Genomic DNA, 56,367 nt, shown 5'->3' with positions numbered 1-56,367 from the left:
ACGCGGCATTACCGGTATAAAATTCTGCGATTCCGGTTGAAGCCGATGCCACCATCAGCCAACCCAGGCACATCAGCGCCAGCCAGGGATAAAACATGCTCTGCCGGCTCTGCCAGAGGAAACGTTCTGAATTCATGACGCCACCCCACTGCTGATTTCTGTACTCACCAGCTGCGCAAAATATTCTCCGCGGGCGACATAGTTTTTAAACTGATCAAAACTGGCGCAAGCCGGAGACAATAAAATGACATCACCTGCAGCTGCTACAGAACAGGCACGGGTAAAAGCTTCGGCTAAAGTAACCTGCTGTGATACCGGACAAACGTTAGCAACGGCAGCCGCAATTATTCCCGCATCGGCACCGAAAGTAAGAACTTCTGCCGCAAATTGTTCACAGGCAGAAGCCAGTGGGCTGAAATCCTGTCCTTTACCCTCACCACCGGCCAGCAGCCAGATTTTTCCGTTAATTTCCGGCCCCAGACCATAAAGCGCCGCCAGAGTAGAACCGACGTTGGTACCTTTAGAATCGTTGTAAAAATCAACACCGGCTTTATTGCCCAGCCACTGACAACGATGATCCAGACCGGCGAATTCACGCAGCGCCGGTAATACGGCAGTAATATCTACCGACAGCAGTTTGATCAGTGCCAGCGCCGCCATTACGTTTGCCAGATTATGCTGACCTTTAATTTTCAGCTCGCTGGCAGCGATAATTTTTTCAGTACCGAACATGATCCAGCTTTCGCCGTCGATTCGCTCAAGGCCAAACTGACCAATATCTGCTTTATTCAGACCAAAACTCAGGCGTGGCATTTTATCGGAGACCAGCGGCTGACTGAGCGCATCGTCACGATTCACCACAACGCCACGACACTGCTGAAAAATGCGGTGCTTGGCCTGATGATAATCCGCCATGCCCTGATAACGGTCCATATGGTCTTCGCTCATATTGAGCACCACCGCAGCCGAGGCGGCCAGGTTTTCGGTGGTTTCCAGCTGAAAGCTCGACAGCTCCAAGACATAGATATCGGTTTCAGCATCGTTACGCAGCAGATCCAGCGCAGGAATACCAATATTACCGCCAACCGCAACACGCTTGCCGGCCGCTGCCAGTAATTCTCCCACCAGAGTAGTGACCGTGCTTTTACCATTGGAGCCGGTAATGGCAATTAATGGCTTGCTGCAGACATCGGCAAATAACTGAATATCACCGGCAATCCGAGCACCGGCCTGACGGGCTGCAGCAATGGCCGGATGAGAAACCGCAATGCCGGGGCTGACGATTAATTCGTCGTACTGGCTGAGGACAGCGGCCTGCAATTCACCGCTATAAATAGCCGACTGTGGAAACTCGCTGCGTACCGCATCCAGTCCCGGTGGCACATCGCGGCTGTCGCACAAATCAAACGCCCAGCCGCGGCTCTGGCAATAACGGGCAGCAGAGAGCCCGGTCATGCCAAGACCGACGATCAGTCGTTTGTAATCTGTGGAAATCAACTGCGACATAAATTCAGATTCCTCAGCGAATCTTCAGTGTGGCTAAACCGATCAGCACCAGAATAATGGTGATGATCCAGAAACGGACAATAACGCGCGGCTCCGGCCAGCCTTTTAATTCATAGTGATGATGCAACGGTGCCATGCGGAAAATACGCTTGCCGGTCATTTTGAATGAGGCAACCTGCAGGATCACCGATACGGTTTCCGCCACAAAAATACCGCCCATAATAAACAACACGATTTCCTGACGAACGATCACCGCAACCACACCCAGTGCTGCGCCCAGTGCCAGAGAGCCCACGTCGCCCATAAAAACCTGAGCCGGATAGGTGTTGAACCACAGAAAGCCAATACCGGCGCCGACGATTGCGGCACAGAAAATCACCAGTTCACCGGCACCGGCGATATAAGGAATATGCAGATAACTAGCAAAATTAACGTTACCGGCAAGGTACGCACAGATACCCAGAGCGCCACCGACCATCACGGTTGGCATAATCGCCAGACCATCCAGACCATCGGTCAGGTTGACGGCATTACTGGAGCCAACAATTACAAAGTAGGTCAACAGAATAAACAGCAGGCCTAACTGCGGCATAACATCTTTCAGGAAAGGAACCACCAATTGGGTTTCCTGCGGACTTTGCGCACTGTAGAAAAGATAAGCGGCGGCAATTAAGGCGAACACCGACTGCCAGAAATATTTCCAGCGCCCCGGTAAACCACGGGAGTTTTTCTCAACCACTTTACGGTAATCATCCACCCAGCCGATCGCACCAAAGACCAGAGTTACCAGCAGTACAACCCAGACAAACCGGTTTTCAAGATTACCCCACAGCAAAGTACTGACGGCAATCGACAGCAGAATCAGCACGCCGCCCATGGTCGGAGTACCGGCTTTGCTTAAATGGGATTTAGGACCTAATTCACGGATCGCCTGACCAATCTGGTATTCACGCAATTTGCGGATAACCACAGGCCCAAGGAGTAATGACACCATCAGGGCAGTAATCACCGCCAGAATAGCGCGCAGCGTTAAATAGTTAACGACCCCGAATCCGGAGTGGTACTGCGCTAACCAGTCTCCCAGCCATAGCAACATGATCAGTTTTCCTCTGTATTTTTCTGCAGCGCCTGAACCACCTGATCCATACCAGCGCTACGTGACCCTTTAACAAGAATGACATCCTGTTTAGTGGTCTGTTGTTGTAAATACCGCACCAATTCTTCTTTGGTTGCGAACCAGTGCGCTCCGGCGCCAAATGCTTCAACCGTTTTCCGGCTGCGCTCGCCCGTCGCCAATAAATGCTGAATTCCCTGCGTTTTGGCGTACAGACCAATATCCGCATGGGCAGCCAATTCGCCTTCACCAAGTTCGGCCATATCGCCCAATACCAGCCAGCTCTGTGCCGCGTGTTTTAACACGTCGATAGCTGCTTTGACTGACGCAGGGTTGGCGTTATAAGCGTCATTTAAAATCCGCTGACCGGCTTGCCCATCCAGCCAGTGCAAACGACCGGAAACCGTGGTTGCCTGTTGCAGACCCTGAATAATTTCCGCAGCACTCAGCCCAAGCGCATAAGCCGCGGCACTCACAGCCAGCGCATTACGCACATTGTGTTCACCCAGCAATGGCAGGCGAACTGCATATTCTTCACCGTCCAGATGCAGCACAAAATGACTGCCCTGAAGATCACAGCGCAAAGCACTGGCACGTACGTCCGCTGAGGCAGAAAATCCAAAACTGAGCAATTTAACCGCCGCTGCGCGCTCTGCCCATTCGGCATAAAACGCATCATCGGCATTTAATATGGCGCAGCCGCCTGGCTGAATAAAATCGAGCAACTCACCTTTGGTCTGCACAATTCCCTGCAGACTGCCAAAACCTTCAAGATGAGCTTCTGCGGCATTGGTAATAATGCCAACCTGAGGTTTAACCCACTGTGCGGTGTAAGCAATTTCACCGGCACCACTGGCACCCAGTTCAATGACGGCCGCCTCATGCTCAGGTTGTAATGCCAGCAGCGTCAGCGGCGCACCGATATGGTTATTCAGATTGCCCTGTGTCATCCAGGTGCGGTAGCGCTGTGCCAGTACACTACTCATTAATTGTTTCACACTGGTTTTACCGGCACTGCCGGTCACAGCAACCACCGGCCCGTGAAACTGACTGCGGTTCCAGCCGGCAATCTGCCCCAGCGCGATCAGGCAATCCGTTACCCGGATTAACGGCAGGCACTGTGTCAGGGCAGTATCCACATCCTGATCAATAAGCGCAGCAACCGCGCCCTGCTCTGCGGCCTGAGCAATAAAATGATGACCATTAAAACGTTCACCGCTTAATGGTACGTACAGATCACCGGCTTTAATGTTACGGCTGTCGGTGCTCACACCATGAATCATGTCATCATCAAGCGCAGCTGCCGTATTATTCTGCAGCTGTCCATGCACAATTTTAACTAACTGTGACAGCGACAAATTACTCAGCATGATGATCTCCGCTCAGTAACCGTCCGGCCTTGCGATAACCCGACTGAGTTAATACTGAGGCATCGCTGTAGGGTAATTTCACGCCCTGAACTTCCTGATAATTTTCATGGCCTTTGCCGGCAATCAGTACAATACCGGCAGCAGTTGTCATATCCAGCGCCTGTGTAATGGCACGGCTGCGATCATGTTCACAATAAAAATCGCCGGTATTCTCTGCGCTGAGTGCATCGGCAAAAATCTGCTGCGGATCTTCGCTGCGCGGATTGTCGTCTGTCAGCCAGACTACATCCGCATGCGCGGCAGCTACCTGAGCCATCAGCGCGCGCTTGCTGCGGTCACGATCACCACCACAGCCAAATACCGCAGTAATTTTTTTATTCCAGGGCTTAAGTGCCTGCAATACATTCAGCAAAGCATCCGGCGTATGGGCAAAATCGATAACCGCCAGCGGCGCATCATCTTTTACATACAACTCCATACGTCCGGCCACCGGCTCCAGTTTTTGTGCAGCCGCGAGCAGCTGCTTAAAATCAAATCCTTGCAAGGCCAGTGCAGCAATCGCAGCCGTTGCATTGGCCAGATTAAATTCACCGATTAATGGCAGGACCAATAAACCATTGCCCCAGGGAGTATCGAGCCAGGCCTGCATTCCACGGGCCTGCATCTGCACAGCGGAATACCGCACTGCAGCCTGCTCGCTTTGGCCATAGGTAATGACATTGGTATTTACTGCTGAATCAGCGGCCAGTCGGCAGCCATAATCGTCATCAATATTAATTAATGCCGCTTCAATATCATGACCAACGAATAACTGACGCTTTGCCGCAAAGTAATCGGCCATACTGCCATGATAATCCAGGTGATCCTGGGTGAGGTTGGTCAGCACGGCTACCCGAAAGTTCAATCCGGCCACACGCTGCTGCGCCAGACCATGGGATGAGACTTCCAGTGCGGCAAAATCAACACCGTTTTCCTGCATATTGTTCAGGTGACGTAAGATTACGGATAAATCGGCGGTTGTATTACGACTGGTCTGAAGGTCTGGCCATACACCATTACCTAAAGTCCCCAATACGCCGCAAGGTACTGAACAAAAACCAGCCAGCTGTGCCATATATTGCGTCACAGAACTTTTGCCGTTAGTACCGGTTACCGCTGTCAGTTTCATATCCGCAACGGATGCATAACGGCGATGAAGCCAGGTGGTTAACGAGGCTGGAATTTCATTATTAAAGAAGACAGGGACGGCAGGAAAATGTGGGCTCTGTTCACAACGGAAGCCCAACTCACCTTCTGCCAGCACCGCAACCGCACCCTGCTCAATAGCGGCAGCAATATGTTCTTCGCCATGACTCTTCAAACCGCGACGGGCAATAAATACATCGCCAGGCTGTACATCGCGGCTATCGACAGCAACCTGTGCGAATTCACGATCCCACTCCGGCGGAATAAATAATTCAGGAGTAACCATCTGACTTAATTTCATGCCGGACCTCCTGCCATCTGTAACGCCGGTACACTGCCGTCATCCGGAGCAACCTGACGCAGACGCAACGCCTGTTGCATAATGCGTGAGAATACCGGCGCTGCTACTTCACCACCGTAATATTCTTTGCCCTGAGGTGAGTCGATCACAACAACCAGCACCAGATCCGGGGAGGAAATCGGCGCTATTCCGGAAAATACCGCGGTGTATTCTGAATCTTCATAACCTTGCTGACCCACTTTATGCGCAGTACCGGTTTTACCGCCAACGCGGTAACCGGCAACCCGGGCACGACTGCCGGTTCCCTGTTTTGAGGTAACAGTTTCCAGCATATCCAGAACCTGACGGGCAACTTTCGCTGGCATTACCCGCTGACATTCCGTCTGTGGTTGATTATTCATTAATAAACGCACCGGATTACGGCAACCACCCTGAGTAAAACTGGTGTAAGCATGCGCCAGCTGCAAAGGCGAAACCGATAAACCATAGCCGTAAGAAACCGTCGCCAGACGCAGAGCATCCATTTGCTCCGGATAAGGCAGGCTGCCTACCGCTTCTCCGGGAAAACCCAGCACTGTTGCCTGGCCAATACCGGCTTTGCTGAAAAAACTCCAGATATTCTCTGCCCCCAGCTGGTGAGCCAGATAGGTAACTCCAACGTTGCTGGATTTGGTAATAACACCGGTAATATCCAGCACACCGTAATTGCGGTGATCGCGAATGGTTTTATTTTTTACCCGCACATAACCCGGCGCTGTATTAATTTCGGAACCTGGGAAATAACGTCCGGAGCTTAAAGCCGCAGCCACCGTAAAAGGTTTAATCGTAGAACCCGGCTCAATAAGATCGGCGATAGCCCGGTTACGCATGTTTTCCGCACGCAGGCTGGCGCGGTTATTCGGGTTATAAGACGGCTGATTAACCAGAGCCAGTACATCCCCGCTGCGCGCATCCACCAACACTGCACTGCCGGACTTAGCATTATGCTGGGAAACGGCTGCTTTTAATTCGCGGTACGCCAGATACTGCAGGCGCAGATCCAGCGTTAACGCCAAGTCACCGCCTGGCTTTGGCACCGCATTGACTTTTAATTGTTTAATCACATTGCCATACAGGTCTTTAACCACCTGGCGCGAACCTTCGCTGCCTTGCAGAAATTCATCAAAAGCCAGCTCCAGACCTTCCTGCCCATTACCGTCCACATCAACGATACCCACCGTATGTGCGGTCACTTCTGCTGCCGGATAGAAACGGCGGAAATCATCATCACCATAAATACCGGCGATACGGCGTTTTAATACCTGCTGTGCCAGCTCCGGCTGAACCTGACGCTTAATGTATAAAAAAGAGCGACCCTGAGAGGCCGCCCGTTCAACTTTGCGCACCAGTTCTCTGGTGCTCAGACCAAGATCCGTGGCGACAGCCGGTAATTGCTGAACATTAACCTGCTGCGGATTCAGCCACAGCGTTACCACCGGTGTACTGACTGCAAGTGGTTTGCCATAACGGTCGGTTATCATGCCGCGCATTGCCGGCTGAACTTCTTCACGCACCGTACGCTTTTCACCCTGCTCAAACAGGAAAGGCTGATCCACGGTATGCAGCATAACCAGACGCACCAGAACCGCAGCCAGCAGACAGCCAAACACCACCAGCACCAGCGTAAAACGCCAGCGGGTGATGCCGCTTAATGTTGTCTCTTGGTTCGGTTGCGCATTCATTGTGAAAGCACCTGCACCTTGCCTGGTTCTGTCATGTTTAATTGTTTACGCGCCTGCTGGTCGATCCGGCCATGCGCAGTTAATGTGCTTTTTTCCAGCAGCAAACGGGTATGTTCCTGCAGCAGCTGCGCCCGTAATGCATCTTCCTGTTGCCACACCTGCAGCAGTACGCGGTGCCAGTGCACAACCCCGACCTGAGCCAGAGCAGACATAAGCACCACAGCCCACAACACGGCAACTCCTGCTTTCACGCCAACCGCTCAGCAATGCGTAATACCGCACTGCGGGCGCGGGCATTAATCCGTATTTCATCGTTACCGGGCATAATCGCCTTACCCATTTTTTTCATGGTGCGGCCGAGCATGTCATCCGGCACCGGAATACCCGGAGGTAAATCACGGCCCTTTTCCTGTGCGCGGATAAAGCGCTTCACCATACGGTCTTCCAGCGAATGGAAACTGATGACTGCCAGGCGGCCATGTGGCAGCAGCAGATCAACGCTGTCGGCCAAAACCTTTTCCAGATCACCTAGCTCATTATTCACTGCAATACGGATTGCCTGAAAAGCACGGGTCGCCGGATGCTTATGTTTTTCCCAGGCCGGATTGGCTTCTTTAATTAACTCAGCCAGCTCGCGGGTACGGGTAATAGGCGCTTCAGCACGGGCCTTGATAATCGCGCGCGCCATACGTTTGGCGAAGCGCTCTTCTCCGTATTCTTTTAATACGCGGGCGATTTCTTCTTCGGAAGTCTGGGCACACCACTCAGCAGCGCTCAGACCAGCATCCGGATTCATACGCATATCCAGCGGGCCATCTTTCATAAAGCTGAAGCCGCGTTCGGCATCATCCAGCTGTGGCGAGGACACCCCCAGATCCAGCAGAATGCCGTTGATCTGGCCGATCCCCAGAGCATTAAGCTCGGCTTTCATATCAGCAAAACTGGCCTGCACAATCTGAAAGCGACTGTCTTCCTGCTCCAGCTCTTTACCGGTCTGAATGGCCAGCGGGTCTTTATCAAAACCAATCAGGCGACCTTCAGGTGCCAACTTACTCAGCAGCAGACGACTGTGACCGCCACGGCCAAAAGTTCCGTCCACATAAATACCCGCCGGATCATTCAGGCAGCCGTCGACCGTCTCCTGCAGCAGTACGGTGGTGTGAGCAAACTCACTCAGATTCATAACGACAGACTCTGTAGTTCTTCGGGTAATTGTTCGGGCTGACTGACCATATCCAGATACTCATCGCGGCGGTCTTCCCACAGCGACTTACTCCACAACTCCAGCTTCTTTCCCTGCCCCATCAGCACGCTTTCCTTTTCCAGCGAGGCATATTCGCGCAGCGGTTGCGGCAAAAGGATACGACCGGCGCTGTCCAGCTCCAGATCAGTCGCATGACCAATCAATAAGCGCTGAATGCGGCGGGCAACCGGGTTAAAGCTGGGCAGAGCCTCGATTTTGGCCTGAATCAGTTCCCATTCGTTTACGGGGTAAATCAGGAGGCAGCGTTCTTCAGTATCAATGGTGGCCACCAAACGGGCGCCACAGAGCTCCGCCAGCGTTTCCCGATATTTAGTCGGGATCGCCAGACGCCCTTTGGCATCCAGATTGATCGTGTGCAGCCCCCGGAACATACGTCCTTCCTGTTGGTTTGGGTGTGAATCCTCTGTCGGTGTAAGTAGTTACCAACCTCGTCAAAGTCCCACTATTACCCACTATTTTCCACTTTACGACACTATAGGAAGGCAAATAGCCTTTTGCAAGCCACTTCGGGGTGTGGATATCTGCATTTTTGCTTTATCTCACAAGGACTTAGAAAGCCTTAACGGCAAGGTGGGAAAATGTGGAGAGCAAATCTTAAACAGGACTGTGAGCCTGCATCACGAAGTTAAAGTAACTTCTGAGGTTAGTACTCACTTACATGAGGGTTTATATAATTTAGCTATAAGAAGTGACCACTAACTAATCATTAAAGACAGGCTCTGTGCAGCCGGGCCAATGATGGCGAAATCTGCGACGGGAAACCAGTGCAGAATTCTGCAGCCGTTGTGCAAAAAAATCTTCAGCCGGAATAATCAAGGCGGTAACATCGGCTCCCTTTACATCATCCTGCAAGCACTGCCACAAGGACCCCTTGCATGCCAAGAGCCAACGAACTGAAGAAAGGCGGCGTCGTCGAATTCAAGAATCAGACCTGCCTGATCAAAAACATCGAAGTGCAGAACCCGCATTCGCGCGGTGGTGCCACCCTGTACAAAATCCGCTTCCAGACCGTTCCCGGCCGGCAGAAGCTGGAAGAAAGTTTTAAAGGTGACGATCAGCTACAGGCCATTGAACTGCTGCGTCGCCAGATCGTGTTCTCTTACCGTGAAGAAGACACCTACTACTTTATGGACGAAGAAAGCTTCGACCAGTATCCGATTGATGCCGAAACCCTGGACACCGATGCGCTCTATATCAGCGAATCCCTGAAAGGCACAATGGGTCTGCTGGTCGATGGTCAGCTGATTGCCATTGAGCTGCCATCATCGGTAGAAATGACCGTAATCGAAACCAGCCCAGGCATTAAAGGCGGCAGCGCCAGTGCCCGTACCAAACCGGCCCGTTTTGCCACCGGTCTGGTTATTCAGGTGCCGGAATATCTGGAACAGGGTGAAACCGTCAAGATCAACACCGCTGAGAACCGTTTTATCTCCCGCGCCTGATTGATCTGGCAAATCTGAAGCTGGCGCAATGTATAGTTGCGTCAGCCTGTCTTGGCGAAGTCCGGCGGCTGTGACAGACTTCGCGTCGTCCTATCACCAGCCGTCATCCGACTTCAATCCAGACCATGAATATTCAGCAATTACAGGCCGCTTCGCAGGCCGTTCGTGATAACAAAGCCTTCGAACTCTTTGTTGTAGCCATCATTATTTTTTCTGCCCTTCTGATCGGTGCCAAAACCTACAGCATTCCCGACCCTTTGATGGTGGTGCTGAACTGGCTGGATACCGGCATTACGGTTATTTTCCTGATCGAAATCGTTATCCGCTTTCTCGCGGCACCGGATAAGAAACGCTTCTTCCATAATGGCTGGAACCTGTTTGATACCCTGGTCGTCGTTGTCAGTCTGATTCCGGTCGATCACAGCGATATGGCTCTTATTGGTCGTCTGGTGCGTATTTTCCGCGTGCTGCGGATGGTATCTATCATCCCGGAATTGCGTATGCTGCTGAACTCGCTGCTGCGCGCGTTGCCACAGCTGGGCTATGTCCTGCTGCTGATGTTTATTATTTATTATATTTACGCTGCTATCGGCACCACCTTTTTTGAACCCATCAATGATGTGCTGTGGGGGGATATTTCCATCTCCATGCTGACCCTGTTCCGGGTGATGACCTTTGAAGACTGGACCGATGTTATGTACGAAACCATGGCGGTCTACCCGCTGTCGTGGATTTTTTATCTGAGCTTTATTTTCCTCACCACCTTTGCCTTTCTTAATATGGTCATCGGTATTGTGGTAAACGTACTTGAAGATGAACATGCACAGGAAAAAGCCGAGCAGGATGCCGCCGACGGCAAAGCTACCCTTGACGATCTGGCGGCAGAAATCCGCGAACTGAAAGCCCTGCTGCAACAGCAGCAACCACCAAAGTCCTGACGGAGTTTTTATGAAACGCTATCTGCTGCAACCGCTGATCAAAGGCTCCATGGTGGTACTGCCGTTACTGATTACCATCTGGCTGTTATGGTCTGCGCTGATGTGGCTTAACGGTCTGGGCCTGAGCCTGCTCGCCAGCCTGCATATTCCCAGCATTTTTCCTGGTATGGGCCTGCTGCTGATGCTGCTGGCTTTGCTGTCAGTCGGATTATTATTTCAGTTCAACCCGGTCAGCTGGCTGTATCAGTATGTGGAAGATGCCCTGCTGCGTTTTCCGCTGGTAAAAACACTGTACGGCGCGGTTAAAGACTTTGCCGCCATGTTCGATCAGGAAAAACAGCACAATCAACAGGTCGTGCTGGTCGATATGCCCGGCGATGCACAATTGCTGGGCTTTATTACCGCCAGCAAAATTCCGCCGGCGGTGCAGAATGCCGGCGATAAGGAAGAACTGGTCGCGGTATACCTGCCCATGAGCTACATGGTTGGCGGCTATACCCTGTTTGTTCCACGCGCCCGCCTGACGATGCTCGACTGGTCGTTTGAAGATGCCATGCGCTTTGCATTAACTGCCGGAGTATCGCAAAGCCAGGCGCGCAAAATCAAAGAGCCGTTATGGCCTCTTAATGGTGACGATAAAAACAAAGATGCCTCTGAATAATCAATCGGCGGCAATGTCACACACCTGGCGCGTCAGCGCCAGGAAGGCTCCCAGCGCCAGCAATAAAAAGGCACAGGCAACCAGTATCGCCACCGGATAATACAGGTTACCGGCCAGATCGAGCTGGCTGTATTTAATAATCATAATCAGTGCTTCCAGCACCAGTGCGATACACACGGTGCCGACAAAACGGGTGATGGTGCGGCGGATATTCTGGAAAATATTTTCCCCGGCTTCTTCCGCCGCGTATTCTTTACCAACCCCCAACCCCAGCTCATACATTGCCAGCGCGATAACAAGCGTATTAATCGCCTTAATCACCAGCGTGACCATATCGCCATCACTATTGAATAATCCGTTAAAAAACGTCGAAAACGATAATCCCACCAACAATAAAGCCAGCAGATGAAATACACCGGAAAATAATAAAGCGACGCCGGTTTTGTATTGATGAAGCAAAGGCTGGGCAGTGTTTCCCGATGGAGTCAGTAACGAATTCAGCATAAGTCGGTCCCGTGACAGCGTTAAAAATACATCTGTCTGAGACTGCCTCATCCCTGCACGGTTCCTTCTTTTTTACAGCCGAAGCACAGCTGAAGTACAACTACAGTACAGCTACAGGGCCGCAAGCGCTGCCAGCATTCCAGAAGTTAAATGCGCAAGGTCGTTATCATCCATCACAAAAGGCGGCATCACATACAGCAGATTACCAAATGGCCGCACCCAGATACCGCGTTCCACACAGGCTGGCTGCAGTTGCGCCATGTTCACCGGCTGCTGCATTTCAATCACGCCAATAGCACCCAACACACGAACATCAGCAACTCCCGGTAACTGACGTGCCGGCATTAATCCCGACAGCAGTCCCTGCTCCAGACGCGCGACCTGCGCCGCCCAGTCGTTTTCCAACAGCAAATCGATACTTTCACAGGCCACCCGACAAGCCAGAGGGTTACCCATAAAAGTCGGGCCGTGCATAAAACAGCCAGCCTCACCAGCGCTGATGGTTTCCGCAACCTGTGAGGTAGTAAGCGTTGCAGCCAGTGTCATATAACCACCGGTCAGGGCTTTGCCAAGGCAGAGAATATCCGGTGTGATTCCGGCCCATTCACAGGCAAACAAACGTCCGGTGCGACCAAAACCAGTGGCAATTTCATCGGCAATCAGCAGCACGTCGTATTCATCACACAGGCGCCGCGCCTCGCGCAGGTACTGCGGGTGATAGAAGCGCATGCCTCCGGCCCCCTGCACCACCGGCTCAACAATCAGGGCGGCGATGTCGGCATGATGCTTTTGTAACACCTGCTCCAGTGCGCTGCAGTCGGCGGCATCCCAGTCGTCATAAAAACCCGTCCGCGGCGACGGAACAAAATATTGCTGCGGCAGAATACCGGCAAACAACTGGTGCATCCCACGGGTTGGATCACATACCGACATCGCCCCCAAAGTATCGCCGTGATAGCCGCGTTGCAGGGCCAGAATCTTATGTTTACCGCTAAGCCCGCGGGCCTGCTGATACTGCAGCGCCATTTTCAGCGCCACCTCCACCGCCACCGAGCCAGAATCCGCCAGAAACACCTTATCCAGCCCCGCTGGCGTCAGCGCCACCAGACGCCGTGCCAGCTCAATGGCCGGACTGTGCGTCAGACCGCCAAACATCACATGACTCATCTGCTCAGCCTGCTCCAGCAGAGCAGCATTCAGACGCGGATGGTTATAGCCGTGTACCGCACACCACCAGGAAGCCATGCCATCGATCAGCTCGCGGCCATCGGCCAGCTGCAGCCTGACGCCACGGGCCGCAACCACCGGCCACACCTGCGCCGGATCAGCCATTGAGCTGTAAGGATGCCAGAGGTGTTCACGGTCAAAAGCCAGATCGGGCTTCTGTCGCAGCATGGAAGAAGCTGGGTGAGAAACAGAGGAAAAATGCATAGCAACTCCTGACAGTGGAAGAGACCCAGGCCGAAGCAGGCCCGGCTCCGGACCGTTCCGCAGTAAACTTGTAAACCACTTTTAAATTGACTGGTTAACAATCAGCATTATGATCAGCCGCAACTCCCCTGTCGAGTCGGCAACAGAAACAGGCGAGCCGGCACAGCGACAGGCTTTAACCCATTCAGAAAAGGCACCCTCAGGCAGCATGAGCTGGAACCAGCGTATTCAACAGGCACTGCATGAACGCCAGCAACAGCAGCTGTGGCGCCAGCGCGCTCTGCTGGGCGGTGTGCAGCAGACACACACCCTGCGCAACGGCCAGCCGGTGCTGAACTTCTGCGCCAATGATTATCTTGGTCTGGCCGCCTGTGGTGCTGATGATCTGGCCCATGCCGCACAGCGCTGGGCGATGGGAAGTGGTGCTTCACATCTGGTGTGTGGCCACAGCAGCGCCCACCATGAGCTGGAGCAGGCACTGGCCGCGCACTGTGGCTATGAGCGGGCGCTGTTATTCTCAACCGGTTTTATGGCGAACCTCGGCACGATTGCCGCCCTCGCCGGACGTGGTGACGAAGTGCTGCAGGACAAGCTCAACCACGCTTCACTGCTGGATGGCGCCTTGCTCAGCCGCGCCAGACTCAGCCGTTACCGCCATGCCGATTACCACCATCTGCAACAGCTGCTGGACGTGCCGGCCAACGGCGAACGTCTGATCGTCAGCGACAGTATCTTCAGCATGGACGGCGATCTGGCCGACGTCCGCCGCCTGAGCGAACTGAGCAGCAAACACAACGCCCTGTTAATGATCGACGACGCCCACGGCTTTGGCGTACTGGGCAGCACAATCAGCACCCCCAACATCGAACCCGCTGCAGGCCAGGGAGTACGGGCCTATTTTGGCCTCAGTCCGCAACAGCTGCCGCTGTACGTCGGCACTCTGGGCAAAGCGCTGGGCGGTTTTGGTGCTTTTGTTGCCGGCAGTGCTGACCTTATCGATTACCTGGTCCAGTTTGCCCGGCCTTACATCTACACCACCGCGCTGCCACCAGCGCTGGCCGAAGCAATGCTGGCCAACCTGAAGCGTCTGCAGCAGGGCGACCGCCAGCAACAGTTGCAGGCCAATATCCGCTATTTCCGCCGTCAGGCCGCCAGTCTGGGTTTATCGCTTATGCCGTCAGAATCCGCCATTCAGCCGCTGCTGATCGGTGACAGCGGTAGCGCCCTGCGGCTATCTGAACAATTGCTGCAACGCGGGTTGTGGGTCAGTGCCATCCGTCCGCCCACAGTACCTGCCGGCAGCGCCCGCTTGCGCATAACCCTGAGTGCTGCACACCGTCAGAGCGATATCGACTTACTGTTAAACGCCCTCGCTGAATTGCTGCCGGTTCAGGAGGCCAGTGCATGAGCCAGCCTATCTCCCCATGGCGCCTGCTACGGACAGAAAGCCCCGGCCCCGACTGGTTCTGGCTGCCGGGCTGGAGTTTTACCCCGGAAGTCTTTGCCCCGCTCTATAACCAGCTGCCGGGTCAGCACTATGGCTTTGATTATTCCGCAACAGGGGTTGCAGACAACAGTGACTTCAACAGCTGCGCCCGGGCTCTGGTCAATCAGGCTCCCGCCAGTCCGCAACGTCCGGCGATCTGGGTTGGCTGGTCGCTGGGTGGTGCCCTGGCCTGCGCAGCGCTGTCTGTTTCTGCAGCGGCATCGGCAACGCAAAAAACGGGCAATATTACCCTGATCACACTGGCCACCAGTGCCACGTTCTGCCGTTTACAGGCGGAGGACGAGTTTGGTCTGGATGCCGACCTGCTGCAGCAGTTCAGCCAGAATATGCAGCAACAGCCGGAGAAAACCCGGCACCGCTTTCTCGCACTCTGCACTCAGGGCGCCGCTGACGCACGGCCACTCAGTCGCCTGCTTGCCAGCCACCAGCTGAGTGATCCGGCTACCCTGCTGCCGGGCCTCGACTGGCTGCGCAGCTATCGTCTTAACCCTGCAACCGGCAACCGCCTGCAGGTCAGGCAGGAACAACACTGGCTCGGCAGCCACGATGCGCTCAATGCCGGCGGACTCAACCCGGTGTATTACAGCCCCGGCCACAGTCATGCCTTTTTTCTCGAACCCGAGGGACAGGCCGCCCTGTTAACCCGGCTGCAGGTCTTATGCTGCCAGCTCAAACCGGCCAGCGGAGCACAGGGATGAACGCTGAATGTCTTTCTCTGCAAACGCCCGGCGACAGCACGATAACGCTGCAGCGTGATAAACGTCTGGTGGCACAGCAGTTCAGCCGTGCCGCCCACTCGTACGATCAGGCCGCAGGCATTCAGCTGCAGGTGCGCAATCAATTGCTCAGCCGTCTGCAACGCGTAAACGGGCCGCTGTTTGGTCACTGGCTGGATATTGGCTGTGGTACCGGCCAGACCCTGCCACGTCTGCACCAGCTGGGCGCACAACAGGTTTGCGGTATTGATCTGGCCAGCGGCATGATCAGCAGTGCCCGGCGCTTTGCCAGCCCGGCCATCGCCCTGTTACAGGCCGATGCCGACCAGATTCCTCTGGCCGATGCCAGTTGCGATGGGATGTTTTCCAGCCTGATGCTGCAATGGAGCGAGCAGCCGTACAGCACCCTGCGGGAATGGGTGCGGGTGCTGAAACCCGGCGGCACACTGGCTCTGGCAACGCTGCTGCCCGGTACTCAGCAGGAGCTGTTACAGGCCTGGCGCAGCATCGACGACAAGCCTCATGTAAACAATTTCATCAGCGCCGCTGACCTGCAGCAGGCACTGTTGCAGGCCGGATTGCGCAGCGTTAGCCGGCAGCAAAGTCTGTTGCAGGAACATTACGACTCACTCACCAGCCTGCTGCGCAACCTCAAAGCCATTGGCGCCACCAATGTGAATCCCGGCCGGAAAAGCGGCCTGGGCGGCCGCCGGGCATTGCTGCAGCTGGATAACGCTTATCCGCGTGACCGCAATGGCCTGCTGCCGCTGAGCTATCAGGTGCAGTGGCTGTTGCTGCGTAAAGAGTAAAATGGGAACAGAGCCAAATGACACAGCGCCTCTTTATTACCGGCACCGATACTGACGCCGGCAAAACCCTGATCAGCGCCGCCTATCTGCTGAAAGCACAACAGCAGGGTTTAACCTGCCTGGGTCTGAAACCCGTCGCCGCCGGTTGTGAACGTAAGCCGTCCTCTTATCTGAGGCGCAACAGCGATGCCCTGCTGCACCAGCAGTACAGCCAGCCGGCACAGGATTACAGCGTCCACAATCCCATCGCTCTACAGGCGGCGATTGCACCCCATATTGCCGCGCAACAGGAGCAGCGCACACTTACCGTGGACAGTCTGATGCAGGCCTGCCAGCCCGCCCTGCGTCAGCAGCCGGATCTGCTGTTATGCGAAGGCGCCGGTGGCTGGTTGGTACCATTAAATAACGCAGAAACCCTCGCCGATTTTGCCTGTGCACTGGGCGCCCCGGTGATTCTGGTGGTGGGAATGAAACTGGGCTGTATTAACCACGCACTGCTCAGTGCCCGCGCCATACAGCAATCCGGCTTAGCGCTGGCAGGCTGGGTGGCCAACCAGCTGCCACCGGGAATGACCGCGGCACAGGAAAATCTGCAATTCCTGCAACACTGGTTCAATCAGCAGAATGTTCCCTGCCTGGGGGTTATTCCGCCTATCAACGCTCTGAATTGCACAGATAAGCAACAATTACAGGCCGTTTCTGACTGTCTGCATTGGCCTCCGGGCCTGCAGTTGTGAATAACAGGCACAGCAAAAAACGGCAGGCTTCGTGATAGTGTGCAAAAATACATTCATCGTGTGTTATTTCATTCGTCATTGGTCAGGCCAGAAACACCATGGAAGATTCTATCAATCCATCTTCAGCAACCGCGCCGGATACGGCCCTTACGACAGAGCAGATTCAGCGCTTTATTCCCTTTGATGAGCTGTCTGCCCATGCTGTCAGCGAGCTGTTGCCGCATTTCCGTGCCTATTCGCTGGCCGATAAAAAGATTCTGTTCAAACGTGGTGAAGAAGACGACGAATGTCACTTTCTGCTTGAAGGAACGGTCGACCTGGCCGATGACCAGTTCCGTATTACCCAGATTAAAGGCGACGATGACGAAAACTTTCTCGCCCTGGATGCCAGCCATCCGATTCACCGCCATGCGGCCATTACCCAGTCGCCCTGCCAGTTGTTTGCTATCAAGCGTCAGTATCTGGAGCTGATCACCACATGGTCGGAATTACGTCAGGCCTATGATCAGGAAGAAGACTCTGAACACGACTGGCTGGAAAGCCTGCTCACTTCCGATCTGTTTAACCGTGTACCACCGGCCAATATCCAGAAGCTGCTGGCCCGCTTTAACGAACGCGAAGTGTCACTCGGTGAAGAAATCATCCGTGAGGGTGAAGAAGGCCATGAGTGCTATGTGATCAAAAGCGGCAAGGCCATTGTCAGCCGTAAAGTAAATAACAAACAGGAAACCCTCGCCGCTCTTGGCAGCGGAGATCTGTTTGGTGAAGACGCACTGGTCAGTAATCTGCCGCGTAATGCCAGCATTACCATGAGCAGTAACGGTGTGTTGATGGTATTAACCAAAGAAGACTTCGACACCCTGCTGAAAACTCCGGTGGTTGAATACGTCAGCGAAAGCCAGCTCAGCGCCCTGATCGATGAAGGCGATACAGGTACCGTCGTGCTCGATGTACGCCTGCCACAGGAGGTCGCGGCCAGCCCGATTCACCGTGCGACAACCATACCACTGGCACAGCTGCGTACCCGTCTGAATGAATTATCCAAAGCCTTTGTGTATGTGGTTACCGGCGAAGGCCGGGCAGAAGCCGCGGCCTATATCCTCACCGAAGCCGGTTATCAGGCGCGGGTGCTGAAGCGCAGTGAATAGCGCAGCGCCTGCCAGACCGGTTCAGGGTCTGGTTACTGGTGCAATCATCTCTTCATAAGCTTTCATATAACGCGGCAGCGTATTGCGGTCGAGCCATACCGCCATACGCTGACGGTTGGTTTCGGTATTTTTCTGCTCAGCGACCCAGCGGTTTACCGCCGCCACCACGGTTTCTCCCCAGGGCGTTTTCGGGCAGGCCATGGCCCCCTTGGCAAACTGCGGCAGCTCTTTGATCGACAGTGCCACCAGCTCATGCTCTTCCGGTGACTGAATCGTGTCGACCATATAACGGTTAATCCAGGGGTATTCGATAATGTAATCAATACGCCCCGACTGCAGCATACGGTACAGACTCAGCGGCCCATGCAGGCTGGAGAGTACCGTAGCACGCTGATACACATCGCCGGCACTCAGCAGATTATCGAGAAACACATAATAGGAACGGTCAGCCACCAGCCCCAGGCGCATATTGGTACGCGCCAGCATATCTGCTGCTGCAATGGTCATCTGCGGCGCAAACAGCGCCTGATAATCATCCAGCCGCACCATAAAGGCCAATGATGGAAACAACGCCGGAGAATCACTGAACAGGGTGTACTTTGCCCGCTCCGGAGTATACAGCGCCGCCGGATGGCAGATATTTTCCCCTGCACGGATCAGCTGCCAGGCCCGGGCCGGGGTCATCTCTTCCCGTACATGGCGATACTGCGGCATCGCCGCGATGACCAGATCCAGATAAGTATCGGCGATGCCCTTGCCTGCCATTGGCCCCTCGCTGATATGCAGTGGCGGATATGGCATCACAATCCAGCGCAACAGCGGACGATCATCTGCTACAGGCGTTTCCTGCGCCAGGCAGGACAGAGCCATCACAAACATCCCCATAGCCAACAGCCAACGCATATCAGCCCCCATCCTCCGATAATAAGAACTTAAGCGTAGACCAGCCATATCGTCTGAGGACAGGAAGGTACTTCAGGGTATTGGTCATAGATGGCCCGAAGGGTGCCCGCCACGGATGGCGGGCATCAAAGCGCAGCAGGAGCAAAGCTTAACGCGCTTCAGCGCGGCCCGAAGGGTGCTCGCCACGGATGGCGGGCATAGCATCAACGCCGGGAGCGTTGATCAACATTGCGTAGCAATAGCCCGCAGGGTGGCGGCCATGGATGGCGGGCATAGCATCAACGCCGGGAGCGTTGATCAACATTGCGTAGCAATGGCCCGCAGGGTGGCGACCATGGATGGCCGCCATAAAAAAACCCGCACAAGGCGGGTTTTTTCAGAAGGGCAAAACTTACAGTTTGCCGGCTTCTTCTGCCAGGTACTTGGCAACACCTTCAGGAGATGCGTCCATACCTTTGTCGCCTTTGTTCCAGCCAGCCGGGCAAACTTCGCCGTGCGCTTCGTGGAATTGCAGAGCTTCAACCAAACGCACCAGCTCATCGATGTTACGGCCCAGTGGCAGGTCGTTGATGTTGGCAGCACGTACCACACCTTCTTTATCGATCAGGAAAGCACCACGCAGCGCAACGCCACCGGCAGTTTCTACGTCGTATGCTTTACAGATACCGTGGTCAACGTCAGCCGCCATGGTGTACTTAACTTCGCCGATACCACCTTTGGCAACCGGCGTGTTACGCCATGCGTTGTGGGTGAAGTGAGAGTCGATAGACACAGAAATCACTTCCACGCCCAGTTCTTCGAACTTGGCCATACGGTGATCCAGAGCGATCAGCTCAGATGGGCACACGAAGGTGAAATCCAGTGGATAGAAGAACACCAGAGCGTATTTGCCTTTGGTTGCTTCTGCGAAGTTGTATGAATCAACGATGGTACCGTTGCCCAGTACAGCCGGAACGGTAAAGTCAGGTGCTTTTTTACCTACCAGTACGCTCATGTTTCTTACTCCCTGTGAGTTCTGAAATTTATCGGTATTATCCGGACAACACCTGCGGCGCAGCCGGAGCATAAAGAGCTGGTATCATACAACGCGCTCCCGGCTAAGCATACCGCCGCCGCCAGAGAATCAGGGCGATGATTAATTTTGCCAATCATAGCCATAGCAATTGTCTATAACACGGGTAAGTGATTGTGGCAGAAGGGTTTTTCAGCAAACTCCCGGCACCGAAGCGGAGACACTACCAGCGCTTGCTGCTGGCTGTGGCTATCTCGTTGTTGCTGCATGCCCTGCTGCTGTCGGCGCCCTTCTCTGTACGGCTGACACCGGCCCAGACCCAACCCGTAATTAATGCCGAACTGCGCCAGCCAGAGGTTAGCGCCCGGACCTTACTGGATGAAGCGCCAGCTAAAGTGCCGAAAGCTCAGGTTCAGGCAGTCCCGACTCAGGAAGTGGCTCAAAGCCAAAGCGAAACTGTTAAACCAAACGCAGCTGTTAAACACAACGCAGTTCCGGAGCAGATTCAGAAGCAGCCTCAGGCAAAAACAGAAGCCGCCAAACAACAGCCCCAAAAGCCAATACCTGAGTCGAAATCCGCACCACGACCAAGGCAGCAGTCGAGCGCACAGACAGCGCAGCAGCCCACTCAAAAACAAGCCGGACTGGTCACTGAGAAAGAAGATTTATCAGCCGATCCGCTGGAGCGCAGTTACCAACAGAAACTGCTCGCGCATCTGCGGGAACGGGTAATCGCCCCGGCACAATTTACCGGCAGTGTAAGGCTGGAACTGACCTTAAGTTACCGTCAGGTGGCCACCAACGTGCGGGTTATCCGCTCCAGCGGTGACCCGCTGATGGATGACTGGGCGGTAAAAGCCGCACTGAGTGCCAACCCGTACCCCAGAGTGCCGGATGAATTACCAGCGTCGTATACCTTCCGCCCGACCATCCGCACCCTGCAATAACGCAGCGGTATGCCCTGAACACAGCCCATAAAAAATGGCCGCATAGGCGGCCATTTTTCTGCGGATAATGCAGATAAAAAGAAACGACAACTTATTTACTGTGTTCCAGAATATCTTCCACAATTTCCTGCTCTTCATGCAGGTCTTCAGCGTCGGCTTTTTCATGCGGCAACAGCAGGTTCAGCACAATAGCCACCACACCACACAGGCTGACACCCTGCAGGTGGAACTCGGAAGAACCAATTGCCATACCACCAATACCGAATACCAGCGTGGTCGCCACAATCACCAGATTGCGCTGTGCACTCATATCGACTTTGGCTTTGATCAGAATGTTCATGCCCACGCCAGCAATAGAGCCGAACAGCAGGATCATAATACCGCCCATCACCGGCGTCGGAATGGTCTGCAGCAGCACACCAAACTTGGCAACAAAGGCCAGCACGATGGCAAACACCGCCGCCCAGGTCATCACTACCGGGTTAAAGGCTTTGGTCAGCATCACCGCACCGGTCACTTCGGAGTAAGTGGTGTTTGGCGGGCCGCCAAACAGAGACGCCGCAGAGGTCGCCAAACCATCACCCAGCAGAGTGCGGTGCAGACCTGGCTTCTGTACGTAGTTCTTACCGGTCACGCTGCCAATCGCCAGAACATCACCAACGTGTTCAATCGCCGGCGCAATGGCCACCGGAATCATGAACAGGATAGCCGCCAGCTGAAATTCCGGCGTCACAAACTGCGGTAACTTAACCCATGGGCTCGCATCCACAGCTGTCAGATCGACCATGCCGGTAAACGCCGCAATGGTATAACCCACCGCCACACCCGCCAGAATCGGCACCAGACGGAAAATACCTTTCGCCAGAGTAGCCACCAGCAAAGTAGTAATCAGGGCAGGCATCGAGACCCACATGGCATCGGCATAAGGGAAGAGTTCAGCAGACGCATCACCGGCTTTCCCCATCGCCATATTCACCGCAATAGGAGCTAAGCCCAGACCAATCACCATAATGATCGGACCGGTAACCACCGGTGGCAGTAAACGGTGCAGGAAACCCGGGCCACGCAACGCCACCAGAGCCGACAGCGCAACATAAACCATACCGGCGCAGAACAGCGCGCCCATGGTGGCCGCCATGCCCCAGGTTTTTACGCTGAACAGAATCGGCGCAATAAAAGCAAAAGATGAGGCCAGGAAAACCGGCACTGAACGTTTGGTGGTGAACTGAAAAATCAGCGTACCGATACCGGCGGTAAACAGCGCCACACTCGGATCGAGGCCGGTAATCAACGGCACCAGCACCAGTGCGCCGAAGGCCACAAACAGCATTTGCATGCCCGCCAGCACCATACGCCAGCCGCGATACAGATCTTCTGTATTGTCCCGCATAGAAACTCCCCTGATTTTTAATTATTTCGTGCCGAAGATCTTGTCACCGGCATCGCCCAGACCAGGAATAATGTATCCCTGCTCGTTCAGATGGCTGTCCACCGATGCGGTATAAATATCCACATCCGGGTGCGCATCCTGAACCTTTTTAATGCCTTCCGGTGCCGCTACCAGCACCAATGCACGGATGCTGGTACAACCGGCCTGCTTTAACAGGTCGATGGTTGCCACCATCGAACCGCCGGTCGCCAGCATCGGGTCAACAATCAGCGCCATACGCTGGTCGATATCACCGGCCAGTTTGTCGAAGTAGCTCACCGGTTCCAGAGTTTCTTCATCGCGGTACAGGCCGACAACGCTGATCTTGGCGCTTGGTACCAGCTCCAGCACGCCGTCCAGCATGCCCAGACCGGCACGCAGAATCGGTACTACGGTAATTTTTTTGCCGCGAATCCGCTCCGCTTCAACCGGACCACACCAGCCATCGAGGGTGTAGCTTTCCAGTTCCATATCTTTGGTTGCTTCGTAGGTCAGCAGGTTGCCGACTTCAGCCGCCAGTTGGCGGAAGGTGCGGGTGCTCATTGATTTGGATCGCATCAAACCAATTTTATGCTGCACCAGGGGGTGGCGGATCTCATGTACGCTCATGCATGCCTCATTCTGTCTTTCGGGTACAATAACGGGCGCAATTTTCGCACAGCACCTGATCCTGCGCGACGCAAAATTTAACCGAATGGTCAGATTGGCCTGATAGACTGAATCCGAGGTAAGTATGCCCCGCGCCTGTGCCCGCCATATTCTGGTAAAAACCAAAGAAGAAGCCGACAAACTGAAGCAGTTGCTCGATAAAGGAGCCGACTTCAGTAAACTGGCCAAACAACACTCCATTTGCCCGAGCAAGAAAAACGGCGGCAGCCTGGGGGAGTTCAACAAAGGCGATATGGTCAAAGCCTTTGACGATGTAGTGTTCAAAGGCCCGCTGTTAAAAGTACAGGGGCCGGTAAAAACCCGTTTTGGCTACCATCTGATCGAGACTATTTACCGTAACTGAGGCAGTGGCAATGCCCGCCTCTGCCTATGCCCTGTCTGTAACTATCTTTTTCTGCCTATGATGACATTTGCCATCCGTCAGCGCAGACTAAGCGCTTTATTTTCAGCTTCCGGAAGCCGCTATGCGTATCGCCATTCTTTCCCGTAATGCCAATCTTTATTCGACCCGTCGTCTGAAAGAAGCGGGGGAGCAACGCGGGCATGAGGTCGATATTATCGACACCCTGCACTGCTATATGGATATCACCAGTAACAAGCCGACGGTGCGTTACAAAGGTGACGCCCTGCCGCAGTACGATGCGGTGATTCCGCGTATCGGCGCCTCCGTTACCTTCTACGGTACGGCGGTGGTGCGCCAGTTTGAAATGATGGGCACCTACTCCATTAACGAATCGGTGGCCATCAGCCGCTCGCGCGATAAACTGCGCTCGCTGCAATTGCTGTCACGTAAAGGTATTGGCCTGCCGCGTACCGGTTTTGCCCATCGTCCGGATAACGTTGAAGACCTGATCAAAAACGTCGGTGGTGCGCCGCTGGTGATCAAACTGCTGGAAGGCACCCAGGGCATTGGCGTGGTACTGGCCGATACCAAAAAAGCCGCGGAAAGCATCATCGAAGCCTTTATGGGTCTGAACGCCAACATTCTGGTGCAGGAATTTATTAAAGAAGCCGGCGGTGCCGATATCCGCTGTTTAGTGGTCGGCGGCAAAGTTGTTGCGGCGATGAAACGTCAGGCGGCCGAAGGTGAATTCCGCTCCAACCTGCACCGTGGCGGCAGTGCCGAAATCGTACGTTTATCAGCGGCTGAACGCAAAACCGCCATCGACGCCGCCAAAGCCATGGGCCTGAATATGTGCGGTGTGGATATTCTGCGCTCCAACAATGGCCCGGTGGTGATGGAAGTAAACTCCTCTCCCGGCCTCGAAGGCATTGAAACCGCCACCGGTAAAGACGTTGCCGGCATGGTGTTCCAGTTTCTGGAAAAATCAGCCCGCACCAGCACCAAAACCCGCGGTCAGGGTTAATGCGCGGACTGAATTAATACATAACGATCAGGGAAAGCATGCCAAAGCGTAGTATTGAAATTGCCGGGATCAGCATCGCTCCCGGCGAAAGCCAGAAAATCGAATTACCGGTCGGGCGTTTATACACCGACAATTCCGTCTCCATGCCGGTCTTTGTTAAACGTGGTAAACGCCCCGGCCCCACTTTATTTATCAGTGCCGCCATTCACGGCGATGAACTGAATGGCATCGAGATCATTCAGCGTCTGATTAATTCTCGCAAACTCAACAGCCTGCGCGGTACGTTAATTGCGGTGCCGATCGTCAATGTTTATGGCGTGATCAACCACAGCCGTTATCTGCCCGACCGTCGCGATTTAAACCGCTCTTTTCCCGGTAGCAAAAAAGGCTCGCTGGCGGCGCGTATGGCGAACATGTTTCTCGAAGAAATCGTCAGTAAATGCGATTACGGCATCGACTTTCATACCGGCGCTATCCACCGCTCTAACCTGCCGCAGATCCGCGCCAACCTCGACGATGAAGAAACCGCCGCCATGGCCAGTGCCTTTGGTGTTCCGGTACTGCTGAACTCCAACCTGCGCGATGGCTCGCTGCGTGAAGCCGCCGCCGACCATGGCGTGCGTATTCTGCTGTACGAAGCCGGCGAAGCATTGCGTTACGACGAACTGTGCATCCGTGCCGGAGAACGCGGCACCATTAACGTTATGCGTCACCTCGGTATGCTGCCGCGCAGCAGGGCGAAAAAATCCCATGTGCTGGAGCCGGTCACGGCACGCACCAGCGCCTGGGAACGCGCTACCGACAGCGGCTTTGTGCAGCACCATAAAGAACTCGGTGACCGCGTACAGAAGCAGGAATTACTCGCCACCATCCGCGACCCGTACGGCACTGTGCTGGACGAAGTCCGCTCGCGTTATGAAGGCATTATTATCGGCAAAACCAATATCCCGCTGGTGCAGGAGGGTGAAGCCATGTACCACGTGGCCTACTTCCATCAGCCCGATGATGTGGTCGAAGGTATCGAACAGCTGCAGGATCTGCTGCCGGACGAAGCCCTGAGCTGATGCGCGCTCAGACAAATCAAAAGCCGCACGGGCGCAACAATGCGTTGCGCCCGCTGCCTTTGACTCTTCCCGCCAAACTCCCTATATTGCCGCCGCGGTCTCAGCCTGCTGAGAGCGCATCGTTCTCGGGGCGGGGTGAAATTCCCCACCGGCGGTAACAGCGTTTATTACGCTGAAGCCCGCGAGCGCTTGCCGGCGGTTTAACTGCCAGTAAGGTCAGCAGATCCGGTGTAACTCCGGAGCCGACGGTATAGTCCGGATAAGAGAGAGCGTGTCAGACAGCACAGAGGCCCGCCTCTGTCAGTGCTTTTGTCTGCCCGTTCGCCCTGATTCTAATCAGCATTTAAAGAAGAATCAGAGCCAATGAACACTTTTAATCCTCAGCAACAACGCATCGCCTTTATTCACGCGTCCTGGCACACCGACATCGTGCTCAAGTGTCTGGATGGTTTTAAAGACGAACTCGCCAGCCGTGGTTACGACATCAGCAATATTGATGTGATTGCCGCTCCCGGCGCCTACGAAATTCCCCTGCAGGCCAAACTGCTGGCCAAGAGCGGGCGCTACAGCGCCATTGCCGCCAGCGCTCTGGTGGTCGACGGTGGTATTTACCGCCACGACTTCGTTGCCGCCGCCGTGTGTAACGGCCTGATGCAGGTGCAACTGGAAACCGAAGTACCGGTGCTTACCGCCGTACTCACTCCGCACAACTTCCACGAGCACGACGAGCATAAAAACTACTATGCCCGCCATTTTGTGATTAAAGGGCAGGAACTGGCTAACGCCGCCGATCAGGCCATGCGTTTAACCGCCAGCGCCAAAGCTCTGGCCCAGGGCAATTAAACAGGCCCTAAGCAGCCTTACGCGGCAGTTCTGTATCTGCAGCTGCCGCTTTCAACACCTGCCCTCTGCTCGGCAACGGATTTTTTCTGGCGCAAAAATCTGCTAACAATAGCGTTCTCATCCATAACAAGAACAAGAGAAGCGCCATGAGCCGTCAGATTTTTGTGAATCTCTCCGTCAGCGACATCCAGCGTTCGCGCCAGTTTTTTACCGCACTGGGCTTCAGCATTAACGAGCAGTACAGCAATGAAGTGGCCATCTGCGTCGTCATTGCCGACAACATTTTCGCCATGCTGCTGAAGCCGGAATTCTATTCGCAGTTCACTTCCAAGAGTCTGTGCGATGCCCATACCAGCAGCGAAGTGTTGCTGTGCCTGAGCTGCAGCAGCCGCACCGAAGTCGATACCATCGGCCAGGCGGCCGAAGACAATGGCGGACGCATTTCCCGGCCCGGCCAGGATCAGGGACCGATGTACGGCCTGGCCTTTGAAGATCCGGATGGCCACACCTGGGAGCTGATGTATATGGAAGCACAAAACAGCTGAGGACAAACCTTATGGACATCCGCAAAGCACAGATTACCGATGAATTCGTTGTGCTGGATGGCCAGCAGCGTGCCAGCCGGGTCGCGGTTAATGAGGGCATGTACGCCGCCCTCGACCGCGATTTTAATCAGTTCCGCCAGTGCTCACTGGTTGCTCAGTATGAGTTTTCCGGTCCCTGGAACAGCTGGGAGATTCATCCGGCCGGTGATGAAACCGTGATACTGCTGAGCGGCAGTGCCACCTTCACCCTGCTGACCGGCGACGGTCAGCAGCAGGTAGCGCTGGCAACCGCCGGAGACTATGTACTGATTCCGCAAGGCATCTGGCATACCGCAACCACTTCTGAAGCCACCCGCCTGCTGTTTATCACCCCTGGCGAAAACACCCGTCACCATCAGGGCGCAGAACCACCTGCGCTCTGAACGGGTGACCTCGCCAGGTGAGAGGGGCCAGACAGGCTGATTTATCTCAGTGTCGGCCCTCAACAAATCCGCTATGATCTGCGCCTCACTGATCGGGGCCGGAGTCTCCGGACCTGCTGTCTTATCCGGCATTGTCCGTACGCCTGCCCTTTTACTAGGGCCTGTTATGCACCGTACCATGTTCGATACCCCCATTCTGAAAACCCTGCTGCGCTGGGGTTCCATTGCTTTTCTGAAGCTCGCCGGCTGGAAAAGCGTGGGCCATATCCCGCCGGATTTAAAAAAATGCGTGATGATCGCTGCGCCGCACACCAGCAACTGGGATCTGCCCTTTATGCTGATGATCGCTTTTGTCTTCCGCGTAAAAATTTACTGGATGGGTAAAGAGCAGATTTTCAAACCGCCATTCCGCGGCCTGATGATGTGGATGGGTGGCATTCCCGTTGACCGCTCCAAAGCCAACAACATGGTGCAGGCTTCGGTTGATGCTATTAACAGCAACGAGCAGCTGTTCCTGATCGTACCGCCGGAAGGTACGCGCGCCAAAGTAACCTACTGGAAAACCGGCTTTTATCATATTGCCCATAATGCCGGCGTGCCGGTGCTGATGGGATTTCTCGACTATCCGAACAAAACCGGCGGCATTGCCGGCGTGTTCCACACCACAGGCGACATCGACGCCGATATGCAGGCTATTCAGGCGGTCTACGCCCCCATGAGCGGGAAAAAAGCCGGACAGTAATTTACTGCCCAACGGCAAAGCGCAGCGCAACCGCCTGCGCTTTCTGGCATCCGTACTGCGGTTTTGACTACCGCCTGTCTTGCACCCTCTGTTTCTTTTTCTTGCGTTGCTATTTTCCCGGCTCATTTTCCCGGCTCATTTTTCTGAGCTCTTTTTCTAGGCTCTTCTGTCACATTCCGGATTGATGTCCGTCGTGTCCTGACAGGACAAAAACCAACACAGATCCTCACCCTGACCTGCTGAGCCCAGTATCCTGACAAAATTCGTCACACTTTCAGCTCAATGTGACAAAAATTGTCACATTGCGTAATGTTTTGCCGTTAATTCCCGTTAATATCTCTCTGCGGCCGTTGTCTGTGCCGACCATTTTCACACGCATACCTATAAACGCAGGAAGAACGCCATGACTGCCACACTGAATTCAGAGCTGTCGCCCGCGGCAGCGCAAAGCCAGAGCTACGCTCCGGCTTATCCACACGGTAAAATCGAACAACTCTTCTGGGATATTTTCTGGGTGCAGGGCAGCATCCGCGTTGGCCCGGGCATGAGCATGAACCGTAATATGGTGATCATCCGTAATCGCCACGAGCTGACCCTGATCAACCCGGTTCGGCTGAACGAGACGGAAGAACGCAAACTGGAAAAACTTGGCCGCGTAACCCATGTGTTCCGCCTCGGCGATTTTCATGGACTGGATGATCAGTACTACGTCGATAAATATCAGGCGCGTTTCTGGTGCCAGCCTGGCCAAAGCACCTACAAAACCCCACGCGCAAACGTGCATCTGAAAACCGGTCTGGCCATGCCTTTCCCGCACGCTGAGCTGTTTATCTTTGATAACGCTAAATACCCGGAAGCGGCTTTACTGCTGACCAAGCACAAATGCCTGCTGACCACCGATTCACTGCAATATCTGGATAACTGGAATTACACCAGCCTGTTCAGCCGTCTGGCATTGCGCGTTATGGGTTTTAAACCGGGGCTGAATATCGGCAAGCCGTGGCTGAAACGCGTAACACCGAAAGGCCAGACTCTGGAAGCAGATTTTAACCGCCTGATGAATCTGGATTTTGATCATCTGCTCGCCGCCCACGGCTCACCATTGATGAACAACGCCAAAGCCGCTATCGGCGAACAGCTGCGTCGTTTATTCAACTGACGGCGCCTCCGTGCCTGTCTTTTCAGGTCTGCTGCAATGGCAACAGACCTGAAACACACTAAACCGTGAGCCCCTCGCCAAAAGGTTTTATCATGCGGTCTGATGGCAGATCAGGTACAACCCCATGACCGGAAATTATTTCGACTCCCCCTTTGCCGGTAAACCCCTGAGCGAACAGATAACCAACCCCAATATTATTGTTGGCCGCCACAGTTATTATTCCGGTTATTACCATGGCCACAGTTTTGATGACTGCGCCCGCTACCTGGCACCCGACCGCGACGATGTTGATAAACTCATTATCGGTAATTATTGCTCTATTGGTTCCGGCGCCGTTTTTATGATGGCGGGTAATCAGGGGCACCGCAGCGACTGGATCAGCACCTTCCCCTTTTTCTACCAGCAGCACCCAGCCTTTGCTGCCAGTAAAGATGGCTTCAGCCGCGCTGGCGACACCTGCATCGGCCATGATGTATGGATCGGCTCAGAAGCCATGATTATGCCGGGCATTACCGTCGGCAACGGCGCCATTATTGCCAGCCGGGCGGTGGTTACCCGCGACGTTCCGGCCTATGCCGTTGTCGGCTCTAACCCGGCGCGGGTTATCCGCTCCCGTTTCAGTGACGAACATATTGCCCTGTTGCAGGAAATGGCCTGGTGGCACTGGCCGGATGAACAACTCAGCGCCTGTATGGAGCTGCTCTGTTCCGCAGACATTGCCGCGCTCTATCAACACTGGCAGCAACATATAAAACCCTGAATACGGACAAAAACGGGCCGCTGCAGAAATCAGCGCTTAAGCGCGTTATAATTCTGCGCCGCCCTGTCTGCTACCGCTGAGATCAGAAAGAACCATTATGAGTAAAAAGCGTCGTGATATTCCGGCCTATGGCCTGCCCATTATCGAAACCCACTTTCACCTCGATTATCTGAAAGAAGGCAGTGCCGACGATATTCTCAGTGCCGCCCGCGCCATTGGCGTGGAACGCTTTATGACCATCAGTGTTGAGCCGGACAATATGCCCAAGGCACTGGCGCTGGCCGAAGCTCACGCTGACCTGTACGCCACACTGGGTGTACACCCGCACGAAGCCGCGCTGTTTGATGACGCCGCCGAAGGCTATATCCGCACCCATGCCATCCACGAAAAAGTGGTCGCCGTCGGCGAAATTGGTCTCGATTATTATTACGACCACTGTGACCGTACTGTGCAACGTCAGGTATTTTCCCGCCAGCTGCAACTGGCGGTGGAATGCGGATTACCCGTTGTTATTCATACCCGCGAAGCCGACGAAGACACCATGGCCATTCTGCGTAAATACGCCCCGCAGATGAAACGCAAAGGTGTGGTGCACAGCTTTACCTCCGGCATGGAACTGGCACAGCTGGCCGTAGAACTGGGCTTTTGCCTCGGCATTAACGGCATTGTTACCTTTAATAAAGCCGACAATGTACGCGCAGTGGTTGCCGCCACACCACTGAGCAATTTATTGCTGGAAACCGACGCACCTTTCCTCACGCCGATTCCGTTCCGCGGAATGGAAAATGCTCCGAAATATCTGCCTTTTATTGCCGAAAAAATTGCCGGCGTAAAAGGCCTGAGTGTTGAAGAGGTGTTAGCTCAGACTTACCAGAATTCCCTGCGCGAGTTCTTTTAATGTTCAGCTGCCTGCCCGATTGCCAGCTCAGTGAACTCGGTGCCAGCGACTGGCTCTGGTTGCTGGCCTTCGGGGTCTTTGTTTATGCCAGCTCACGACTGTGGGCGCGCTGGACTTTTAGCTACAATAAATACCCTTTCACCAACCTGCGCTGGCATGCACCACGCTTTATTTATATTGCCTTTATTACCGCAATGCTGACCGTCGTGCCGGTATACACCTTTTTAGGTGAAGACGCAGGTTACTGGTATTCACGTATTCTGTATTTTCCGACCACCTTTATTGCCTACGTTGCCTGGCTGCTGGTTGAACTGAATGATCCCCGTCAATGACAGGACTTGCTCTGATATTCACGGCGGTAACAAGCACAAAATGCAGAATAACCGTTACCCTGGCTGCAACAGGGTATTCATAACCGCAACAGTGCAGACGCTCTGCTTCTGCTTTACCATCTTAAGAAATTGCAGCGGAGAGTGCCGTGATCAGCCTGACCAGCGCCAGCCAGTATTTTGAAGAACACTTCACTAAACTCGATATCACCGACAACCAGATCGACAATACCGAGTTTGAAGAATGTGAATTCAGCGACTGCGACTTATCGCACAGCGTATTTAAAGGCTGTAAGTTTATTAACTGCCGCTTTACCCGCTGCAATCTGAGCCTGATTAAAATTCCGCAAAGCCGTTTTGCCGAAACAACCTTCCGCGAGTGCAAAATGGTTGGTATCGACTGGACCCGTGCCCAATGGTCCAACTACCAGTTTCACCCTGAACTGAAGTTTTACCAGTGCATACTGAACGACTCCTCCTTCCTCGGACTGAACCTGCATGAAGTGGTTATGGAAGAGTGCAAAGCACACGATGTTGACCTGCGCGAAACCCAGCTGAACAACGCCCACCTCACCTACTGCGACTTTACCCACAGCCTGTTTGGCCGCACCAATTTAAGCGGTGCAGACCTGAGTGAATCGGTTAATTTTAATATCGATGTGCTGGATAATAATCTGAGCAATGCGACCTTCAGTCGCTATGAGGCGTTAAATCTGCTGGAGAGTCTGGGTATTAATCTGGTGGATTAATGTTTTGGCGGCTTGTGTGAAGGTGTGCGGTCATCAGCGACTCAGACATTGCCGCTGCGCGGAGTGATTTCTGTAATCTATTCTATGCCAATGCTCGGCTCCGTTGAGTAGCACTTGAACCAACCTAAGCGCCAGACAGAGCACTCCCTGTCGTCTGTTGCCACTTGTACCCATCTCTATCAATTATTGAACCAAAGCCTGAACTTCAGTACTCTCGAACCACAGCAGGGATGCCGCTATATCGTTAATACAACGCAGTCAGAACGACCGAGAACAACCGCCCCCCGCTAACAATCCCGAATGATAAAGCCACGCCATTCCTGTCTGCGTATATAAGGATGGGCGGCAGCGTGTCTGGTGTAAGCAAGCATGAAAGAAATCAGAGGACTATGATATGTTATTCATTTTAATCGGATCTTTTCTTCATATTGCCGGATTACTCTCAATTAATTTTGAGGGCCTTACTCAGTCACTAAAAGAGCAGGATCAGGCGCAGTGGACGAAACTGGGATCTCCGGAGGGATCGTCATTTATTGATCTTGGAAAAACACTGGGAATGTTCAGCTGGGTACTGAATCAGGGCTATGAAAGTTCTGAAAGCCCGGAAGTAAAAGAGCGTGGAAGGTCTGACTTCAAAAAAGCCATCATTGCCAGGCGCTTATTATTGTCCGGATCCGCTCTTCTGATCATTGGATTTTTCGCTGCTCTCACTGGTGTATAAAAGTTACCAACCATGGTCCTCCAGGACCTCTTATCATCAGAGATTAAAGACCAGAGAGCGTATTTAAACGCTCTGCAGCGAACAGCATACGAAAAGGCAATAAACCTTGACCATATCCGGAAAGCAGAAAGCAACAGCAGGAATATTAGCCGTAGCGATAACTGTGCTCCTCACTTATCCCTTACTCGCAGCCTGGCTCAGACTTGAGATAAATAACCGCTGGATAAGCCGGACATATGAAAACACTGCACAGCCAATTATTGATTTCATGCCAGACAATGGAATCTATAAGTATTACTTCACCAGATATTTAGTGTGGTTATGTCAGCAATATCCTGAAAATTGCACCCTTTCTGCGGAGCCTGCCTCTGAGTAACTGAGAATCTGCGTCTCAATCAGGAACTAACTGCCCGACTACAGCAACCTCTGCCGTAAAAGACCTGAATTCAGATCACCTAATGCGCGACCTTCTGAGCCCCGGTTCATAGCAATAAAGACAGAGCTACCCCTTCACGACTTATCTCACTTAAAATAAAAGGTATAACAATGAAGATCCATTTTTTATCCAGCGACTGGCTTGGTCTTGCTGCCGGGACTGTTGCAGGCCTGATTCAGGGAATCATGATATTCAGCAGCAACATTATCCTTCACACAGAGCATATGCCAGTTCTTCCTGGGGTATTCTTCGGTCTGTTCGCTCCGGCGATACTGGCTCTTTTCAGTAAGATTATTCCGCTGCCAGCACCTGCGACCAACCAAAAAATCGGCAGGTATATCAATATGATTTTTTTCATGATTACATTCGGAATCTTTACCGGAATTTCCGGGTTCGGCTATTACCTGTTCGTAAACGGAGACAGCAGCGCCATTCCTATTCTGTCATTTTTTGGCTCCGCCGGTATCGGATTTATTTTTGCCTATCTGATCAATCCGGAGTTAGCATTCAGACCTGCAAGCAATTCGCAAACAGACAGCAATAGCACTGATCGCTAAGCAGGAATAGGTAATAAGGTTCTTACTTTATTATCAGCATAAAAAAACGGGCCTCAGATGAGGCCCGTTTTTGTTTTAGGCGGCGTTAACAGCAGCCGCTATTGGCGCAGGTTTTATCCCTGTGCCGGGCGGCGTGGACGACGCGGTGCGCTGCCTGCCGGGCGGCTGTTACCGCCATTGTTATTACCGCTGCTGCCGGATGAACGGCGCTGTTCACCCTGCTTTTGCTCACCCTGTTTCTGAGCTGAGCCAGAACGACCTGAACCGGAACGGCCAGCATTACCGCCGTTACCATTTGAACGACCGCTACCGGCCGGACGCGGAGCGCGCGGCTCGCGGTCGAAGGTATCTTTAAAGCCTTTAGGTTGCTTGGCTTTTTTCGGTTTACGCGGCGATTTAGGACGCGACACCGGCAGCGGGGTATTAGGCTCAAAACCTTCCTGCACACGGCGTTCAATACTTTTGCCGATTAAGCCTTCAATGCCTTCGAGGTCTTCCAGTTCTTCGGCACAAACCAGGGCAATGGCTTCACCACTGGCACCGGCACGTCCGGTACGGCCAATACGGTGTACGTAATCGGCGGCAACGTTAGGCAACTCGAAGTTGATTACGTGCGGTAATTGTTCGATATCCAGACCACGGGCGGCAATGTCGGTCGCCACTAATACGGCAATATCGCCGCTTTTAAATTCGGCCAGCGCACGGGTACGGGCACCCTGACTTTTATTACCGTGAATTGCAGCGGCGGTAATACCACGATCCTGCAGGTGCGTGGTTAAACGGTTAGCGCCGTGTTTGGTGCGGGTAAATACCAGTACCTGTTTCCAGCCGTGTTGTTTCAGCAGGTGGCTGAGCACTTCCGGTTTGCGTTTTTTATCGACCGGAATCAGCCACTGTTCAACGGTGTGGGCGGTGCTGTTACGCGGGCTGACGTCAATTTCTACTGGATCGTTTACCAGGCCTTTGGCAAGGGTACGGATCTCGTTAGAGAAAGTAGCCGAGAACATCAGGTTCTGGCGGTTTTTCGGCAGCAGTGCGAGGATTTTTTTGATGTCGTGAATAAAGCCCATATCGAGCATACGGTCGGCTTCGTCCAGCACCAGAAATTCCACTTCGTCAAAACGAATGGCTTTCTGCTGGTACAGGTCGAGCAAACGACCCGGACAGGCCACCAGTACGTCCACCCCACGGCGCAGGGCAATCATTTGCGGATTAATGCTGACCCCACCGAATACAACGGCGGAGCGGATATTCAGGTATTTGCTGTAATCAGCAACGTTTTCACCTACCTGAGCAGCCAGCTCACGGGTGGGTGTTAATACCAGCGCGCGGCAGCGATTGGCGCTGGCGCGTTCACCCTGCTGCAGTTTGTGCAGCATTGGCAGGGTAAAACCGGCGGTTTTACCGGTGCCGGTCTGGGCGGCGGCCATTACATCGCGGCCAGCCAGTACGGCGGGAATGGCCTGGGCCTGTACCGGAGATGGCGTGGTGTAACCCTGATCAGCAACGGCTTTCAGGATGGCATCGGCTAAGCCGAGTTCGGAAAATTGGGTCATGAGTGCGTGATCTGCTCTGAGAGCTGACATTGCAAGGAGAAATGGCGCGGTGTCAGCAGCCGCGTCCATCCGGGCAGTCGCCCGGCAAGGCAGGTCAACAGGTGTTCACCCGGCCTTTGAGAGGGGGCGGACTGTACTGGAATTAACAGGGTGAGTCCAGAAAAGCCCGGTATGGAAATGTAGCGCTGCGTAATAACGGCTGCCGGTCTTACCCGTGGTTGTCAGAGCCAAAATGGCGTAACGGCCGCAGTACTAAAAGCAGCAGAACCGGTGGTATCAGCAGCAGCCAGACGGCAGCAATAATCAGCACCGACCACCATACTTCGCGGCTGCTGCCGGCAAACAAACGCTGTGCAGATATAACAAAGGCAAAATGCTCACGCGTGCTTTGTTTATGCTCAAAAGAGGAGGCGAAAATATAGTACTCAGCGCCGTTAATCGTGGTTTTTTCCAGACGATTCTGCAACGCATTATGGCGGGTCATACTGAGAAGCTGGGGATAAGGCACTACTGCGGGTACAGCGTTGCGGCTGACGTCTTCTCCGGCCAGCCATTTATCCTGTAAAAATTGCCAGGTTTGTGGACGGATAGCGGCCAGCACCTGATCCAGTATCGCCGCTAACGGGTGCAGATCTTCCTGCAGCAGCAATTTAAGCCCCTGAGGCAATAGCTCCAATCCGGCAATCTGTTGGCTGAAACGCAGTCCGTTTATAAAATACTGCTCGGCGGTTTTACGCAGAATAAGTTCCATATCCAGCGCCGCATCTGCCCTGCCCTGTTTTACCGCTTCCAGTGCTTCCCGCGTATTGGCAATATCCAGCAAAGTGATCTGTGGGTAATTATTGCGGATAGCATTAATGACGCTCCAGCCGGCAGGAATAGCCAGTATTTTACCGTTCAGTTGCTGCAAATCATTAATTTCAGCGTCTTCCGGCCGTTGCACTACGGCGTAGGGCAACTGCAGAAATGATTGGGTCATTACGCCGGGTAATTGCTGACGACTTAATACCGGTTGCAGAATTTCCAGCTCTTTACGACGGAATAATTCCATTAATTCCGGCCAGGCATAGCCATTTACAAATTCGATATTCAGGCCGGTCATTTGCGCAATTAAGCGTAATAAATCAATGCTGTAACCACGCGGCTCGGCTGATACGGCAAAATCAATCGGCGGCCAGTCGGTTTCATTGGAAATACGCAAAAGCCCCAGGCTGTCGATATAGCGGGTCTGTGCTTCGCTGAGCGTAAAGGGGTCAGCGGGAGGCAGGCGATCTTCATTCCAGCGTTCGGCATTACTGGCAATAATTTCGCCACTCTGCTGGTAGAGATATATTTCACCATCCAGACTCAATGGCTGGCTGCGCAAGTGGGCGGCAAGGGTAGAAAAGGCAATATCTACCGCCAGTACAGCCTGCCCGCCAGCAATGCGTGTGCTGTAACTCTGTCCCGGCGCCTGCAGATGCTGAAATAAATATGGCTGGGTTTTATTCACACTGCCGCTTTGGGCGCTGGTATACCAAAGACGCTGGCTGGCGTTGTAGTCACTGGCTTCATCGCGGGCAAACGTTTGCTGCATATGCAGGTCGTAAAATTCGAAGCGGCGACGACGCTGATCTCCTTTCCCTGTAACCGTAATGACTACCCAGCGGTCGCTGGGCGCGGCTTTCAGCTGACGGCGTACAGCATCGCTGCTGTTAAGGTTTACCAGTTCGTAGACATCACCATTCTCAAACCCGATATAAATGGCGTACAGCACCGGATTATTACGCATTACTTCGGCAAATAACTGCGGAGTTGCGCGGTTAACCCATTGTCCTTCTACTAATTGTGGATATTGTGCCAGTGCCCGGGTGGTCTGCAGCGCATTGTTATCGAGGTTTCTGAGGTAGTCGCGGGTCGCACTGACGGTTTGCTGATAACGCGCCATGGCAGAATCCAGCACCATGGCACGGCTGAAATAGTAATGCAGACTCAGGGCAACCGCGGCGGTGATCAGCGTAACCAACACCATCGCGACAATCAGGCGGAACTGCAGAGCCGCTGCCGACAGCGGATAAGGGTTGTCCGTTTTATCCTGCCAGTGCATCTGCGTCTCCCTGCCCGTGCCCCGGGTGTCTGTTTATCTGTTATTCAGCATAAACCAATCGTATATTTCTGCCTTCAGATCAGCTCACTATCCAGTTCACGGGTCAGCACTGCCCTGACTTTCTCTTTTAATGCTTCGGCGGCTTCACGTCCTTCAATGCCTTCGGCCAGTTTGATTTTTTTACCGCCGGCTTCAACCTGCAGAGAAAAATACTCGGTGCTGATACCGTTCTGATTGCTGGACGACATCCCCATATCCAGAGTCAGCGGGCTGGCGGCATTAATCTCAGCACTGCGCTGATATAAGGCGATACCGAATAAACGCCGCACCACACGCACTCTGCCCGGCTCAACATCGGCTTCCAGGCCACGCCCCAACCAGAATACACCCAGCCAGGTGACCAGCAGGCCGACCAGCAAAAATACCGGCGCCATCAGCCACAGCATCAGTTCACCCTGTGCCGCCATAAAGAACAGAAAGACGCCGACACAATCAAATATCAGGCCGAATACCAAAAGCCCAAGCGCCATACCGGTATGCCGTCCGGCAGCACTCTCCAGATGCAGGCCACTGCCTGCGGCTGTCATAGCAATCTGCGCAGCGGCGCTGGTGTGCGCGTCTTCCCGCTGCTGTTGATTCCAGGCTTCCTGCTCTTCTGCCGGCATCTGAAATGATGATGTCTGCTGACCTTTTTCTACCGGAATGCTCCAGCTGCGTTCGAACTCAACCTGCAGACGATTGCTGTCGCGCATCGCCCGGCTGTTATCCACCCGCGGATTACGTGCCGCTGCAACCGGCACACTGACAATACCGTCACAATGAAGATTCCATTGAATACGCCCCCGGTAACCAGACGGTGAGCCACTGCCCGGTAAATCAGCCGGCACATCAAACAGGGCATGCACATTACAGCCACTGTTATTCGGCTCACAGTGCGCACGGCCTTTGCTCTGCCATATAACATCGTGATGGGTCTTACTCTCTTTGCCGCTACCGGTGCTGTAGATATGCACACAGGTTAACCGCACCTGTGGTGACGTAACCCACTCACCGCTGGCCAGATGAAAATATCCACCCACCTGTCCGCCGGCATTTCCGGGTAAAGGATCAGGATAAAAAAGAGTCTGACCAATCTGCAGATAGCGCTTACGCATACGCAGCGCGGCATAAATTGCACCGCTTCCAACCAGCGGGAAAATCAGCCCAAGCAAAACCTCCGGCTCACCATCCTGCAGGGCATCAACAATAATGAACAACAGTGGCGCAGATATCAGGACAAACAGACAGCCAATAAACAGCAGAATTTTATAACTGCCTCGCTGGTCACTGGGAATTCCTTCACGCGCACGATCTGCCTGATCGCTGACATTGCTGCTGCGGCCGCCCATAAACATAACGGCGCCGCCCACTGCCATAAATACCGCACCGAAAATGCCACCAAACACCATCAGCCCCATACGCAGGGTTCGGTCGAGATAGGCCTCCTGCGGGTCGGCAGGATTAACATAGGCATGCACCTGATTACGCTGCTGCTCCGATTTAAGACGCGAATAAAGCACCTGCCAGAAATCGCCGATATTGTCAGAGCCACCGGTTAAGGCCACGCTGTCGCTGTAATAGGTGCGGCCATTAAACTGGTATTGATAGTGTGCTTCTACACTCCAGGTCACGCTGTCATCACCGTGATGTGTACGCAAATCCAGGCTGGTAATAGTGGCCGGTACGCGGGCCCAGTCTTCTGTTTCGTAATAACGCAGCAGATTACTGCCCACAGTAAAAGCGGCAACGGCAAAGCCTGCTGCAAAAAAAATAAAACCAAACAGCATCATACCGACGCTTTTTCCGGATTTACTTTTCTCGGTGGATTCTCCGCCTTTACTGCGGATGTTCGATGAAGCCGGCATAGGTATTCCCTGACTCTATAATTAAATGCCCGGTATGATGAGACAGTCAGCAACAAGCTGCAACGCAGAATCTGATTTTCTTATCATCAGTGCGAGCCAGATCACAGCCTGAAAGAAAAGCCCCCGGGAATCCTTCATGCAGCGCCGCACCGGGTAAAGCGCTACCGATAACAGAGCATAACCCCGCAGTTTTACAACGCGCAGAACTGTGGCAGGCTGGACAACAGATAACACACAAGGAACTGTACTATGAATGCCGTACGCCGCTGGCTGGCTCACCCGCTGATTGTTATTGCAATGGCGGTTATTTATATCGTTTCCCAAAGTATGATTGCCCATACTCTGCAACAGGGTGGTGCCGAGGCCTTGCTGTTCCGTTTTCAGTTCTGCTATCAGGCAGATGCATTTACCGCGCTGCTGCACAGCATCAGCGATGCTCAGTTAAATGCCCTGCAGCAACACTTCGCCTATGACCATATGCACCCGCTATGGTACGGATTGCTGGCATTATCCCTGACCAGCTGGCTGTTTGATCTGAATGCATTATCCGCGCGCTGGAATCTGCTGCTGTGGCCTGCCGTGCTGATGTCGGTTCTGGATGTTATTGAAAACAGCATTCATGAACCCTGGTTTAACCTGCTCAGTACCCCCAGCGATCCCTGGGTAATGATTGCCGGTTTCAGCGCCACCTTAAAATGGACACTCGCCGCACTGTATCTGAGCGGTGCGCTGACATTGACTATCCGCTATGTCAGCCTGCGCAAAACCCGGCAGCCGCACGCCTGAACCGCACCCGCCCGCAGACTGTAAGTGGGTAACCGCAACTGATTATCTGACCATCGGAGTATTTTCATGAAACAACCTAAAACGGCCCTGACCCTTGCAGCCGTCTGCCTGGCTGGCCTGCTCAGTGCCTGCAGCAACGATGAAGTTGGCGATGTTTCACTGGGTTTATTTACCCTCAAAGACATCAAACTGAATGTTATGACCGACCCGCTGGTTCCCGGCGTTACCTGCCATGTTGCGTCAATTGAAGCTGACCTGAGTTTTTCCGATCCCAGCGACAGTGCCATTTCCTGCCGTCAGACCGGTGAAATTACCGCTGCCATGATTGCCCAGATCGATAAAAGTAAATCCGGCGATGTGGTGTTTAAAAAATCAAAAAGTATTTTCTTTAAAAATATGAAAGTACGCCGAATTTACGATGCCGAAAGTCAGACCCTGATGTACCTGTCTTATGCCACCAAAGAAACATCCGGCAGTTTTAAGCACAGTTTATCGACAGTGCCCCTGTGGGGAACTCAGGCGTACAACAATGCTCCGCAACCAGCCCAGAAATAAGGCATACACAATAAAAAAGGCCCGTCATTGACGGACCTTTTTCGTTCAAAACTCAGACGTTGGCTTATACCTTGTCCGCAGTTTTAAGCAAAAAGTCACTGGCATCATGCCGCTCATGCAATTGCTCGTGTGGCTCACCCCAGGTACGGTTAACCATACGGCCACGCTGCACAGCCGGACGCTCAGCAATGGTATTGGCCCAGCGCAGAACATGGGTGTAGGTGTGTGCTTCTATAAATTCTGCTGCGTCGTATAAGCCGCCACGCACCAGCACGCCATACCAGGGCCAGATGGCCATATCAGCGATACTGTATTCATCACCACAGATAAACTCTTTATCCGCCAGATGACGGTTTAATACGTCGAGCTGGCGCTTGATTTCCATGGTATAGCGGTCAATCGGATACTGATATTTTTCCGGCGCATAGGCATAAAAATGACCAAAGCCACCGCCTAAAATCGGCGCACTGCCCATCTGCCAGAATAACCAGTTAAAACATTCAGCACGGCCTGCGGCATCCGCCGGAATAAAGGCATTAAATTTTTCTGCCAGATACATCAGGATGGAACCCGATTCAAATAAACGCTGTGGCGGATTAACACTGTGATCCATCAGCGCCGGAATTTTAGAATTAGGGTTAACCTCAACAAAACCTGAGCCAAACTGATCGCCTTCCATAATATTAATCAGCCAAGCGTCATATTCAGCGGCGCTGATTCCGGCTGCCAGCAGCTCTTCCAGCAAAATAGTTACTTTCACACCGTTCGGCGTCGCCAGCGAATACAACTGCAACGGGTGCTTGCCGACCGGCAATTCTTTGTCGTGAGTCGGGCCGGCAACCGGACGGTTAATATTGGCGAATTTACCGCCATTCCCCGCCTGCCATTGCCAGACTTTAGGCGGGATGTAAGTTGTTTCAGTCATGAGGCTCCCCTTGCGGATGAACAGATAGCCTCAAGTGTACCCTTTCCGCAGACCAAGGCCACGGCCGCAAGCGGCCGTTTTATAACGGATTACGGCACACTGAGTTGCAGCCTTAAAGTGCAGCGTGCAATCCGCGCAGTAAGCTTTCGGTTTCATCCCAGCCGATACAGGCATCGGTAATCGACTGGCCGTACTGCAGCTCGCCTTCATCGTTCTGACGTCCGGCGTGAATGAAACTTTCCAGCATTAAACCCAAAATACCTCGATTGCCTGCAGCCCGCTGAGCCACCACGTCCTGCGCAATCGCCACCTGACGCTCATGCTGCTTGCAGGCATTATCATGGCTGCAATCCACCAGCACTTTGGCGTGGCAGTTGCCTTTTTCCAGTTCCGCCAGAGCAGACGCAATTGAGCTGGCGTCGTAATTGGTAATGCCACGGCCGCCGCGCAGTACCAGATGCGTGTCCGGGTTTCCCGGGGTGTCGAGCATGGCCATCTGGCCATCCACATCCACGCCCAGCGTATGGTGGCTGTGACGCGCAGAAATCATCGCATTCACGGCATTGGCGGCCGAACCATCGGTGCTGTTTTTAATGCCGACAGGCATTGGCAGATGGCTGACCATTTCACGGTGGGTCTGCGATTCGGCGGTGCGCGCACCGATGGCGGTCCAGCTCACCAGATCATCGAGGTAGCGCATCACCAGCGGATTCAGCGCTTCAGTGGCCAGCGGCAACCCCAGCTCTGCCAGTTGCAGCATAATGCCGCGCGAGCGTTCCAGCCCCAGCGCCATATCGCCTTTGCCGTTACGCTCCGGATCGTAGGCCAGCCCTTTCCAGCCGATGCTGGTACGGGGTTTTTCCACGTAGGCGCGCAACACAATCAGCAGGCGATCGCTCAGCTGCTCGTTCAGCGCGGCCAGACGGCGGCCGTAATCCAGTACCGCCGCTTCATCGTGAATGGAACAGGGGCCGGTGACGATCAGCAGACGGTCATCGTTGCCGTTGAGCAGATCGCGGATCTGCTGACGCTGCTGGTCAATCTGCAATGCCAGCGCTTCGTTAAGCGGCAGGTCAGCCTTGAGCTGGCGCGGTGTACGCAGCGGACGCACCGCTGGGTCATTGCTTGCCTGTTGATCGGCGGTTTGTGTTTCTGTTGTTTGCTTGCTCTGTGTTTGTACGTTCATGGTGCAGTCCTCAATGTATTTGTCAGCGTATTTCCTGCGAATCAGAAGTGCGGCCAATAGCGGCCGCCGCTAAATCGGCGGTACTGATGCAACAAACAAACAGCGGACTGAACTTTCATGACATATTCCTTAATTCTGCCAAGCCAATAACAAAAAACCCCGAAAGGCGGACTGCCAATCGGGGTTTTCCGGTGGCAGTCGGTTCTCACCGGACTGCCTTAACTGCATGATGCAAATTAAGCGCGGCCCGGCTCCTGGCTAAAATAGCCATAACCAAACCACCAATAATTAACGTTCTGAACAGCAGATACAGCGCTGCCTGCTGCAGAAGCAGCATGGGCAGAAAGCATGTTCAGGACGCGGGAATCAGTATTCATAGCGCTCAATACTACGCTGAAAGGCATACATTTCAACCCCGCAGCGCGTTTCATCCATGACAATTTTGTGAAACAAGGCCATTTATCCGGCAACCGGTTGCTGCACATCACCTTCAGGCCCGGCGTCAGCTCCGGTATCCGTTCCGACATATGCCGGGCTGGCATTTTCTGGCGCCGGTAAGACGATGATAAAGCTGTTAAACACCGCCAGCGCCAAGCGTACCCAGGGCAGCAACAGGTAGAAGACCGCCAGCAGTATCGGGTTGTCGTAGTAATCGTTGAAGTAGAAAAACAGCTGCAGACCAAAGAACAAACCCGGTAACAGCATGGCCAGCAATACCGTCTTCAGCGGACTCCAGCCCATATTGCGCAGGCGCTGAACCAGAAACCAGAACGCAACAATCACACTCACAATCAGCACCAGAGCAAACCAGACCAGCAGCTGTTCCTGACGTGACGACGAATAACCATAACCATTGCTGTAACCAAACAGCGACACAGCTCCCGCAATCAGCAGCAGCGCTGCCACCACACCCAGCACCGTACAGCGCCAGAAAAACTGAATACTGTTGAGCTGCTCTTCAGCCGCATAGCGCGGATTCATACGCAGCAACGGATGCTGTGGCTGGCTGACGCTCAGTGCCGGGCGGAACAGCACATAAATATGAAACAGCAACCAGCCTGCGCTGATCCCCATAATGGAGAACATCATCACTCCTGATGGCGAGCTGTTCATGTTGATATTCGACATATAAGGCACCATCGACAGCAAACCGTAATTCAGCAAGCCAACCGGCACCATCAGCCAGCGACCAAACATACGGCAGGCCAGAATGACACTCAGCACCAGCCACAGCGGATCAACCAGAATATTAATGGAGAAGAAAACCCACATCAGCTCAACGTAGTCGGAATAAGGACCGTTAAACGCATAACCAGAATCCGGGAAGACATAAGCGCCACCGGCATGCAATGCACCCTGTATCGCGAACAGAATAAAAAACGCCAGCATATAGCGGTCACGGTCGATGCGTCCGTCAAGAACAGCGGTTTTTTCACCGCTGAACTGGTCGCGCCAGAACAGGTCTTTTAATAGCAATAACATGATAAATAATCCTTTTATCGTTGTGCCGCCGGCAGCTCAGGAACTGCACGGACAAAATGGGGCAGAATAAGCACTCGTCTCTGTATGACCGCTGCATGGCGGCTGAATGACCGCTGCATTCCCTGCCCGGCATCAGACAGACGGTACAAAATATAAAAATCCCGGCGATTGCCGGGATTTTCAAAAGCAGTGCTGATTACACTATTTATTGCCTGCTCAGTAAAGATCAGGCTTCAGCAATAATCACCGCCCGTAATGGTGCCGGATAACCTTCAGCGGTTTTATTGCGGTCCTGCGGATCGAGAAAATCCGCCAGTGAATTGAAATGCATCCAGTCGGTGGTGCGCTGCTCATCCAGCGAGGTCTGGTTCAGATCCACCACCCTTGCGTTTTTAAAGCCGACGCGGCGACACCAGAGCAGCAGGGTTTCGGTGCTGGGAATAAACCATACATTGCGCATCATGGCGTAACGGTCTTCCGGCATTAATACTTCGCCCAGCGCACCGTCAATCACCAGGGTTTCCAGTACCAGCTCACCACCGGGACGCAGTGCATCTTTTAATTCCTGCAGATGATCCACCGGCGACTTGCGGTGATACAGCACGCCCATTGAGAACACCGTATCAAAGGCTTTTAAATTGCCCGGCACGTCTTCCATTTTCAGCGGTAATAAATCGGCGCGGGCACGGTGCCCCGTGGCCTGAAGATAGCGTTTATACGCCTGAAACTGCATCAGGAATAAACGTGACGGATCAACACCAATCACACGGTAAGCACCGGCACCCAGCATGCGCCAGATGTGGTAACCGGAACCACAGCCAACATCCAGTACCACTCGGCCATCCAGTGGCGCCAGATGCGGAGCCACCCGCTCCCACTTCCAGTCGGAGCGCCATTCGGTATCGATGTGCGTGCCAAAAAACTGAAACGGCCCTTTACGCCAGGGAATCAGCCCTTCCAGCGCCTGCTGTAATTGTTCCTGCTGAGCGGCGGTGATGGCATCGCTGCTGAGGGCAACATCATGGCGATTTAGATCGGCCTGAACCTGCTCAATAACAGGTAGCTGTTGCAGGGCATGTAACCAGCGCTGCTGATCGCCGTGTTCTTTTTCCTGCAGCACCAGTTCCAGCTGACGCGGTAAAACCTCCGCCCAGGGCGCCAGTTTGCCTTCACGCATAAAGGCCAGCACATCATCAAACCAGTGCAGAATATCGTCACGCTCTGTCATCATTTAACCGCTAAAAAGGACACAAAATTAAAACACTGATACCAGCGGATAACCTGACGGAAGCCGGCGGCTTTCAGACGCTCAATATGCGCCTGTTCCGTTTCCGGAATCAGTACGTTTTCAATCGCGCTGCGTTTCTGGGCAATTTCCAGATCGGAATAACCATTGGCGCGTTTAAAGTCGAGATGCAGTTCGTCCTGCAGCAACTGCTCTTCGGCACCGAAGCAGAGTTTCTCCGACAGAATCAGCGCCCCGCCCGGCAAGGTCGCATCGGCAATTCTGCTCAGCAAGGTCAGGCGCTGTTCGGGGGCAATAAACTGCAGCACAAAATTCAGCGCCGTGACCGATGCATTTTCCAGCGGGTATTCAAGAATATCGGCACAGGCCATCGTGACCGGTACCTGACCTTCGTCCAGCGCCACATAATGCTCGGCACGCTCAATCATCGAGGCCGAATTATCCAGACCGATAATCCGGCAGCCCGCGGCGCGTTCACCCGCCGCCTGCACACCATGACGCATCGCCAGAGTAACCGCCCCCAGCGAACAGCCCAGATCGTACAGACTGGAACCCGGCTGCGCATAACGGCCGGCAATAATGCCGGACATTGCCACGGTTTCGGCATAGCCCGGCACGGAGCGTTTGATCATGTCCGGAAAGACACGCGCGACCGCGCTGTCGAAGGTAAAACTGGCGACCTTCTGCTGCGGGGTATTAAAGATGGTATCGGGCTGTTGATCGAAGTCGGACATGGCAAACTGACCAGATTCTGTGCAGGGGGCGCATTCTAACGGATGGACACCGGAGCGGCCAGCACTGGCCGCCATTCGCGCCTGTAAGGCCGCCCGAGTCTGATAATACCCAGCGACCCCATACTATTTACTGATAAAACTATTAAATAATCAGTAAAGGCGACCGAACAGCTTTTGACTCCGGTCTGGCCGCTACTTAAGGTGCCGCCGTCCTAAAAGGACCCGACAGGGAGGCCAAAAGGCAACCACTCAGACGAACTCTGACAGCCACCCGGTTCCCTGTCGTTATTACAACACTATGGAGAATCGCATGAATGTAATGCTGAAAACCGCCGGCCTGAGCGTGCTGGCATCTGGCCTGATCGCCTGTGGCGGCGATGAAAATCAGGATGCTGCAGTTCCGCAGAATTATCACAACATTACCACCCATCTGCAGGGCACGGTATTTGATGCCGTTACCGGTGCACGAATCAGCAACGAGTCTCTGAAAGTGCTGCTGGTCCAGGGAGATAAATACCGTACAGCGAAACTGAACAAAGAATACGCTGGTGACTATTTCATTCAGGATATTCCGACCTCAACTGAAAACAATGTGACTTTCCGTATGGAAGCCACAGCAACGGGTTACCAGCCGGTCATTGCTTCCGTTGATTTCAACGCTGATACAAACAACCTGCAGGATAAAAATGCATGGCGCATGGGTAATTTTTATCTGTACCCGCTGGGCGTAAGCGCTGCGGATATGACAGTGACCGTTACCTACAATGGTGAAAAGATTGAAGGGGCAGCCGTTCAGCTGCAACCAAATACCAATGGTAATACCCTGACTGCCGACAGCATTAATGTTATTGCCCCTAACAATGGTTTCCAGGGTGCAATCACTGCCACAACCGATGTTGAAGGTAACGCTGTATTCTCCGGCGACGCTCTGGTTCTGGGTGGCCGTTATCAGGTACAGATTCTGCCAATGAGCTACAAAGGTATTGAACTGGGTCAGCCTACTGCCGTTAACGTGAATATTGGTACCAGCACTATCCACCAGCGCGTAGCGATGGTCGATATCGTACCAGGCAACAACGACGGTCTGTACGTTGCTCAGGCGTCTAACGAAGACGACAACGCCATTAACAGCAATGGTACTCTGACTCTGAAACTGAGCCGTCCGGTCAGCATCGTGAATGAATCATTTGCCAGCGCTGCACTGACCAACGCCACGACAGCGGTGTTGGATACCAACAGCCAGGGCAGTGAAGTAACGGTTACTCTGTCTGCCGACGGTCTGACTCTGACTCTGCAGCCAAACTTTATTACCAATCCGGTAAACTTCAACGGCAATAACAGCGGCACCGCTGACAATGCTATGTACATTACTTACAGCAACCTGTTTGTTCGTCTGCAAGACGGCGACACCACAGAGCTGTACAACGTGTTGAACCTGGTAGATACCAGCGGCTTAACTGTCAGCGGCCGGGTAAACGTTACCGTAGCCTTCTGATAAGAAAGAATAAAAAAGCACCGCTATGCGGTGCTTTTTTTACCTGCTTCCGGCGCCAGAAAACTCAATCCGGTTCCGACACCTCATCCAGTAATAACTGGCCATCCTGTTCCAGTGCTTCTTCGGCCAGATCGCGCGACAGTTCTTTTTTCGCCCGCACGCCCAGCTGTAAAAACTTCTCGCTCTGACTGAGCAGGTTACCACGGCCGCTTTTCATTGAGTTCCAGGCATCGTCGTAACTCTTTTGTACGGTGCCAAGCTGGCTGCCGACCTTCTCGAATTTCTCCACCACGATCACCAGTTTTTCATACACCTTAGCCGCCTGGTCAGCGAGTTTTTCGGTGCTCTTACTGCGCCGTTCCACCGCCCAGATACTGGCCACCGTGCGCAGGGTCGCCAGCAAGGTGGTTGGTGTGACCACCACAATACGGCGTTCAAAGGCTTCGTTAAATAAGGCTTCATCCTGCTGGAATGCCAGCATAAAAGCCGGCTCTACCGGCATAAACAGGAAAACAAAATCCGGTGAATGCAGCCCCTGTAATTGTTGATAGGCTTTATCGCTCAGGCTGCGGATATGATTACGGATAGCATCCACATGGCGGCGCGCGGCAGCATCGCGCTCAATATCGCTTTCGGCGTTAACATAATCGGTATAGGCATTGAGCGAGACTTTAGAGTCGACAATGATGTGTTTCTTTTCCGGTAAATTAATAATCACATCCGGACGGTAGGTCTTGCCTTCATCATTCTGATGGCTCTGCTCGCGCTGGTATTCTTCCCCTTTGCGTAAGCCGGAACGTTCAAGCACGGTTTCCAGTACCATTTCGCCCCAGTTACCCTGCATTTTTTTCTCACCGCGTAATGCGGTGGTTAATGCGTGGGCCTCGGCGGTAATCTGCTGATTGAGTTTGTGCAGATTTTCGATCTGGGTTTTCAGCTCGGTGCGGTCTTTAACATCGTTCACATAAACATCGTCGACTTTTTTACGCAAACCTTCGAGCTGATCTTTAAAAGGCGTCAGTAAAGAATCCAGACCTTTCTGGCTTTGCTCGCTGAACTGCTGCTGTTTCTGTTCGAAAATTTTATGCGACAGGTGCTCAAACTCTTTCAGCAGCTGTTCTTTATTCTGCTCCAGCAAGGCTAACTTCTCTTCAGCGCTGCGCTGCTGTTGTGTGCGTGCTTCCTGCTCGGTGGCCAGTTGCTGCTGCAACTGATTCAGCTGCTGCTGCAATTGCTGTTGCTGCAGATTTTGCTCCTGACGCTGCTGTTCCAGCTGTTGTGCCTGCTGCTGCAGATTTTCGCTGCGCTCCTGCCAGCGTGCCTGGGCGACATTCTGCTGCTGCAATTCCTGCTGTACCTGTTCCAGCTTCTGTTGCTGCGCATCCAGACTCTGGCTCAGCTGAGTATTCTGCTGCTGATATTGCTGTTCTTTCTGCAACCACTGCTGCTCGCTCTGCTGCCACTGCAGTTGTTCCTGCTCCAGCTGCTGCTGAATTTTCTGCATCTGTGCATGCTGATAAAACCAGGACGCAGCTGCAGCAGCCGATGATAACGCCAGCGCCGATAAAGCCAGCTGTATTAACGAAAACTCAAACATAAAACCTCATCAGATGCAGACATAAACATCAGTTAAAAATGCGCACGCACGCCGGCAATAATACTGTCGGCATCAATATCGCTGAATTCGGTGGTGGAATATTCGGCGAATAACACCACATCATGCTGATTGGGCAGCGGGAAGTTAAATCCGGCACTGCGCATGGTAGAGCAACCATCGTCTGACCAGGGTTCGAGTACACCACTCACCGCCGTACTCCAGCAATGACGGCCATAACGCACCCAGGGGCCAACGCCATTGGCCAGTGGCAAACGCAGGGTAACATCCCAACCGGCACTGATACCGTCGAATTGTGGGCTTTCGGCATTCTCGTTAATGTTTTTATCGCCCCACAACCATAAACCCAGACCGGTGCTGACACCCGGAATCCACTCGATGCCGCCTCTGGCATACACCAGATCGGTGAGCAGGGTGTCAGACTCACCATCGTCACTGCGTTCTTCCGGAATGCTCTGGGCACTCAGCCCAAGCGCCAGCGCGGCATACCCCTGAGGCTGCCATGCCTGTACCGGCATACCCAGCAGTAAAAGCAGAAAGCCCATACGGCTCGTTGCGGTACCGCAGCTGTACCGGCCTTTCATCGTGTTGTCATCGGAATACATCATGTTCAGTCCTGTTGTTACTTAGGCCATCGGGCCAAATGCGCTGTCGTCATTTGCCACCCTGCGCGCCAATCTGTGCTGATTATGCCTGATTGCTGCGGCATTGCGTGCCAGTGAATTGCCAAACTGGTTCCATCGTGCAGAATCGACATCACAATAAAAACAGCTCACCACCAAAGGATAATTCCATGAAAGCCGTTGCTTTAGCGCTGCTTGCGCTGACCCCGGTGCTGACCACTCAGGTTCAGGCCAGCTCCTCCACCCCGAGCATGAACAACCACTACTCTACCCATCCGCTGCAGTGGTACAACGAGGTTTCCGAGCTGGAATACTTCGACACCAATTTCACCACCACCTGGGTAACCAATCCGGCCTGCGATAACAGCGCCGACTTTACCGCCGTCACCTACAACATTTTCCACAATGTGGGCTTTGTGTACGACTTCGGTGATGAAATGGAACAGTCACTGGGCAAGGTCACTGAATGTGCCGACGTTATTATGCTGCAGGAAGCCTGGGACTACGACGATATGTACGAAGACGGCCCGGTGGATGATTTTGCCGCACGCGGTTTTGAAGACACCTACGGCGGTGGCAGCAACTATTGCAACGGCAGTGATATCGAAGACGACTGTCCGGGACTGATGATTTTCTCGCGCCACGGTTATGCAAAAAAACTGGGCTACCACAAATACAACGCCACCAGCGGTATTGATGGCGTAAAAGGCAAAGGCGTGATCGGTGCCATTGTCGAAAAAAATGGCCAGTACATTTATGTATTCAACACCCACCTTGTCTACGGCAGCGCGCAGCATCTGGGCGGCAACAACAGCGACGACAACGCCCGCCGTGGCCAGATGAATGAAGCCATTAACTGGATTAAAGGTAAAATCGACGCCAACGCCGCACAATTCCCGCCAGCGGCCGTTATTTTCGGTGGCGACTTTAACACCGACCTGCAAAACCCCGCCGCGGTACAGAACATCACCCAGGGCAGCCTGTGGGATCAGATGGCATTAGTACGCAATCAGAACACCGAAGTACGCGATGGCCTGCAATATACCTACTGGCCAAAAGATGCCTGCTGTGAAGACACCGGTCCGAACGGTCTGGCAACCGACGATTACGCCTGGTTCGATTACACCCTGGTATTTGATGCAGCCAACTGGAACATCGGCGCTCCGGCTACCGGCTGCGGCGTTACCCGCGTCAATACCAGCGTCTGGGCACCGGAATGGCGCGGTCAGGATGGCCAGCGTTATCTCGCCTACTACACCCACAGCGATCATTACGGCAGCCTGACCGAAATCGATTTCTGCCAGCCGTAATATGCAGCGTTTAACTATTATCCGGCTGGTGCTGCTTGCAGCACTCGCCACTGGCTTCACCGTGCTGTTGCTGCAATGGCGGACACCGCTGACTCAGGTCGGCGGTGATTCTGTATCCCTTGTTACTGACCCACAGTCTGATGCTGCGCCAGAGCACACTCTGGCCGAAGCGCCGGCTTCATTGCGTGAACGCCTGCACCAGAGTTTACTGCGCGGCGCCCAGCAGGCCGCCGCTCGACAGCTGACCCAATCACTGAATACCCTGCACTGGCACGAAAGCGAATGGCAGGCCGATCCCAATGCCGGGCTTGAGCGTTTGCAGCAACGCTGCCAACAACAACTCAGCCGTGCCTTTGAACGCAACACTGACGACAGCGACATACAGCAACTCTGTGAACAGCAATTGCTGTTATCACTGGCAGAAAGTCAGGGCTTAACCCTGAAGCAGGCCAGCCGCTTTATTTCGCTCAGCCGGGAAAACCCACAACCGCTGAAACAATTCCAGCAACGCTCGCCATTGAGCGATTTCGATAATCCGCTGCAATTTTTTGAACAATACTGGGCCACACAGGATGTACTTTACGGTACCGATATAAGCCGGGAAGTCTTCGGCGCCCAGCGCGATGGCATGCGTTTTAATCAACGCTTTCAGGATTTTTTAACACAGGCCAAAAACCTGCCATTAAAAGACCGTTTGGCCTGGTATGAACAACAGCAGCAACAATTTGCCAGCCAGCATGGTAAGCCGTTAAGCGCCCTGAGCAGCGATGCCATCGACCACGTTAACCGCCTGATCAGCCTGTACGAAGCCGGCGACGCTGCCAATGCTGACGATAAGCTGCAGCAACGCTACCAGCTGCGCCGCCAATACCTGAGTGAAGCCAATGCCGAACGCTGGCGCAAGCGTGAAGAAAGACAATTAAAAGAAAGCGGAACCTTAGCGGAACTGCACTGATATAGCTCCGGAGACGGTTGCACCATCGCCTGCATCAGCTATCCCGGAGCATCCTCGTACTAAATCATCAAGGATGATATTACCCCTGAGCACATCGGATAAGTGTTCTAATAAATATTGCTGTTTTTTCTGCAATATAAATCAGCTGTAAAATAATTATTCTGTTTTCCACTACCCTTGTTCTTCCGCTTCAGCAGAAGCTAAACCAAGAGAACAGCGTATGGAACATGCATTTTACGTTCGAATGACCACCGCAGGGAAAGGCGACTCAGGAACCGATTACAGAATACACTTCACCCTCCACGGCCTGAATTCCAAGGGAAAGATGATCTCCTCCCCATCATTTGAAATTTTAAGTTGCCGTGGGCTTAAAGATAATAACAGTGTTGCGTCTCCTCATTCTGATCCGTTCGCAGCAAAAGAGATTCCGGTAATGGTGGAGGATCTGGTATCCCCTACCAGCATCACCATTTCCTGCCTGCACAGTGATGCTTACCGTCCCTGCGTGGTTGTTTTAAGATCCGGAAAGGAATCCTGGGTTTTTCCGAACTACAGTAACGCAGCCACCGAAAAAGAACATGGTGTAAACAAACCCATAACGATTCCGGTTCTGGATTTCCAGCAACAGGATTGGGATGAAAGCCATCTTATCTGTCCTACCCCGACCAGCATCAATGACAATCTTGTGGACTCACAGCCTGTTTTAGTCTGTCACAAACGACTGCCGGATTTAAACAACAGTAAATACAGAACATTAAAAGTGAGTGCATTTTACAAGCTGGTTTATTCCGGTACTGCCATTAAAGGAAGTCCTATCGACCGAATGATAGAAGTAAGTGCTGGTGTCGAAAATGAAATATCGGTTACTGAGCAGGTCAGTGCCAGTCTGGGCGTAGAAGCCAGCTTCCTGAGCATCGGTGCGGAAATATCCAAAGAAACAACCCATACCCAAAGAATAACCAACCACACGACGATTACTCAGAAACTGACCGGAAGCACAGACAGCTCACCTATCCGTATTGCCTGGTGGCAGAAAGTGTATCGTTATGAAGTTCAGGGGATAAACCAGAACTGGGGAAGTTCAGCGATATTCGATGATCCTCTGGACTCTAATATGCTCAAAACCTGGTACCAGGAGCCAATCGAATAAATAACCACATTAAGATTTAAAAATATCTGTTCATCACGACCAGCGCGATGAACAGATATTTTCTTTGCCAGAGCCTGTTAACACTAATTGAACCGGACCTTAGACCCGCACTCACATATCCAAACTCTCCGCCCGGCAATCCCCCGGATTACGCAACGGGCAATCCGCTAACGATAAACAACCACAACCTATGCAGCTGTCGAGCTGCTGCTGTAATAAATTCAGGTCAGCTATTTTCTGTTGCAGTAACGCCTGCCACTGACGTGACATGGCCTGCCATTGTGCGGCAGTCGGGGCGCTGTCTGCGGGTAATACCGCCAGCGCCTGTTTAATTTCGCGCAGACTGATGCCGGTGCGCTGCGCCACCTTAATAACCGCAATACGGCGCAATACATGGCGGCTGTAACGGCGATGATTGCCATTATTACGCCAGCTGCGGATCAGCCCTTCTGCTTCATAAAAATGCACGGTGGATACCGGGATATCACAGCGCCGGGCAATTTCACCCACGCTCAATGCGGTTTTGTCGGCGGCAACCGGCTGCGGCATAACGCTTGACCTCAAGTTAAGTTGAGGTTTTATGGTAGCCGCCGGTTTCATTATTGAGAAGACTATTTATGTCACAGACCGTCATATCCCCGGCTCAGGCTGTCCCGATACCGGCCCCCGCAACATCCGCAGAATTGCCGCCAACACAACAAACCTCAGCGCTCAGTCTGATTATTATCTGCGTTCTGGTCGGCCTGAATCTGCGCCCGGCACTGGCGGCCATCGGCCCGGTTGTAACCCTGCTGCAACAGGATACCGGGTTGAGCTTCAGCGGTGTTGCCTGGCTGACCCTGCTGCCGGTACTGGCGATGGGTATTGGCTGCTTTGTTACCTTATGGCTGCGCCGCCATATCAGCCTGGCGCACTTAATTCAGGGCGCTTTAGCCTTGTTACTGCTTGCCAACCTGCTGCGTCTGATCGACGCCGGTAGCCTGAATTCCGCACTATTACTGCTGACCGCATTACTGGCCGGCTCCGGTATTGCCGTTATTCAGGCAACACTGCCGATTGTGATTAAGTCGCTGGCCAGCGACAGTGCCAGAATTATGGGGTTTTATGTCAGTGCCATTATGGCGGGTGCGGCGTTAGGCGCAGGCCTTACTCCTTTTCTGGCGCAGTGGCTGGCCAGCTGGCGCGCCGCTCTGGCTTTCTGGGCGGTGCTGGCGGTGGCAGCATTCGTGGCCTGGATACGCTGGACAGCACGGACACAAATTCAGCCTGCGGCAACGTCCGCTGAACCACAGTCAGCAACAGACGCTGAAATACTCTCTGCACGCCCGGCTGCCCAGAGCTTCAACCGTTACCGGCTTATGTCATTAGTGGCGACCTTCAGCATGGCAGCCGCGGGCTATGTATGCGTACTGGCCTGGTTGCCGCCGTTTCTGATTGACCTTGGCTACAGCAACACAGAATCCGGATTAATGCTGGGTTATCTGACCGCAGTGGAAGTGATTGCCGGATTACTCTTTCCGGCCTGGGCTGCAGGCAGCCCCGACCGCCGCCGGGTATTGTTCAGCGTGCTGATATTATCCATCGGTGGTTTTATCTGGCTGGCGTATTTTCCGCTGACAGGTGCAGTGCCGTTGCCTTCTGCAGCATTCACCCTGGCATCAATGCCCATAGTGCTTATCCCGCTGACGCTGCTGGGACTGGGTATTGGCGGACAATTTCCGATGATTATGATCGTTACTATGGATCATCACCCGGATGCTCAACAGGCGGGTTCATTAATCAGCAAAGTACAGGGATACGGCTACAGCCTCGCAGCAATTACGCCGTTAATAATGGGAAGTGTGCGCGATCAGCTGGGTAATTTCAGCTCAGCCTGGCTGGCTCTGGCTATTATGTATGCTGCCGCCTTGCTGCTGTGCAGCCGTTATAACCCGGTGCGTTATGCACAGCTGCGTCAGGTAAAAGGGCGCTGAAAGTATCGTCTTTTTCTATTAATATCGAAGCCTCCGCCAGCAATATCAGGGAAAACCAATGCCCGAACTGACGTTGTTCTACGATGGCTACTGCCCGCTTTGTGTACGCGAAATGAAGCATCTTACCCGGCTGGATACCGCCGGGCAGATGCAACTCGTCGATATCCAGAGCGATGATTTCAGCCAACACTGGCCGCAGGTTAATAAAGCAGAAGCCAGCCGCATCTTGCTGGCCGTGCAGGACAACGGTGAATGGTTACGCGGCCTCGATGTTACTCATCGCGCCTGGCAACTGGTCGGCAAGGGCTATTGGATTGCGCCCTTACGCTGGCCGGTTATCCGCTTGCTCGCCGATCAGGTTTACCTGTGGTTTGCCCGCAACCGTTACCGGATTTCCGGCTGGCTGACCGGCCAGCAGCGGTGTGAGGCCTGTGCGATTAGTGGCTGTGATATTGCGGAAAAAAAGCAGAGCATGAAGCTGGATAAGTAATAGCAGCCCCTGCGCGGACTGGGTTTAGCGATTGATTCAAAGCCAATGCAGGGCTTGGCTGAGTAGCCGCTGCAGCAGCTACTTAACAGCATCGCAGGGAGCCGGAGCCCCGGCTCAGAACACTCACCCCACAACAGGCTGTTTAGCCTCATCCTCGGCCTGCTTACGCAACATAAAACGCTGAATTTTTCCGCTGGAGGTTTTCGGCAGCTCAGCAACAAATTCAATCTCACGTGGGAAGGAATGGGTCGACAGGCATTTACGCACATGCTGCTGTAATTCTTTCGCCAGCACCTCATCGCTGAAATATTCCGGGCGCAACACCACATAGGCTTTAACAATGGCACCACGCTCGGCATCGGGTTTACCCACGACCGCGCTTTCAATCAC

The 56,367-nt window shown here is 53.5% G+C and carries 59 protein-coding genes and 1 riboswitch (2 of these 60 cut by a window edge); of the genes, 31 read left to right on the top strand and 28 right to left on the bottom strand.

Annotated features, from left to right (window positions below; translation table 11 throughout):
• The 9 genes in view from ftsW to mraZ are tightly spaced (at most 14 nt apart) and all read right to left on the bottom strand, a layout consistent with a single transcriptional unit that may run on beyond the window.
• Positions 1–136, bottom strand: partial view of a putative lipid II flippase FtsW gene (gene ftsW / locus HUF18_RS11700; protein WP_225692318.1) — the beginning only. 1,025 nt of this gene lie to the left of the window's left edge; only the first 136 of its 1,161 coding nucleotides appear in the window; its start codon is at positions 134–136; its stop codon lies off the left edge, out of view.
• Positions 133–1,506, bottom strand: a complete 1,374-nt coding sequence (gene murD, locus HUF18_RS11695) for a UDP-N-acetylmuramoyl-L-alanine--D-glutamate ligase (protein WP_225692317.1) — start codon at positions 1,504–1,506, stop codon at positions 133–135. Before murD ends, ftsW begins: the two co-directional genes overlap by 4 nt.
• Positions 1,507–1,519: 13 nt before the next feature.
• Positions 1,520–2,602: a phospho-N-acetylmuramoyl-pentapeptide-transferase gene (gene mraY, locus HUF18_RS11690; RefSeq protein ID WP_145469578.1), complete on the bottom strand. Its 1,083-nt coding sequence runs from the start codon at positions 2,600–2,602 to the stop codon at positions 1,520–1,522.
• Positions 2,603–2,604: 2 nt separating this feature from the next.
• Positions 2,605–3,990, bottom strand: coding sequence for a UDP-N-acetylmuramoyl-tripeptide--D-alanyl-D-alanine ligase (locus HUF18_RS11685; RefSeq protein ID WP_225692316.1), 1,386 nt, complete (start codon positions 3,988–3,990; stop codon positions 2,605–2,607).
• On the bottom strand, positions 3,980–5,476 hold the full coding sequence (locus tag HUF18_RS11680; protein WP_225692315.1) for a UDP-N-acetylmuramoyl-L-alanyl-D-glutamate--2,6-diaminopimelate ligase: 1,497 nt from the start codon (positions 5,474–5,476) through the stop codon (positions 3,980–3,982). The genes HUF18_RS11685 and HUF18_RS11680 overlap by 11 nt, the downstream gene beginning before the upstream one ends.
• Complete coding sequence (locus tag HUF18_RS11675) at positions 5,473–7,197, bottom strand: peptidoglycan D,D-transpeptidase FtsI family protein (protein ID WP_225692314.1); 1,725 nt, start codon at positions 7,195–7,197, stop codon at positions 5,473–5,475. The genes HUF18_RS11680 and HUF18_RS11675 overlap by 4 nt, the downstream gene beginning before the upstream one ends.
• Positions 7,194–7,430 carry a cell division protein FtsL gene (ftsL, locus tag HUF18_RS11670; RefSeq protein ID WP_145469582.1) on the bottom strand — a complete coding sequence of 79 codons (237 nt, stop codon included), beginning with the start codon at positions 7,428–7,430 and terminating at the stop codon, positions 7,194–7,196. Before ftsL ends, HUF18_RS11675 begins: the two co-directional genes overlap by 4 nt.
• Before the next feature lie 14 nt (positions 7,431–7,444).
• Entirely contained in the window at positions 7,445–8,380 is a 936-nt protein-coding gene (gene rsmH, locus HUF18_RS11665) for a 16S rRNA (cytosine(1402)-N(4))-methyltransferase RsmH (RefSeq protein ID WP_225692313.1), read from the bottom strand.
• A complete protein-coding gene (gene mraZ, locus HUF18_RS11660) occupies positions 8,377–8,832 on the bottom strand; it encodes a division/cell wall cluster transcriptional repressor MraZ (protein ID WP_145469584.1) in 456 nt (151 codons plus the stop codon). The genes rsmH and mraZ overlap by 4 nt, the downstream gene beginning before the upstream one ends.
• A gap of 504 nt (positions 8,833–9,336) precedes the next feature.
• On the opposite strand from mraZ, the gene efpL reads away from it, so the two are divergent.
• The 3 genes from efpL to HUF18_RS11645 all read left to right on the top strand — a co-directional run bounded on the left by efpL (position 9,337) and on the right by HUF18_RS11645 (position 11,502).
• Entirely contained in the window at positions 9,337–9,903 is a 567-nt protein-coding gene (gene efpL, locus HUF18_RS11655; RefSeq protein WP_145469585.1) for an elongation factor P-like protein EfpL, read from the top strand.
• Positions 9,904–10,028: 125 nt separating this feature from the next.
• Positions 10,029–10,841 (top strand): ion transporter, encoded by an 813-nt coding sequence (locus tag HUF18_RS11650; protein ID WP_225692312.1) that lies wholly within the window; start codon positions 10,029–10,031, stop codon positions 10,839–10,841.
• A gap of 10 nt (positions 10,842–10,851) precedes the next feature.
• The gene (locus HUF18_RS11645; protein WP_225692311.1) at positions 10,852–11,502 is read left to right on the top strand and encodes a DUF502 domain-containing protein; all 651 of its coding nucleotides are present in this window, start codon (positions 10,852–10,854) and stop codon (positions 11,500–11,502) included.
• Here the strand turns inward: HUF18_RS11645 and HUF18_RS11640 are convergent, their stop codons facing one another.
• Together HUF18_RS11640 and bioA are read right to left on the bottom strand one after the other, a co-directional pair.
• Entirely contained in the window at positions 11,503–12,006 is a 504-nt protein-coding gene (locus HUF18_RS11640) for a hypothetical protein (RefSeq protein WP_225692310.1), read from the bottom strand.
• Positions 12,007–12,117: 111 nt separating this feature from the next.
• Positions 12,118–13,437: an adenosylmethionine--8-amino-7-oxononanoate transaminase gene (gene bioA / locus HUF18_RS11635; RefSeq protein ID WP_225692309.1), complete on the bottom strand. Its 1,320-nt coding sequence runs from the start codon at positions 13,435–13,437 to the stop codon at positions 12,118–12,120.
• A 208-nt stretch (positions 13,438–13,645) separates the two neighbouring features.
• On the opposite strand from bioA, the gene bioF reads away from it, so the two are divergent.
• From bioF to HUF18_RS11610, 5 genes are all read left to right on the top strand, one after another.
• Complete coding sequence (bioF, locus tag HUF18_RS11630) at positions 13,646–14,845, top strand: 8-amino-7-oxononanoate synthase (RefSeq protein ID WP_225692308.1); 1,200 nt, start codon at positions 13,646–13,648, stop codon at positions 14,843–14,845.
• On the top strand, positions 14,842–15,642 hold the full coding sequence (locus tag HUF18_RS11625) for an alpha/beta fold hydrolase (protein WP_225692307.1): 801 nt from the start codon (positions 14,842–14,844) through the stop codon (positions 15,640–15,642). The genes bioF and HUF18_RS11625 overlap by 4 nt, the downstream gene beginning before the upstream one ends.
• Complete coding sequence (locus HUF18_RS11620; RefSeq protein ID WP_225692306.1) at positions 15,639–16,469, top strand: methyltransferase domain-containing protein; 831 nt, start codon at positions 15,639–15,641, stop codon at positions 16,467–16,469. The genes HUF18_RS11625 and HUF18_RS11620 overlap by 4 nt, the downstream gene beginning before the upstream one ends.
• A gap of 17 nt (positions 16,470–16,486) precedes the next feature.
• A complete protein-coding gene (bioD, locus tag HUF18_RS11615) occupies positions 16,487–17,206 on the top strand; it encodes a dethiobiotin synthase (protein ID WP_225692305.1) in 720 nt (239 codons plus the stop codon).
• Between the two features lie 98 nt (positions 17,207–17,304).
• On the top strand, positions 17,305–18,354 hold the full coding sequence (locus HUF18_RS11610) for a cyclic nucleotide-binding domain-containing protein (RefSeq protein WP_145469592.1): 1,050 nt from the start codon (positions 17,305–17,307) through the stop codon (positions 18,352–18,354).
• A gap of 21 nt (positions 18,355–18,375) precedes the next feature.
• Here HUF18_RS11610 and HUF18_RS11605 read toward each other — a convergent pair whose 3' ends face one another.
• The 3 genes from HUF18_RS11605 to HUF18_RS11595 form a co-directional block, all read right to left on the bottom strand.
• The gene (locus HUF18_RS11605) at positions 18,376–19,257 is read right to left on the bottom strand and encodes a TIGR02285 family protein (RefSeq protein WP_225692304.1); all 882 of its coding nucleotides are present in this window, start codon (positions 19,255–19,257) and stop codon (positions 18,376–18,378) included.
• A gap of 148 nt (positions 19,258–19,405) precedes the next feature.
• Positions 19,406–19,561, bottom strand: coding sequence for a hypothetical protein (locus HUF18_RS11600; RefSeq protein WP_225692303.1), 156 nt, complete (start codon positions 19,559–19,561; stop codon positions 19,406–19,408).
• Positions 19,562–19,648: 87 nt separating this feature from the next.
• Positions 19,649–20,251, bottom strand: a complete 603-nt coding sequence (locus HUF18_RS11595; RefSeq protein WP_145469595.1) for a peroxiredoxin — start codon at positions 20,249–20,251, stop codon at positions 19,649–19,651.
• A 194-nt stretch (positions 20,252–20,445) separates the two neighbouring features.
• Here HUF18_RS11595 and HUF18_RS11590 point away from each other — a divergent pair, with 194 nt between their 5' ends.
• Positions 20,446–21,216, top strand: a complete 771-nt coding sequence (locus tag HUF18_RS11590; RefSeq protein WP_225692302.1) for a TonB C-terminal domain-containing protein — start codon at positions 20,446–20,448, stop codon at positions 21,214–21,216.
• 91 nt (positions 21,217–21,307) lie between these two features.
• On the opposite strand, the gene HUF18_RS11585 is transcribed toward HUF18_RS11590, so the two are convergent.
• Positions 21,308–22,606: a uracil-xanthine permease family protein gene (locus tag HUF18_RS11585; RefSeq protein ID WP_225692301.1), complete on the bottom strand. Its 1,299-nt coding sequence runs from the start codon at positions 22,604–22,606 to the stop codon at positions 21,308–21,310.
• A gap of 21 nt (positions 22,607–22,627) precedes the next feature.
• The gene (gene upp, locus HUF18_RS11580) at positions 22,628–23,254 is read right to left on the bottom strand and encodes a uracil phosphoribosyltransferase (protein WP_145469598.1); all 627 of its coding nucleotides are present in this window, start codon (positions 23,252–23,254) and stop codon (positions 22,628–22,630) included.
• A gap of 124 nt (positions 23,255–23,378) precedes the next feature.
• Here upp and HUF18_RS11575 point away from each other — a divergent pair, with 124 nt between their 5' ends.
• From HUF18_RS11575 to HUF18_RS11510, 14 genes are all read left to right on the top strand, one after another.
• Positions 23,379–23,657 carry a peptidylprolyl isomerase gene (locus HUF18_RS11575; protein ID WP_145469599.1) on the top strand — a complete coding sequence of 93 codons (279 nt, stop codon included), beginning with the start codon at positions 23,379–23,381 and terminating at the stop codon, positions 23,655–23,657.
• Between the two features lie 121 nt (positions 23,658–23,778).
• A complete protein-coding gene (rimK, locus tag HUF18_RS11570; RefSeq protein WP_145469600.1) occupies positions 23,779–24,681 on the top strand; it encodes a 30S ribosomal protein S6--L-glutamate ligase in 903 nt (300 codons plus the stop codon).
• Positions 24,682–24,719: 38 nt separating this feature from the next.
• On the top strand, positions 24,720–25,745 hold the full coding sequence (locus HUF18_RS11565) for a succinylglutamate desuccinylase/aspartoacylase family protein (protein ID WP_145469601.1): 1,026 nt from the start codon (positions 24,720–24,722) through the stop codon (positions 25,743–25,745).
• Positions 25,746–25,862: 117 nt separating this feature from the next.
• A riboswitch (FMN riboswitch) is annotated at positions 25,863–26,020 on the top strand.
• A gap of 88 nt (positions 26,021–26,108) precedes the next feature.
• On the top strand, positions 26,109–26,588 hold the full coding sequence (locus HUF18_RS11560) for a 6,7-dimethyl-8-ribityllumazine synthase (RefSeq protein ID WP_225692300.1): 480 nt from the start codon (positions 26,109–26,111) through the stop codon (positions 26,586–26,588).
• 146 nt (positions 26,589–26,734) lie between these two features.
• Positions 26,735–27,133, top strand: a complete 399-nt coding sequence (locus tag HUF18_RS11555; RefSeq protein ID WP_225692299.1) for a VOC family protein — start codon at positions 26,735–26,737, stop codon at positions 27,131–27,133.
• Between the two features lie 11 nt (positions 27,134–27,144).
• Positions 27,145–27,555, top strand: a complete 411-nt coding sequence (locus tag HUF18_RS11550; RefSeq protein ID WP_145469604.1) for a cupin domain-containing protein — start codon at positions 27,145–27,147, stop codon at positions 27,553–27,555.
• Between the two features lie 166 nt (positions 27,556–27,721).
• Positions 27,722–28,297: a lysophospholipid acyltransferase family protein gene (locus HUF18_RS11545; protein ID WP_145469605.1), complete on the top strand. Its 576-nt coding sequence runs from the start codon at positions 27,722–27,724 to the stop codon at positions 28,295–28,297.
• A 403-nt stretch (positions 28,298–28,700) separates the two neighbouring features.
• A complete protein-coding gene (locus HUF18_RS11540) occupies positions 28,701–29,456 on the top strand; it encodes a hypothetical protein (protein WP_225692298.1) in 756 nt (251 codons plus the stop codon).
• A 124-nt stretch (positions 29,457–29,580) separates the two neighbouring features.
• The gene (catB, locus tag HUF18_RS11535; protein WP_225692297.1) at positions 29,581–30,216 is read left to right on the top strand and encodes a type B chloramphenicol O-acetyltransferase; all 636 of its coding nucleotides are present in this window, start codon (positions 29,581–29,583) and stop codon (positions 30,214–30,216) included.
• Positions 30,217–30,313: 97 nt separating this feature from the next.
• A complete protein-coding gene (locus HUF18_RS11530) occupies positions 30,314–31,114 on the top strand; it encodes a TatD family hydrolase (RefSeq protein ID WP_225692296.1) in 801 nt (266 codons plus the stop codon).
• Entirely contained in the window at positions 31,114–31,446 is a 333-nt protein-coding gene (locus tag HUF18_RS11525; protein ID WP_225692295.1) for a hypothetical protein, read from the top strand. The genes HUF18_RS11530 and HUF18_RS11525 overlap by 1 nt, the downstream gene beginning before the upstream one ends.
• 146 nt (positions 31,447–31,592) lie before the next feature.
• Positions 31,593–32,192, top strand: coding sequence for a pentapeptide repeat-containing protein (locus tag HUF18_RS11520; protein ID WP_225692294.1), 600 nt, complete (start codon positions 31,593–31,595; stop codon positions 32,190–32,192).
• A 394-nt stretch (positions 32,193–32,586) separates the two neighbouring features.
• Positions 32,587–32,913 carry a hypothetical protein gene (locus tag HUF18_RS11515; RefSeq protein WP_225692293.1) on the top strand — a complete coding sequence of 109 codons (327 nt, stop codon included), beginning with the start codon at positions 32,587–32,589 and terminating at the stop codon, positions 32,911–32,913.
• Positions 32,914–33,459: 546 nt separating this feature from the next.
• Complete coding sequence (locus HUF18_RS11510; protein ID WP_225692292.1) at positions 33,460–33,906, top strand: hypothetical protein; 447 nt, start codon at positions 33,460–33,462, stop codon at positions 33,904–33,906.
• Positions 33,907–34,019: 113 nt separating this feature from the next.
• On the opposite strand, the gene HUF18_RS11505 is transcribed toward HUF18_RS11510, so the two are convergent.
• The 3 genes from HUF18_RS11505 to HUF18_RS11495 form a co-directional block, all read right to left on the bottom strand.
• Positions 34,020–35,462 carry a DEAD/DEAH box helicase gene (locus tag HUF18_RS11505; protein WP_145469613.1) on the bottom strand — a complete coding sequence of 481 codons (1,443 nt, stop codon included), beginning with the start codon at positions 35,460–35,462 and terminating at the stop codon, positions 34,020–34,022.
• Between the two features lie 208 nt (positions 35,463–35,670).
• Entirely contained in the window at positions 35,671–37,548 is a 1,878-nt protein-coding gene (locus HUF18_RS11500; RefSeq protein WP_225692291.1) for a transporter substrate-binding domain-containing protein, read from the bottom strand.
• Positions 37,549–37,622: 74 nt separating this feature from the next.
• A complete protein-coding gene (locus HUF18_RS11495; RefSeq protein ID WP_225692290.1) occupies positions 37,623–39,452 on the bottom strand; it encodes a DUF3592 domain-containing protein in 1,830 nt (609 codons plus the stop codon).
• Between the two features lie 249 nt (positions 39,453–39,701).
• Between HUF18_RS11495 and HUF18_RS11490 the strand changes: the two genes are divergently transcribed.
• Together HUF18_RS11490 and HUF18_RS11485 are read left to right on the top strand one after the other, a co-directional pair.
• Entirely contained in the window at positions 39,702–40,238 is a 537-nt protein-coding gene (locus HUF18_RS11490) for a hypothetical protein (RefSeq protein WP_225692289.1), read from the top strand.
• A 66-nt stretch (positions 40,239–40,304) separates the two neighbouring features.
• A complete protein-coding gene (locus HUF18_RS11485) occupies positions 40,305–40,793 on the top strand; it encodes a CreA family protein (protein WP_225692288.1) in 489 nt (162 codons plus the stop codon).
• Between the two features lie 64 nt (positions 40,794–40,857).
• Here HUF18_RS11485 and yghU read toward each other — a convergent pair whose 3' ends face one another.
• The 5 genes from yghU to cmoA all read right to left on the bottom strand — a co-directional run bounded on the left by yghU (position 40,858) and on the right by cmoA (position 46,366).
• Entirely contained in the window at positions 40,858–41,718 is an 861-nt protein-coding gene (yghU, locus tag HUF18_RS11480) for a glutathione-dependent disulfide-bond oxidoreductase (RefSeq protein ID WP_225692287.1), read from the bottom strand.
• A gap of 112 nt (positions 41,719–41,830) precedes the next feature.
• Complete coding sequence (locus tag HUF18_RS11475) at positions 41,831–42,904, bottom strand: 3-deoxy-7-phosphoheptulonate synthase (RefSeq protein ID WP_225692286.1); 1,074 nt, start codon at positions 42,902–42,904, stop codon at positions 41,831–41,833.
• A 459-nt stretch (positions 42,905–43,363) separates the two neighbouring features.
• Positions 43,364–44,386 carry a hypothetical protein gene (locus HUF18_RS11470; protein ID WP_225692285.1) on the bottom strand — a complete coding sequence of 341 codons (1,023 nt, stop codon included), beginning with the start codon at positions 44,384–44,386 and terminating at the stop codon, positions 43,364–43,366.
• 226 nt (positions 44,387–44,612) lie between these two features.
• Entirely contained in the window at positions 44,613–45,614 is a 1,002-nt protein-coding gene (gene cmoB / locus HUF18_RS11465; protein ID WP_225692284.1) for a tRNA 5-methoxyuridine(34)/uridine 5-oxyacetic acid(34) synthase CmoB, read from the bottom strand.
• Positions 45,614–46,366 carry a carboxy-S-adenosyl-L-methionine synthase CmoA gene (gene cmoA, locus HUF18_RS11460; protein ID WP_225692283.1) on the bottom strand — a complete coding sequence of 251 codons (753 nt, stop codon included), beginning with the start codon at positions 46,364–46,366 and terminating at the stop codon, positions 45,614–45,616. Before cmoA ends, cmoB begins: the two co-directional genes overlap by 1 nt.
• A gap of 310 nt (positions 46,367–46,676) precedes the next feature.
• Between cmoA and HUF18_RS11455 the strand changes: the two genes are divergently transcribed.
• The gene (locus tag HUF18_RS11455; protein ID WP_225692282.1) at positions 46,677–47,861 is read left to right on the top strand and encodes a hypothetical protein; all 1,185 of its coding nucleotides are present in this window, start codon (positions 46,677–46,679) and stop codon (positions 47,859–47,861) included.
• Positions 47,862–47,925: 64 nt separating this feature from the next.
• Here HUF18_RS11455 and HUF18_RS11450 read toward each other — a convergent pair whose 3' ends face one another.
• Together HUF18_RS11450 and HUF18_RS11445 are read right to left on the bottom strand one after the other, a co-directional pair.
• Positions 47,926–49,458, bottom strand: coding sequence for a DNA recombination protein RmuC (locus HUF18_RS11450; protein ID WP_225692281.1), 1,533 nt, complete (start codon positions 49,456–49,458; stop codon positions 47,926–47,928).
• 32 nt (positions 49,459–49,490) lie between these two features.
• The gene (locus HUF18_RS11445; RefSeq protein ID WP_145469625.1) at positions 49,491–50,084 is read right to left on the bottom strand and encodes a hypothetical protein; all 594 of its coding nucleotides are present in this window, start codon (positions 50,082–50,084) and stop codon (positions 49,491–49,493) included.
• A 185-nt stretch (positions 50,085–50,269) separates the two neighbouring features.
• Between HUF18_RS11445 and HUF18_RS11440 the strand changes: the two genes are divergently transcribed.
• The 3 genes from HUF18_RS11440 to HUF18_RS11430 all read left to right on the top strand — a co-directional run bounded on the left by HUF18_RS11440 (position 50,270) and on the right by HUF18_RS11430 (position 53,514).
• Entirely contained in the window at positions 50,270–51,409 is a 1,140-nt protein-coding gene (locus HUF18_RS11440; protein WP_225692280.1) for an endonuclease/exonuclease/phosphatase family protein, read from the top strand.
• Between the two features lies 1 nt (position 51,410).
• Positions 51,411–52,364 carry a hypothetical protein gene (locus HUF18_RS11435; RefSeq protein WP_225692279.1) on the top strand — a complete coding sequence of 318 codons (954 nt, stop codon included), beginning with the start codon at positions 51,411–51,413 and terminating at the stop codon, positions 52,362–52,364.
• A gap of 220 nt (positions 52,365–52,584) precedes the next feature.
• Positions 52,585–53,514, top strand: a complete 930-nt coding sequence (locus tag HUF18_RS11430) for a hypothetical protein (RefSeq protein WP_145469628.1) — start codon at positions 52,585–52,587, stop codon at positions 53,512–53,514.
• A gap of 111 nt (positions 53,515–53,625) precedes the next feature.
• Here HUF18_RS11430 and soxR read toward each other — a convergent pair whose 3' ends face one another.
• Positions 53,626–54,063: a redox-sensitive transcriptional activator SoxR gene (gene soxR, locus HUF18_RS11425; RefSeq protein ID WP_145469629.1), complete on the bottom strand. Its 438-nt coding sequence runs from the start codon at positions 54,061–54,063 to the stop codon at positions 53,626–53,628.
• 68 nt (positions 54,064–54,131) lie between these two features.
• Here soxR and HUF18_RS11420 point away from each other — a divergent pair, with 68 nt between their 5' ends.
• Both HUF18_RS11420 and HUF18_RS11415 read left to right on the top strand, forming a co-directional pair.
• A complete protein-coding gene (locus HUF18_RS11420; protein ID WP_225692278.1) occupies positions 54,132–55,487 on the top strand; it encodes an MFS transporter in 1,356 nt (451 codons plus the stop codon).
• A 58-nt stretch (positions 55,488–55,545) separates the two neighbouring features.
• Complete coding sequence (locus HUF18_RS11415) at positions 55,546–55,977, top strand: thiol-disulfide oxidoreductase DCC family protein (protein WP_225692277.1); 432 nt, start codon at positions 55,546–55,548, stop codon at positions 55,975–55,977.
• Positions 55,978–56,100: 123 nt separating this feature from the next.
• On the opposite strand, the gene HUF18_RS11410 is transcribed toward HUF18_RS11415, so the two are convergent.
• On the bottom strand, positions 56,101–56,367 hold the end of the coding sequence (locus HUF18_RS11410; protein WP_225692276.1) for an AMP-binding protein. It continues 1,395 nt past the right edge of the window; the window shows 267 of its 1,662 coding nt (coding positions 1,396–1,662); its start codon lies off the right edge, out of view — the gene reads right to left on this strand; the stop codon is at positions 56,101–56,103.

Source organism: Thalassolituus sp. ST750PaO-4 (assembly GCF_020320405.1).
In the GTDB taxonomy this organism is placed as follows: Bacteria; Pseudomonadota; Gammaproteobacteria; order Pseudomonadales; family Oceanobacteraceae; genus Venatoribacter; species Venatoribacter alkanivorans.
The sequence above is the reverse complement of the archived record's forward strand: the minus strand, read 5'-3'. Positions and strand labels throughout refer to the sequence as shown.

Excerpts from the sequence above, each read along its gene's own strand:
- murD (WP_225692317.1), bottom strand. The coding sequence starts at position 1,506 with ATGTCGCAGTTGATTTCCACAGATTACAAACGACTGATCGTCGGTCTT.
- mraY (WP_145469578.1), bottom strand. The coding sequence starts at position 2,602 with ATGTTGCTATGGCTGGGAGACTGGTTAGCGCAGTACCACTCCGGATTC.
- HUF18_RS11685 (WP_225692316.1), bottom strand. The coding sequence starts at position 3,990 with ATGCTGAGTAATTTGTCGCTGTCACAGTTAGTTAAAATTGTGCATGGA.
- HUF18_RS11680 (WP_225692315.1), bottom strand. The coding sequence starts at position 5,476 with ATGAAATTAAGTCAGATGGTTACTCCTGAATTATTTATTCCGCCGGAG.
- HUF18_RS11675 (WP_225692314.1), bottom strand. The coding sequence starts at position 7,197 with ATGAATGCGCAACCGAACCAAGAGACAACATTAAGCGGCATCACCCGC.
- rsmH (WP_225692313.1), bottom strand. The coding sequence starts at position 8,380 with ATGAATCTGAGTGAGTTTGCTCACACCACCGTACTGCTGCAGGAGACG.
- mraZ (WP_145469584.1), bottom strand. The coding sequence starts at position 8,832 with ATGTTCCGGGGGCTGCACACGATCAATCTGGATGCCAAAGGGCGTCTG.
- efpL (WP_145469585.1), top strand. The coding sequence starts at position 9,337 with ATGCCAAGAGCCAACGAACTGAAGAAAGGCGGCGTCGTCGAATTCAAG.
- HUF18_RS11650 (WP_225692312.1), top strand. The coding sequence starts at position 10,029 with ATGAATATTCAGCAATTACAGGCCGCTTCGCAGGCCGTTCGTGATAAC.
- HUF18_RS11645 (WP_225692311.1), top strand. The coding sequence starts at position 10,852 with ATGAAACGCTATCTGCTGCAACCGCTGATCAAAGGCTCCATGGTGGTA.
- HUF18_RS11640 (WP_225692310.1), bottom strand. The coding sequence starts at position 12,006 with ATGCTGAATTCGTTACTGACTCCATCGGGAAACACTGCCCAGCCTTTG.
- bioA (WP_225692309.1), bottom strand. The coding sequence starts at position 13,437 with ATGCATTTTTCCTCTGTTTCTCACCCAGCTTCTTCCATGCTGCGACAG.
- bioF (WP_225692308.1), top strand. The coding sequence starts at position 13,646 with ATGAGCTGGAACCAGCGTATTCAACAGGCACTGCATGAACGCCAGCAA.
- HUF18_RS11625 (WP_225692307.1), top strand. The coding sequence starts at position 14,842 with ATGAGCCAGCCTATCTCCCCATGGCGCCTGCTACGGACAGAAAGCCCC.
- HUF18_RS11620 (WP_225692306.1), top strand. The coding sequence starts at position 15,639 with ATGAACGCTGAATGTCTTTCTCTGCAAACGCCCGGCGACAGCACGATA.
- bioD (WP_225692305.1), top strand. The coding sequence starts at position 16,487 with ATGACACAGCGCCTCTTTATTACCGGCACCGATACTGACGCCGGCAAA.
- HUF18_RS11610 (WP_145469592.1), top strand. The coding sequence starts at position 17,305 with ATGGAAGATTCTATCAATCCATCTTCAGCAACCGCGCCGGATACGGCC.
- HUF18_RS11605 (WP_225692304.1), bottom strand. The coding sequence starts at position 19,257 with ATGCGTTGGCTGTTGGCTATGGGGATGTTTGTGATGGCTCTGTCCTGC.
- HUF18_RS11600 (WP_225692303.1), bottom strand. The coding sequence starts at position 19,561 with ATGTTGATCAACGCTCCCGGCGTTGATGCTATGCCCGCCATCCATGGC.
- HUF18_RS11595 (WP_145469595.1), bottom strand. The coding sequence starts at position 20,251 with ATGAGCGTACTGGTAGGTAAAAAAGCACCTGACTTTACCGTTCCGGCT.
- HUF18_RS11585 (WP_225692301.1), bottom strand. The coding sequence starts at position 22,606 with ATGCGGGACAATACAGAAGATCTGTATCGCGGCTGGCGTATGGTGCTG.
- upp (WP_145469598.1), bottom strand. The coding sequence starts at position 23,254 with ATGAGCGTACATGAGATCCGCCACCCCCTGGTGCAGCATAAAATTGGT.
- HUF18_RS11575 (WP_145469599.1), top strand. The coding sequence starts at position 23,379 with ATGCCCCGCGCCTGTGCCCGCCATATTCTGGTAAAAACCAAAGAAGAA.
- rimK (WP_145469600.1), top strand. The coding sequence starts at position 23,779 with ATGCGTATCGCCATTCTTTCCCGTAATGCCAATCTTTATTCGACCCGT.
- HUF18_RS11565 (WP_145469601.1), top strand. The coding sequence starts at position 24,720 with ATGCCAAAGCGTAGTATTGAAATTGCCGGGATCAGCATCGCTCCCGGC.
- HUF18_RS11560 (WP_225692300.1), top strand. The coding sequence starts at position 26,109 with ATGAACACTTTTAATCCTCAGCAACAACGCATCGCCTTTATTCACGCG.
- HUF18_RS11555 (WP_225692299.1), top strand. The coding sequence starts at position 26,735 with ATGAGCCGTCAGATTTTTGTGAATCTCTCCGTCAGCGACATCCAGCGT.
- HUF18_RS11550 (WP_145469604.1), top strand. The coding sequence starts at position 27,145 with ATGGACATCCGCAAAGCACAGATTACCGATGAATTCGTTGTGCTGGAT.
- HUF18_RS11545 (WP_145469605.1), top strand. The coding sequence starts at position 27,722 with ATGCACCGTACCATGTTCGATACCCCCATTCTGAAAACCCTGCTGCGC.
- HUF18_RS11540 (WP_225692298.1), top strand. The coding sequence starts at position 28,701 with ATGACTGCCACACTGAATTCAGAGCTGTCGCCCGCGGCAGCGCAAAGC.
- catB (WP_225692297.1), top strand. The coding sequence starts at position 29,581 with ATGACCGGAAATTATTTCGACTCCCCCTTTGCCGGTAAACCCCTGAGC.
- HUF18_RS11530 (WP_225692296.1), top strand. The coding sequence starts at position 30,314 with ATGAGTAAAAAGCGTCGTGATATTCCGGCCTATGGCCTGCCCATTATC.
- HUF18_RS11525 (WP_225692295.1), top strand. The coding sequence starts at position 31,114 with ATGTTCAGCTGCCTGCCCGATTGCCAGCTCAGTGAACTCGGTGCCAGC.
- HUF18_RS11515 (WP_225692293.1), top strand. The coding sequence starts at position 32,587 with ATGTTATTCATTTTAATCGGATCTTTTCTTCATATTGCCGGATTACTC.
- HUF18_RS11510 (WP_225692292.1), top strand. The coding sequence starts at position 33,460 with ATGAAGATCCATTTTTTATCCAGCGACTGGCTTGGTCTTGCTGCCGGG.
- HUF18_RS11505 (WP_145469613.1), bottom strand. The coding sequence starts at position 35,462 with ATGACCCAATTTTCCGAACTCGGCTTAGCCGATGCCATCCTGAAAGCC.
- HUF18_RS11500 (WP_225692291.1), bottom strand. The coding sequence starts at position 37,548 with ATGCACTGGCAGGATAAAACGGACAACCCTTATCCGCTGTCGGCAGCG.
- HUF18_RS11495 (WP_225692290.1), bottom strand. The coding sequence starts at position 39,452 with ATGCCGGCTTCATCGAACATCCGCAGTAAAGGCGGAGAATCCACCGAG.
- HUF18_RS11490 (WP_225692289.1), top strand. The coding sequence starts at position 39,702 with ATGAATGCCGTACGCCGCTGGCTGGCTCACCCGCTGATTGTTATTGCA.
- HUF18_RS11485 (WP_225692288.1), top strand. The coding sequence starts at position 40,305 with ATGAAACAACCTAAAACGGCCCTGACCCTTGCAGCCGTCTGCCTGGCT.
- yghU (WP_225692287.1), bottom strand. The coding sequence starts at position 41,718 with ATGACTGAAACAACTTACATCCCGCCTAAAGTCTGGCAATGGCAGGCG.
- HUF18_RS11475 (WP_225692286.1), bottom strand. The coding sequence starts at position 42,904 with ATGAACGTACAAACACAGAGCAAGCAAACAACAGAAACACAAACCGCC.
- HUF18_RS11470 (WP_225692285.1), bottom strand. The coding sequence starts at position 44,386 with ATGTTATTGCTATTAAAAGACCTGTTCTGGCGCGACCAGTTCAGCGGT.
- cmoB (WP_225692284.1), bottom strand. The coding sequence starts at position 45,614 with ATGACAGAGCGTGACGATATTCTGCACTGGTTTGATGATGTGCTGGCC.
- cmoA (WP_225692283.1), bottom strand. The coding sequence starts at position 46,366 with ATGTCCGACTTCGATCAACAGCCCGATACCATCTTTAATACCCCGCAG.
- HUF18_RS11455 (WP_225692282.1), top strand. The coding sequence starts at position 46,677 with ATGAATGTAATGCTGAAAACCGCCGGCCTGAGCGTGCTGGCATCTGGC.
- HUF18_RS11450 (WP_225692281.1), bottom strand. The coding sequence starts at position 49,458 with ATGTTTGAGTTTTCGTTAATACAGCTGGCTTTATCGGCGCTGGCGTTA.
- HUF18_RS11445 (WP_145469625.1), bottom strand. The coding sequence starts at position 50,084 with ATGATGTATTCCGATGACAACACGATGAAAGGCCGGTACAGCTGCGGT.
- HUF18_RS11440 (WP_225692280.1), top strand. The coding sequence starts at position 50,270 with ATGAAAGCCGTTGCTTTAGCGCTGCTTGCGCTGACCCCGGTGCTGACC.
- HUF18_RS11435 (WP_225692279.1), top strand. The coding sequence starts at position 51,411 with ATGCAGCGTTTAACTATTATCCGGCTGGTGCTGCTTGCAGCACTCGCC.
- HUF18_RS11430 (WP_145469628.1), top strand. The coding sequence starts at position 52,585 with ATGGAACATGCATTTTACGTTCGAATGACCACCGCAGGGAAAGGCGAC.
- soxR (WP_145469629.1), bottom strand. The coding sequence starts at position 54,063 with ATGCCGCAGCCGGTTGCCGCCGACAAAACCGCATTGAGCGTGGGTGAA.
- HUF18_RS11420 (WP_225692278.1), top strand. The coding sequence starts at position 54,132 with ATGTCACAGACCGTCATATCCCCGGCTCAGGCTGTCCCGATACCGGCC.
- HUF18_RS11415 (WP_225692277.1), top strand. The coding sequence starts at position 55,546 with ATGCCCGAACTGACGTTGTTCTACGATGGCTACTGCCCGCTTTGTGTA.